Raw genomic sequence first — 56,827 nt, 5'->3', positions numbered from 1 at the left:
GCTGGTCGGTCCCGGGCTCGGGCCCGGACGGCCCGGTCGCCCCGGTCCGCCCGGCGGCGCGCCGCGCGAAGGCGCTCGAGCGGATGAGCGTCATCGCCGGGGAGACGGCGGAGAGCCTCGGCGGGGGAGACCGGCCCCTGCAGGTCGAGATCCAGCACGCCGACGGCAGCCCCGACGCCCCCGACGTCGTCACCCTCACCGAGAAGCTCGTCGATCGGGGCCTGACGCCGACGTTCCGCACGCTCTCGCCGATCATCACCGCCCACGTCGGCCCCGGCGCCCTCGGCATCACGGTCCAGACCACCCCGTAGTCGGGGTGGCCGGGCGCCTGCTGGTCGGGGTGCGGCTGGCCTCGTGCGGCAGGCCGGTCTGGACTGCTCGCACGGTCGGTTGCGGCTCTGTTGGGGCCGGAGGGCTCAGGTAATGACGTGGGCCCTGGAAACCCAGGTGAGCCGGAAGACCAGTGTGCGCCAGTTGAGTCTGAGATGGACAAGGCAGCCTTGGCCATCTCAGAGCAGACTGGCGCAAAGTCGCGTCGAGCGCCGACGTGAGGTGTCGGACCGCGACTTCCCGCGCAGGACAAGCCGTTGCTCAACCGCCCTACCCCCGCCCGCCGAAAGCACTGGTGTCCCTCGCGGCCTGGTGGCTGCGGCACTGTTGGGGCCGGAGGGCTCAGGCAATGACGTGAGCCCTCGAAACCCAAGTGAGCCGGAAGGCCAGTGTGCGCCAGTTGAGTCTGAGATGGCCAAGGCTGCCTAGGCCATCTCAGAGCAGACTGGCGCAAAGTCGTGTCGGGCGTCCGCGTGAGGTGTCTGACCGCGGCTTCCCCGCACCGTCGCCGGACAATTCCCAGCCCGCCACGGACTCGGGTGCGGCCGGGTGTGGATGACGCGGCGACTCGTGTGCTGAGAGCCTGTGGACGCTCGCGCACTGTCCACAGGGCCGGCCGAATGCGTGGAGCCCGTGGCCGTGCCCGTCGTAGCGTGCGCGCATGGCTGTGTCCCCCGATGACAGGTTCGCCGGCCTCGTCAACGCGAGCGCCGAACGCGGCGGATGGGTTCCCGGCGACATCTACACCGCCGGCACCGAGGGCGAGGAGGAACCAGTCCCGCCGCGTCGCGTCCGCCTGCCCATACTCATCGCCCTCGCCGTGGCGACGACCGCCGTGCTCGTCCTGGCGTTCTACGTGTTCCGGCCGACGCAGACGCAGAGCCCGTCCGATCCGACCGCAGGAGGTGTCGTGTCGGAAGGATCATCCGCCGAGGCGGCCGACAGTCAAGGCGGCAGCGGAGAACCCGGGTCGGCTGAGGACAGCGCTGGACCCGGTGATCAGCCGGCGAACCAGCAGGTCGTCGCCCATGTCACGGGCGAAGTCGCCAACCCGTCCGTCGTCACGCTGCCCGGCGGCTCACGGGTCAGCGACGCCGTCGAGGCGGCTGGGGGACTGACCGGCGACGCCGACGCGGAAGCGGTCAACCTCGCCCGGCTCGTCGCCGACGGCGAGCAGATCCGCATCCCGGCAGTCGGCGAGACACCCGCTGGTCAGGCCCCGGGCGGACAGCCGCCGGGCCCTGCACCGGACGGCCAGTCCCCAGGAGGCCAGGGGCCTGGTGCGCCCACCGCCCCAGCACCTCCCGGCAGCGGGCCGGGTGCGGTGCCCGGTGGGAAGATCGACCTGAATACGGCGGACTCGGCGACCCTGGAGACCCTGCCCGGGGTCGGCCCCGTCACCGCCCAGGCGATCATCGCCCACCGCGAACAGACCCCGTTCACGAGTATCGAGGACCTCCTCCTCGTCAAGGGCATCGGCCCGAAGACCTTCGAGAGTCTCAAGGACCTTGTCACCGTCGGATGAGGAGGCCGCCGGAGCCGAGCGACCACAGCCCGGGCCGCAGACCCGGTGGGGAATCAGGCCGCGGACTGGACCGGAGCCTCGAACACACACTGCGCCGCACACCCGACGACAACCTCGGCCGCGGAGACGCGCCGCGGCGCGGCAGCGACGCGCGGCTGGGCCCCAGAAGCCTGGGCCCCAGCAGGCGGCGGACTGGGTGCGCAGGCAGACTCGCGCAGGCTGGCAGTGGGCGCGGACGACGGCCACGCTGTGGCCGTCATCGGTGCGCTTAGTCCTCTGCGCCGGCGGGCTCTGGGTACTCGCCCTCCTCGCACCTGGCCCCTGGGCGCTCGTGGGCGTCCCGGTCCTCATCGGACTCGGCTTCGTCGTCGTCCATCGCCGCCGGTTCCACCACCTCGGCGTCGGACTCGTCGTCTTCGCGTGCCTCGCCGCAGTCCAGATCTGCGTGCTCACTTCCGCGCGCGGTCCTGTGGAGAACACGGAGACGAACGGGATCGTCGTCGGGGCCTCGACGCCGGGTCCGTCGGGCTGGTCACGCCTCACTCTGCTCACCGGCGGTGGCTTCACCGAGGTGCTCGCCCCCGCCGTCCCGCCCGCCGGTGCGCACGTCGAGATGCGCACCGAGCGCCTCGACGACATCCGCATCACCCGAGACGAGCCCCGCGTGACGCGCGCACCGAACGCCGTGTGGAGGTGGCGGGCGGAGGTGCGCGCGACCCTGCGCGAGAACTCGCTCGCCGCAGGCACCAGCGGCGGTGCGCTGCTGCCCGGCCTCGTCGTCGGGGACACTGAGCCGCAGGATGCGCAGATGACCGATGACATGCGCGTCGTCTCCCTCACCCATCTGTCCGCGGTGTCGGGGACGAACGTGACGATCGTCAGCCTCGGCGCCGGCCTTCTCGCGGGGCATGCCGAGCGGGTCCGCGACCCGCGCCGCCGTCGGCGTGCTCACCTGCCTCGGCTACGTCTTCGTCGTCGGCTTCGAACCGAGCGCGATCCGCGCCGCCGGCATGGCAGTCGCCGTCGCCCTCGTCTTCCTCCGCGGCGGCGGGATCGCCCCGGTCGCCGTCATCGCGGCCACGGTCGCGCTCCTCCTCACCGGTGTGCCGGTGCTCGCCACCTCGGTGGGATTCGTCCTCTCGGTCATCTCGACGACGGTCATCATGTTCGTCGTCCCGCTCCTGCTGCGCAGACTCCTCGTCCGCTTTCCGCTCGCCCCGTCCGTGCTCGTCAGCGCGCTCGTCGTCCCGCTCGTCGCGCAGCTCGCGTGCACCCCGGTGCTCGTCGCCATCGATCCGCGCCTGGGCGGCTGGTCGGTGGTCGCGAACGCGCTGGCCTCTCCGGCCGTCCTCCCGGCGACGATCGCCGGGTTCGTGTCCCTGGTGACCGGCGGGATCGGCCTGCCCGGACTGCCGTGGATCGCCGAGTTCACTGCCTGGCTCGGTTCGCTGTGCGCCTGGTGGATCGTCGCCGTCGCGCGGGTCTGCGCCCGCTTGCCCGGGGCATCGCTCGCGTGGCCGGATCCACCGGTGGGGTCGCTGGTCGCCCTTGCGGTGCTCGCGCTCTTCACCGTCGGCGTCGTCCTGCTCATCCGCAAACGGCTCTGGGGCGCGCCGGTCGTCGTCCTCGCGATCGCTTTCGGGGCGGCGGTCGTCGTCGTGGGCAGTCCGCGTCCGCCTGCCCGGGATTGGCTCGTCCTCGTGTGCGACGTCGGACAGGGGTCGGCGACGGTGGTCAACCTCGGCGACGGTCGGGGCCTCGTCATCGATGCGGGGAAGGAGCCGGGGCCGATCGATGCGTGCCTCGACGACAGCGGGATCGCTGAGGTCGACCTCGCGATCTCCCATTTCGACGCCGACCACAGCGGCGGGGCGGCCGGCACCGCGTGGTCGCGGACGGTGGGTCAGGTGTGGGTGTCAGCCAACGTCATCGGCAGTCCCGACGTCGCGCAGCTCGTCCGGGACACCGGCGCCGAGGTGGTTCCCCTCGACCGCGGACGTCGCCTCGACATCGACGGAGTGGCCATCGAGGTGCTCTGGCCGCCCGGTGGGGGCACGGGCGTGCCGCCCAGCGGAAGGACGTCGGTCCCGCCTGCTGGGGCCGGCCCACCTGTTGAGGGCAGAGGCGGAACCGAGGGAGACGACGCGGGCGGGACCGGGCAGGGCAACGGCCGGTCCGAGTCCGGGCAGGGCAGCGGCGGGTCCGAGTCCGGGACGGCCGCGCGCAATGAGGACTCCCTCGTCTTCCGCATCGACGTCGGCGGGCTCACCGTCCTCATCCCCGGTGATGTCGGCGAGGAGGAGCAGTTCGTCCTCGCGCAGAGCCTGACGCCCACCGACGTGCTGCTCGCCCCGCACCACGGGTCCTCGGATCTCTCCGTCGACTTCTATCGGGCGGCTCGCGCGCAGCTCGGCATCGTCTCCGTGGGGGAGAACCGCTACGGACACCCGACTGACCGGTCTCTCCAAGCGTTCGGGCCGGTCAGGGTGCTGCGCACCGACGAGTGCGGGACGATTGCCCTCTACTCCGGGCCCCGCTTCAGCACGGCGCGCGGCTGCGTCAGTGCCGGCGGCGAGGACGACGACGGTCGTGTCCCGGGCGGACGATAGGCTGGGGGCATGGCAGCGAAGAAGACACTGATCCCCTGGAGTTCGGCGAAGCCCGCGCCCGTCGTCATGATCTCCGGCGGCGAATCGGTGCTCGTGCGGATGGCCAAGGATCGGATCGTCTCCGCGGCCCGGAAGAAGGACCCCGAGGAGGTCGAGTTCGACGCCGCCGCGTACCAGGGCGGAGAACTCGAGATGGCGGCCTCGCCGTCGCTGTTCTCGAGTGCGAAGCTCATTGTCGTCGACGCCGTCGAGAAGTGCTCCGAACCGTTTCTCGAGGACGCGGTGTCCTATCTCGACGAACCGAACGACGACGCCGTCGTCCTCTTGCTCCATGGCGGAGGCAACCGCGGTGCGAAGCTCGTGAAGAAGATCGACGCGGCCGGATTTCCGCGCATCGATGCCGCCGTGCTGAAGAACGAGAGCGACCGGGCGAAGTTCGCCCAGGCGCGCTTCAAGTCGGCGAAGCGGCAGATCGACGAATCCGGGATGGAAGCGCTCATGTCCGCCCTCGGTGCCGACCTCTCGGAGCTCAACGCCGGCGTCGACCAGCTCATCGAGGACACGGAGGGCACGATCACCAGCGCCGTCGTCGATCGCTACTACGGCGGCAGGGTCGAGGCGACCGGCTTCAAGGTCGCCGATGCCGCGGTCTCCGGCGATGCGAAGAGCGCGCTCAGCCTGCTCCGCCACGCGCTGTCGACGGGATCGGATCCGGTGCCGCTCGTGGCGGCCGTGGCGATGAAGCTGCGGGGCATGGCGAAGGTCCAGGGCTTCTCGGGATCGAGCGCGAGCTCGCCGCCGAACTGAAGATGGCGCCCTGGCAGGTCGACGGCCGGCGGGAGGTGCGGCGCTGGAACGAGGTCGCCCTCGGACAGTCCCTCATCGCGGCAGCCGAGGCGGACGAAGCCGTCAAAGGCGGCGGCCGCGACCCTGTCTACGCCGTCGAGACGTTCGTCTCCGAAGTGTGTCGGCTCGCCCGCGCCCGCTGAGCCCCCAGGCGGTGACCTGAGCGAACCCCGTCACGGTGTCCTGCGCGAACCCCGCTCCGGTGTCCTAGGCGAGTCCCCTTCCGGTGACCTGAGCGGACCTCGTCCCGGCGCCCGTTCCCGGACAAGCGAAGTTCCCGGGCAAGCGAAAGGGCCCGATCCGCAGTGCGGATCGGGCCCTTTCAGAAGCCATCAACTCAGAGAGCGTTGATCTGCTTGGCGAGCCTCGACTTGCGGTTCGCAGCGTTGTTCTTGTGCAGAACACCCTTCGACACAGCCTTGTCGAGCTTGCGGGCGGCCACAGCATAAGCCTGCTGTGCCTCGTCCTTGTTGCCGGCAGCAATGCTCTCACGGACGTCGCGAATGAGACCGCGGACCTCGTGCGCACCGACTTGTTGCGCAGACGAGCCTTCTCGTTGGTCTTGATCCGCTTCATCTGGGACTTGATATTAGCCAATTTCAACACTCTTTCGTGTTCGTACTACATGGTCGTGAGGGCACATCCGCACGAGCGCGTCATCTCCGCGGGGAAACACCTCGATGACATCGTGTCGGACGGCATCTTCACCCGACCTCGGCGAGACACACGCCTTGATGAAGACACAAGCACATATCCTACCAGGCGACCGCCCTCAGTCGAATTCGGCGGCGACGAGGGCGAAGACCTCACGCGACATCACCGCGCCCTCCCGGCGGATGCCGTTCGGATCGAGGCGGATGATGCGGTCGAGGCGCACCTCCGAGGGCCGGCCCTGCGAGTCCCAGTCACCGCTGCCGATGTTCATCCACCGCGCACCGCCGTCCGAGCGCACCTCGCCGATCCCGCCGGGGATGCGATCCTTGCTCGTGAGCATGAGGACGAGCACCCACTGCCCGTCCTTGCCGATGACGAGCGAGGGCCGATCCTTGCCCTGCGAATGATCCTCCTCGAACGGCACCCAGCCCCACACGACCTCACCGGGATCGGCGTCGCCGTCGAGATCGGGGGAGTAGGAGACCGTGACCGGTCCGCGGTAGTCACCGGGATAGCCGCCGGTGCGTGCGTTCGTCGTCCGTGCCCCGCCCGGCGCCGAGGCGGTTCCCCCGCCCGGACGCGACTGGCCCTGCGAGGACGGCCGGGGAGCAGGCCGGCCACCGGACTGCCCGCCCTGTGACCGCTTGCTCTGCGACTCCTTGAGGTACTTCATGCCCTCGCGGACACCGATCTTCACGGCACGATTGACGATTGATCTCCAGCTCATGCCACCCAGCCTAGTGGACGGCCTTGACAGCACTCTGTCGCCGAACGACGGACCGGCTTCCGGCACCAGCTGCGGCCGGGTGACCCCCTGAACCGGCGTGACACCCCAGTCTTCGTGCCGGCACCGGCAAGCGTCCGGCGGCAACGGGAGTCCGCAGTCCGCGCCTCATGCCCGGACGTCGCCGGTCCAGCGCAGGGTCGCCTCGACGGGGAAATGATCGGACGGGTACGTGCCGTCGACGTTGAAGGTGTCGATGCGGGTGGCCACGGTCTCCAGCCCCGGCGTCGTGAGGATCCAGTCGATGCGCGGCTCCCCGGCCTTGGGTCCCTTGTAGCGGTGGAACGTGCCGATGTCCTCCCCGGGCACCGCAGCGGCGGTGTCCGTGAGGCCGAGGTCCGTGACGAAGTAGTCGTAGACGGGGGCTCCGGTGGCGACGTTGAAGTCACCGGTGACGACGCAGGGGACGGCCACCTCGGCGATGGTCTCCGCCATGATCTTCGCGGACTCGAGCCGCGCGCGTTCGGACTTGTGGTCGAGGTGGGTGTTGAGCAGCCGCAGCGCCCGGCCGGTCTCGAGGTCCTTGAAGTCGACCGTCGTCAGGGTGCGGGCATGCGAGACGCCCCACGACTCCGAGGCGACGGTGTCCGGGGTCTCCGACAGCCAGCTGATGTCGACGTCTCGACCTCGAAGCGGGTGGAGTCGCAGATGATCGCCGTGAACTCTCCGGCATTGCCGCCCGAATGCCCCTCGCCGAGCCAGATGTACTCATCGGGGAGGAGTTCGATGAGGGTCTCGAGCTGGTCGAGCTCGCCCTCCTGGGTGCCGATGAGATGCGGATGGGCGGCGCGGATGAGCTCGGCGGCGACCGGCAGGCGCTCGGCGACGGGATGCCCGTCCATCGCCGGGTAGCGGAGATTGAAGCTCATAACGGTGAAGTCGCTCATGAGACCATCATCGCCGACGTCCGCGGCGAACGGAGGGAAATCCGCCGAGATTTCCCGGGCCCACCTCGGCGAACCGGGCGGGCCGACACCGGCGAACCGGGCAAGCTGAGCACGGCGAACTGGGCAATGCGACACCGGCGAACCGGGCAAGACTTCCCGCCTGCGCGGATTCCGGCCCGGGGACCAACTCGTGGAACAATGGAGGTTCGCACGAATTGAAGAAAGGGCGTTCATGTCACCTCAGGTGTCGCCACAAGCACTCCAGCGGATCACACCGTCCGCAACCTCACCCGAGTTGATCCGCAATTTCTGCATCATCGCCCACATCGACCACGGCAAGTCGACCCTGGCCGACCGGATGCTCCAGATCACCGGAGTCGTCCAGCCCCGCGACATGCGCGCGCAGTACCTCGACCGGATGGACATCGAACGCGAGCGCGGCATCACGATCAAATCGCAGGCCGTACGCATGCCCTGGGAGACCGAGGGCACCCCGTACGCGCTCAACATGATCGACACCCCCGGACACGTCGACTTCACGTACGAGGTCTCCCGGTCGCTGGCCGCCTGTGAGGGTGCGCTCCTCCTCGTCGACTCCGCGCAGGGCATCGAGGCCCAGACGCTCGCGAACCTCTACCTCGCGATGGAGAACGATCTCACGATCATCCCCGTCCTCAACAAGATCGACCTGCCCGCCGCGCAGCCGGACAAGTACGCCGAGGAGCTGGCGAACCTCATCGGCAGCGACCCGGCCGACGTCCTCCGCGTCTCCGGCAAGACCGGCGAAGGCGTCGAGGGCGTCCTCGACCGGATCATCACCGACATTCCCGCCCCCGTCGGCGACGCCGATGCTCCGGCCCGGGCGATGATCTTCGACTCCGTCTACGACACCTACCGCGGTGTCGTCACCTATGTCCGCGTCGTCGACGGCTCGCTCTCCCCGCGGGAGAAGGTGACGATGATGTCGACGGGCACGACCCACGAGCTCCTCGAGATCGGCGTGTCCTCCCCGGAGCCGATCGCGACGAAGGGACTCGGCGTCGGTGAGGTCGGCTACCTCATCACCGGCGTCAAGGACGTCCGCCAGTCGAAGGTCGGCGACACCGTGACCGCGACGAAGGCCCCCGCCGAGGCGCCCCTGGCCGGATACTCCGAACCCAAGCCGATGGTGTTCTCCGGTCTCTTCCCGATCGACGGCTCCGACTACCCGGCGCTGCGCGATGCCCTCGACAAGCTCAAGCTCAACGACGCCGCACTCGTCTACGAGCCCGAGACCTCGACCGCACTCGGCTTCGGCTTCCGCTGCGGGTTCCTCGGCCTGCTCCACCTCGAGATCGTTCGGGAGCGCCTCGAGCGCGAATTCGACCTCGACCTCATCTCGACCGCCCCGAGCGTGATCTACAACGTCACCCTCGAGGACCGTTCGGAGGTCGTCGTGACGAACCCGAGCGAGTTCCCGACCGGCAAGATCCGCGAGGTCCGCGAACCGATGGTGCGCGCGACCATCCTCACGCCGAGTGACTACATCGGCGCGGTCATGGAGCTGTGCCAGGATCGTCGCGGCAAGCTCCAGGGCATGGACTACCTGTCCTCGGACCGCGTGGAGATCCGCTACCGGCTGCCGCTGGCGGAGATCGTCTTCGACTTCTTCGACCAGCTCAAGTCCCGGACGAAGGGGTACGCCTCCCTCGACTACGCCGACGACGGTGAGGACGCAGCGGATCTCGTCAAGGTCGACATCCTCCTCCACGGCGACCAGGTCGACGCGTTCTCCGCGATCGTCCACCGCGACAAGGCCTACGGGTACGGGGTGCTCATGGCCGGCAAGCTGCGCGGACTCATTCCCCGCCAGCAGTTCGAGGTGCCGATCCAGGCCGCCATCGGCTCGCGCATCATCGCCCGCGAGACCATCCGCGCGATCCGCAAGGACGTGCTCTCGAAGTGCTACGGCGGCGACATCAGCCGCAAGCGCAAGCTGCTCGAGAAGCAGAAGGAGGGCAAGAAGCGGATGAAGATGGTCGGCAGCGTCGAGGTCCCGCAGGAGGCCTTCATCGCCGCCCTGTCCTCGGACGAGCCCGACAAGAAGGACGCCAAGAAGTAAGTGCCGGCACAACCGCTCGGTGAGATCCCGCCGCTCGACGGTTCCCTTCCCGCCTCGGCGGGGACCGGGACCGACACGCGGCTGAGCCTCTACGTCCACGTCCCGTACTGCCGGGTCCGGTGCGGGTACTGCGACTTCAACACCTACACCGCAGACGAGCTCGGACCGGGCGCGAACCGCGAGGACTACCGCGCGATGATCGCCCGTGAGCTCGATCTCTCGACCCGGGTCCTCGCCGAGGCGGGGGCCGGTGACCGTGAGGTCGGGACGATCTTCTTCGGCGGGGGCACCCCGACGCTCCTGCCCGCCGAGGTGCTCGCCGGGGTGATGGACGACATCCGCGCCCGCTACCGGCTGGCCCCCGACGTCGAGGTGACGACCGAGGCGAACCCCGACACGCTCGACCCCGGCTACATCGACACGCTCGCGACGGCCGGCTTCACCCGGATGTCGGTGGGCATGCAGTCGGCGGTGCCGCACGTGCTCGCCACGCTCGACCGCACGCATGATCCGAAGAAGATCCCCGAGGTCACCCGGTGGATCAAGGACGCGGACCTCGAACTCAGCCTCGACCTCATCTACGGCACTCCGGGCGAGTCGATCGCGGACTGGAGGACCTCCCTCGAGGCCGCGCTCGAGGGCGACGTCGACCACATCTCCGCGTACTCGCTCATCGTCGAACCCGGCACGAAGATGGGAGTGATGGTCCGTCGAGGGCAGCTGCCGATGCCCGACGAGGACGATCTCGCCGACAAGTACGAGATCGCCGATGCCGCCATGGCCTCCGCGGGCCTGAACTGGTACGAGGTGAGCAACTGGTCGACGTCGGAGGCGACCCGCTGCGACCACAACATGGCGTATTGGCGCAATGCCGACTGGTGGGGTTTCGGACCGGGGGCGCATTCGCACATCGGGGGAGTGCGGTTCTGGAACGCGAAGCACCCGCGAGCCTGGTCCGACCGGCTGCGCGCCGGTGACTCGCCGGCGATCGGCCGGGAAGTGCTCTCGGCGTCGACGCGGGAGATCGAACGGATCATGCTCGCCGCCCGCATCGACTCCGAGCTGCCGCTCGAAACGCTGGCCCCCGGCAGCGACGCCGCGATCAGGACCTTCGTCAAGCAGGGGCTTCTCGACGCCGAGGCGGTCGAGAGCGGCCGCTTCTCACCGACCCTGCAGGGCCGGCTCATGGCCGACTACATGGTCCGCGTCCTCACGGAGTTCGTGGACTGAGGCCGGCAAGGCAGGCTCGCGGTGCCGACGTCCTGCTACGCTGACTACAGATATGGTGGCATCCCTCGCGGAAGCTCATTGTCCCGCGGGCGTGCACTGGGGGAATCTCGCCGGGGAGGTGGCCGATGCCCAGTTCCGATCCGTACGAAGAGCCGTCTGGCCTGCCCCCGTTCCCACAGAGTGCCGAGCGCCCCTCGGATTCCCGATCCGAAGTGCAGCCCACACGGTCACCGGCGCCGCGAGTGGAGATCTCACGGTCCGGCGAGGGGGAGAATGAGCATCGCGACGACCGGCATCTCCCTCCGTCGCTCCCGCACCCACACTCTGCTCGGTCGCAGCGCCCGACTGTGGCACAGGGGATCGGTCGGGTGAGCGGCGACGTCAAGAACGTCGCGGTGCGTGCCACGGGCACAATGAGCCACTCAGCGCTGTGGACGAAGGGGCGCAGAGCTGCGGGACGTGCGTCGGCGACGGCTCTGTCCGGAGGCCGCGTGGCATGGGAGGCATCGACGGCGGCTGTCCACGCCTACACGACGGCGTCCTCCCTTCATGCAGATCGCACCGGTCGCAAGCGCCGACCGTGGGAAGTGCTCGCTGCAGCGATCCTCGGGTTGATCGCCCCGCTGTTCATTGCGCTGGCAGTCATCGTCATGGCCGTCACCGGTGGCAGGACGCTGAGAGCGGCGGGTTTCGCGCTGCGGCAGGTGGGCGGCAGCACCGGAGCAGAGGCGGTCACCGCCGTCGGTGACATGTCGACCGCCCTGGCCAATGCGCTTGTGGTGGTGGGCATCATCGTCGGGCTCATCGTCGTCGTGGCCTTCGTCGTCTATGCCTGGCGACTTCTCGTGGGGCGCGGCCGCGCGCGGTGGATCGCCCTCGCTGCACTCATCGTGTCTCTGTTCGTCCTCACACCGCTCAGCCCGATCCTCGTCACGGGTTTTCAGCTGTTCGGTGTCACCAGTCTCGTCTTCGCTTTTCTGCCGCGATCCTCGGCGTGGTTTGCCCACCGCCGGCGCGGCACGCGCTGGGCTGCGCGATGAACGACGACGCCGCCGTGCCTCAGCACGGCGGCCCGTCTCGGTTGACTGTCAGTGTCTGACTGTCAGTGTCGGAGTCGATCGGCTCGGGAGCCGGTCACTCTCACTTGACGAAGGGGATCGTCATCGGGATCTTGTAGCACTCGCCCTTGTTCGCGGCCATCGCGGCGATGATCTGGAAGACGATGGCACAGATCCAGACGGCGATGTAGAGGAAATAGCCGACGATGACGAACATGAGGAGTCCGCTGACGAAGTACGCGATGAGGATCGTGAGCTGGAAGTTCAGGGACTGACGAGCGGTCTCGCGGACGAAGGGGGACTCGTCCTTCTTCACGAGGAACATGATGAGCGGCAGCAGCCAGCCGAGGAAGATCGCTCCGACATCAGTCCACAGCGCCGTCGTCCGCTCGGACTCGTTGGCATTCCAGAAGCGCTCGGAGCCGGGTCCGTAGGCGGCCTCGGGGAGGTTGGCAGAATTGAACATCGCGGGATTGCCCTGCTGGATCCCGTAACCGGGCTGCTGCCCGCCGTAGCCCTGTCCGCTGTAGCCCTGCTGCGAACCGTACTGCTGCTGGCTGCCGTAGTTCTGGCCGCCATAGCTCTGCGGCTGGCTCCCGTACTGATTCTGCTGCGAGCCGTAGTTCTGCTGCGACCCGTACTGCTGTCCGCCGTTGTTCGGCTGCGACCCGTACTGGTTCTGCTGCGAGCCGTACTGGTTGGGCTGGCTGTAGGGCTGCTGGGGTCCCGACGCCTGGGAGTAGTCGGGCGGCATCGGGCGGGACTGGTGCTGATCGCCGTTCGGCGGCTGCGGGGAATTCGACATGACGGGTCCTTTCGAGAAGCTTCTGCCCCCTTACCCTAATCGACCTGCCTCGCCCGGACGTGGGAATGGTGTTCCAAATCCATCACAAACGCCCGCGCGGACGCTGGCCGCAGCCTGTCCGTGCACCGGCCCCGCAGCGAACGCAGTCCCCGGAGCGACCGCAGTCCACACACCGCCTCGGAGCGAAACGTCAGTCCACGGTGACGAAGTCGATGAGCTCCTCGACCCGGCCCGAGAGCGTCGGCTCGACGTCGGCGATCGTCGTCACCGACTTGAGTATCCGCACCCAGCCGGCGGCGACGTCCCTGTGGTCGGCGTGCGGCCAGCCGATGCGGCGCAGGATCCCGGTCTTCCAATCCTCGCCGCGCGGCACGGTCGGCCATGCGTCGATGCCGACGACCCGCGGCTTGACCGCCTGCCAGATGTCGACGTAGGGGTGACCGATGATGTGGACGACCTCGGCGTAACGGGGATCGGCGCGGACCGCCTCGGCGATCTTCGACTCCTTGGTGCCCTTCACCAGGTGGTCGGCGAGGATGCCGACGCGGTGCTGCCGGTCGGGACCGAAGGCCTCGAGCTTGTCGGCGACGTCGTCGAGCCCGCCGAGCGGTTCGACGACGACGCCCTCGATGCGCAGGTCATCGCCCCAGATCTTCTCGACGAGCTCGGCGTCGTGCTTGCCCTCGACCCAGATCCGCGACCCCCTGGCCACCCGCGCCTTCGCATCGGCGACGGCCCGCGACCCCGAGGCGGTGCGACCGGGCGCCTGCGGCTTCCGTTTGGGCAGCCGCAGATCGACGGGCTCGCCTTCGAAGAGGAATCCCGGACCCAGAGGGAACGCCCGGCGCCCGCCGCGGCGATCCTCGAGGGTGACGACGACGCCGCTCGCGGTCTTCTCCGCCCCGATGACCGCCCCGACGAACCCGCTCATCGCGTCTTCGAGGACCATGCCGAGGCCGACCTCGACGGGGCGGGACTTCTTCGGGCGGTGCGAGGACGGCGAGGATCCCGAGAGGACATCCGAGCCGTAGCGATCAAAGGCATTCACGGTGCCCCAGCCTAGTGAATCGCCCCCGGCGCGGCCGGGCTGACACGCAGGCCGGGTGCCGACGGCCGCCGCGGAATCCGCGCGCCCCGGCGGGAGGAGGGGGCGGACGTGAAATCACGGATCAAGAGGCGTAGAATTGGCACTCTGAGTATTCGAGTGCCAAATCCGGGGAGGAGACGAATGAACGACAGCAGGCGCGCGCAGGTGCTGCGGGCAATCGTCGAAGACTTCGTGGCCACGAACGAACCCGTCGGATCGAAGGCGATCGTCCAGCGCCACACCCTCGGCGTCTCACCGGCGACGATCCGCAACGACATGGCCCAACTCGAGGCCGAGGGCTACATCGCCCAGCCCCACACCTCGGCCGGTCGCATCCCCACCGACCTCGGCTACCGCATGTTCGTCGACCGCATCGACGAGTTCAAGCCCCTCAGCCACGCCGAGCGCCGCGCGATCCTCCAGGTCGTCGACGGCGACGTCGACCTCGACGGGATGCTCGACCGCACGGTCCGCGTCCTCGCCGGACTCACCCACCAGGTCGCGCTCATCCAGTACCCGATGGTCTCGCAGGCGCGCATCAAGCACATCGAGGTCGTCGGGCTCGCCCCCGGCCGCATCCTCGTCGTCCTCATCACCGATGCAGGCCAGGTCGAGCAGAAGATCGTGACGAGCGCCGAGGCGGTCGATGACGCCGATCTGCAGCGGTTCCGCGAGCGGATCAACTCCGAATTCGCCGGTGCCAAGCTCTCCCGCGTAGACGTCCGCGGGGCCGACCACGGCGCCGAGGTGGGCGCGACGGCGGCCGCGACCGGACCCGATGACGAGGCGGGCAGTCCCGTCCTCGATCGCATCCGCGACGCTGTCATCGACCTCGTCGCGGCGACCCGCGAGGAGCGCATCATCATGGCCGGCACTGCGAACCTCGCGCGCTCCGGCTCCGAGTTCGGCGAGCAGATGGCCCCGATCCTCGAGGCCTTCGAGGAGCAGGTCGTGCTGCTCCGGCTGCTCACCTCGATGGCCGAGGACCACGCGGAGATCAGCGTGCGCATCGGCCGTGAGAACACTCACGAGTCCTTCAGCTCGACATCCGTCGTCGCCGCCGAATATGGTCATCTGGCGGGATCCTCGGCCCGCCTGGCCGTCCTCGGTCCCACGCGCATGGACTATCCGACGACGATCTCGGCCGTGCGAGCCGTTGCCAAATACGTCTCCTCCGCCCTCGACCAGGGGTAGGCCCGCCGGCAGCCCGGGCGCGACCCACCCACCTCACACGCACACACCACCACCAGGGAAAGAGAAGTTTCTGTGGCCGATCACTACGAAGCACTCGGAGTGTCGAAGGACGCTTCGGCGGCTGAGATCAAGAAGTCCTATCTCAAGCTGGCCCGCAAGTACCACCCCGACGTCAACCCCGGATACGACGAGGAGTTCAAGTCGATCTCGCTTGCCTACGAGGTCCTCTCCGATCCGGACAAGCGCCGCAACTACGACATGGGCGGCGGCGACAACGGGCAGGGCTTCCCGGCCGGCGGCTTCGGCGGCTTCGGCGACATCTTCGAGACGTTCTTCGGCGGCGGGGGAGGCTCCGCCGGCGGTCCGATCCCGCGCATGCAGCGCGGCAAGGACGCCCTCGTCGGCGTCAACATCGACCTGCAGACCGCGGCCTTCGGCGGCACCGTCGACCTCGACGTCACCACTGCCGTCGTCTGCGAGACCTGCCACGGCGCCGGCACCCAGGACGGCACCTCCGTCGAGACCTGTTCGCTGTGCCACGGCTCCGGCAGCATCCAGCGGATGACCCGGACCCTGCTGGGACAGATGGTGACGAACCAGACGTGCAACCAGTGCCACGGCTACGGCACCGTCATCCCGCACCCCTGCCTCAACTGCCAGGGCGACGGCCGCGTGCGCAAGCAGCGGACGATGAAGATCCGCATCCCCGCCGGCGTCTCCGACGGCACCCGCATCCAGCTGTCGGCCCAGGGCGAGGTCGGCCCCGGCGGCGGACCCGCCGGTGACCTCTTCGTCGAGGTCATGGTCGCCCGCCACGAGGTGTTCCGCCGCGACGGCGACAACCTCCGCGCCGCCGTGTCCGTCCCGATGACCGCCGCCGCACTGGGCGCCCGGATCCCGTTCGAGACCTTCGACGGCGTCCAGGACCTCGACATCGAACCCGGCACGCAGTCGGGCACCGTCGTCAAGCTCCCGGGCCTCGGCGCGACCCGCCTGCGCACCGAGACCCGCGGCGACCTCCTCATCACCGTCGACGTCGTCACCCCCGACAAGATCGACGATGAGCAGAAGGAGCTGCTCGCCCAGCTCGCGAAGCTGCGCGGCGAGGAGACCCCGCGGGCCCAGATCACGACGGAGTCCCGCGGCATGTTCTCCCGCATGCGTGAGAAGTTCGCCGGTCGGTGAGTCTCCCGGTCTTCCATTCGCCCCAGGCCGCCGAGGCGGTCGCCGGTCGCGCGCTCACCCTCGGTGAGGACGTGGCCGGGCACGCCGTGCGGGTCCGCCGCATCGGTCCCGGCGAGGAGATCGACGTCGTCGACGGGCACGGGACGCGGGCCCGGGGAACCGTGGCGACCGCCTCGGCGACGGAGCTCACCCTCGACGTCACCGAGGTGGCCGCCACCCCGGAGGCCACGCCCCGTCTCGTCCTCGTCCAGGCCCTCGCGAAGCGACCGCGACCTCCAGGCCATCGAAGCGGCCACGGAGATCGGGGTCGACGAGATCATCCCGTGGGCAGCCGACCGCTCGATCGCCGATTGGCCGGCGAAGAAGCAGGCGAAGATGGCGGCGAAATGGGAGAACCTCCTCACCGCCGCCTCCCTGCAGTCGCGGCGCTCCCGCTTCCCCGTGCTCACCGAGCTGGCCCGCGGTGCCGAACTCCTCACCCGCCTCGGCGAGGGGACCGCACCGGAGGGCGAACCGCCTGCCGATGCGATCTTCGTCCTCCACGAGACCGCGGAGCTCAGGCTCTCGACGGCACTGGCCGACCTCGACACCGCGGCGACGGCGCGGATCGTCCTCATCGTCGGACCCGAAGGCGGGATCAGCGACCGGGAGCTCGCCTCGCTATCCGGAATCGGGGCCACCCCCGTCCTCCTCGGCGACACCGTCCTGCGGTCCTCCTCGGCGGGACCGGCGGGACTCGTGCTCGCACAGAATTCCCTGGGCCGCTGGTGAGATACCGGACTACGATGGGAATGCACCCTGCTGCGCTCCGACCGCGGAGCGCCCGATCAACGAAGGACTGTTCTGGACACCTCCACTGACGCCACGACCACCACCGCCTCGGAGACCGTGCGTCTCGTCATCCCCGAATCGATCGACCTCGTCGAATTCTTCGGACCCGGGGAGGCCAACCTCCGGGCGCTCGAGAAGGTCTACCCCGAGCTCGACCTCCACCTGCGCGCCAACCAGCTCCAGGCCGCCGGCGACCCGGACCAGGTGAGCGCGTTCGTCTCCGTCATCGGCGAACTCAAGAAGCTCCACCAGTCGGGCCACCGCATCGACGAGGAGACGATCGAGCGGGTCGCCTCGTTCTCCTCCGAGGGCAAGGCCGCCTCGGCGGTGATGGGCACGAACATCCTCTCGACCCGGGGCAAGTCGATCCGGCCGAAGACGATGGGCCAGCACGACTACGTCAAGGCGATCCGGAACAACACGATCACCTTCGGCATCGGCCCCGCCGGCACGGGCAAGACGTATCTCGCGATGGCGATGGCCGTCAACGCCCTGCAGAACAAGGACGTCTCCCGGATCATCCTCACCCGCCCCGCCGTCGAGGCTGGTGAGCGCCTCGGCTTCCTGCCGGGCACGCTGGGGGAGAAGATCGACCCCTACGTCCGTCCCCTCTACGACGCCCTCCACGACATGGTCGACCCCGAATCGATCCCGCTGCTCATCGAGTCCGGCACGATCGAGGTCGCGCCCCTGGCCTACATGCGCGGTCGCACCCTCAACGACGCCTTCATCGTCCTCGACGAGGCGCAGAACACGACGGGGGAGCAGATGAAGATGTTCCTCACCCGCCTCGGCTTCGGCTCGCGGATGGTCGTCACCGGCGACGTCTCGCAGATCGACCTGCCGGGGAACACGAAGAGCGGGCTCAAGGTCGTGCAGAAGATCCTCGCCGGCATCGACGACCTCGCGTTCTGCCAGCTCGGCAGCAAGGACGTCGTGCGGCATTCGCTCGTGACGAAGATCGTCGACGCCTACGACCTGTGGGGGAACTCGAAGTGAACACGGAGATCGCGAACGAGACCGACGCCGAGGTCGACCTCGACGAGGTCGTGGCGCTCACCGAATACCTCGGCGAGGCCCTCCACATGCACCCCGGTGCGGAACTGTCGGTGACGATGGTCGACGAGCCGGCGATGGCCGAGCTCCACGTCACGTGGATGGACCTCGAGGGTCCCACCGACGTCATGTCCTTCCCCATGGACCAGCTCAGCCGCGGCCGCGCCGACGCCCCGACGGAAGGCCAGATGGGCGACATCATCATCTGCCCGGCCGTCGCCGCGAAGCAGGCGGCGACCGCTGGGCACTCGACGATGGACGAGATCCTCCTCCTCACCGTCCACGGCTTCCTCCACCTCCTCGGCTACGACCACGGGGAGCCTGACGAGCGCGAGGAGATGTTCGCCCTCCAGCGCCACCTGCTGCTGACGTTCTTCGCCGCCCGCTACGACGGGCGGACGGACATCCCCGCGCCCACCGAGGTCTGACGCCGTGGTCTGGCTCTTCCTCGGCGCGCTCCTCTGCCTCGTCGTCGCCGCGGCGCTGGCCGCCGTCGACGCCGCCCTGCTCAGCGTCTCCCACCATGCGATCCAGGACGCGAAGGCCGAGGGGAAGAAGTCCGCGGCCCGGGTCGAGCGGATCCTTGCCGACCTGCCGACGAACATCAACGTCATCATCTTCGTCCGCCTCTTCCTCGAGGCGCTGGCCACCGTCTTCATCGCCCTGGCCTACGACTCGATCTACTCCGTCGGCCCGCTGATGATCGTGCTCACCGTCATCACCTCGTCGATCGCCGTCTTCGTCGTCGCCGGCATCTCCCCGCGCACGATCGGCCGCCGTCGCTCCCTCGGGGTGAGCCTGGCGCTCAGCGGGGTCGTCACCGTCCTCCTCGTCATCCTCAAACCCCTGACCCGGGTGCTCGTGTGGCTCGGCAACCTGCTGACCCCCGACCGCGTCTACCGCGACGGTCCCTTCGTCACCTCGGAGCAGCTGCGAGACCTCGTCGAGAGGGCAAGCGAATCCGACGTCATCGAAGACGGGGAGCGCGAGATGATCCAGTCTGTCTTCAGCCTCCGCGAGACCTCGGCGAAGCAGGTCATGGTCCCGCGCACCGACCTCGTCACCGTCACCTCCGGCACACCGCTGCACAAGGTGATGAACCTCTTCCTCCGCTCCGGGTTCTCCCGGATCCCGATCAGCGGCGACGACCTCGACGACATCGAGGGCGTCGCCTACCTCAAGGACGTCGCCCGCCGCCTCCACCAGCACCCGGAGGACGCCGACCGGCCCGTCAACACGCTCGCCCGCGACGTCCTCTTCGTGCCCGAGACGAAACCGGCCGACGACCTCCTCGAGCAGATGCAGATCGATTCGACGCACCTGGCGATCCTCGTCGACGAATACGGCGGCACCGCAGGGCTTGTCACCATCGAGGACATCGTCGAGGAGATCGTCGGCGAGATCGAGGACGAATACGACTCCGGAGACGAGGACCTCGTCATCGACGACGACGGCTCGTTCCTCATCAGCACGCGCATGTCGATCACCGACTTCGCCGAGTACTTCGACGTGCGCATCGACGAGGACGATGTGACGAGCGTCGGCGGACTGCTGACGAAGCTCGTCGGCCGCGTCCCCATCGCCGGATCGACCGCGCACATCGCCGGGCTCCGACTCACCGCCCTCGAGGGCCAGGGCCGCCGGCACCGCATCACCCACGTCAAGGTCACCAGGGAAGAGAGCTGAGATGGACTTTCGCACGGACTACCCGGAGGACTTCCGCGCGGGCTTCGCGTGCTTCGTCGGCCGCCCCAACACGGGCAAGTCGACGCTGACGAACGCGCTCGTGGGGGAGAAGGTGGCGATCACCTCGGCGAAGCCCCAGACGACGAGGCACACGATCCGCGGCATCGTCCACGAGGACGACTACCAGCTCGTCCTCGTCGACACCCCCGGCCTCCACAAGCCGCGCACCCTGCTCGGCTCGCGGCTGAACGACCTCGTCGTCGCCACACTCTCCGAGGTCGACGTCATCGGCTTCTGCCTGCCCGCGGACGAGCCGATCGGACCCGGTGACCGCTACATCGCCTCCCAGCTCGCGCTGCTCGACGGGCGGACCCCGATCGTCGCGCTCGTGACGAAGGTCGACACGGTGAGCCAGGAGAAGGTCGCCGAGGCGCTCCTGGCCGTCGGTGAGCTCGCCGACTTCGCCGACGTCGTCCCCGTCTCCGCCGTCGACGGCTTCCAGGTCGACACCGTCGGACAGGTGCTCGCAAGCCACCTGCCGGTCTCGCCGCCGCTCTACCCCGAGGGTGAGCTCACCGACGAGCCCGAAGAGGTGATGATCGCCGAACTCGTCCGCGAAGCCGCCCTCGAAGGCGTGCGCGACGAACTGCCGCACTCGCTCGCCGTCCAGGTCGAGGAGATGTACCCGCGGGAGGGCCGCAGCGAGGACAATCCGCTGTGGAACGTCCACGTCAACCTCTACGTCGAGCGCCCGAGCCAGAAGGCGATCATCATCGGCAAGGGCGGCAAGCGGCTCAAGGAGATCGGCTCGGTCTCCCGCCGCGGCATCGAAGCGCTGCTCGGCACGAAGGTCTACCTCGACCTCCACGTCAAGGTCGCCAAGGACTGGCAGCGCGACCCCAAACAGCTCGGTCGCCTCGGCTTCGACTTCAGCTGAGCCGGGGCCCGGTCGGTCCGCGACCGCGCCTGCCATAGAATTGGGCGAGTGAATGCCGAGCAGACTCTGACCTCTCTGAGTGAGCGCAACCCGAAGGTCGCCCCCGAAGAACTCATCGCCGGGCTCGTCCCGCCCCCGCAGTTCGAGAACGTCTCCTTCGCGAGCTACCGCACCGACCCCGCCCAGCCCTCGCAGGCCGAAGCGCGGAACAAGCTCGAGGAGTTCGTCGCCGACGACCGGTCGACGGGATTCTTCGGCAAGCTCTTCGGCAAGGGCAAGGACGGTCCGAAGGGCGTCTACCTTGACGGCGGCTACGGCGTCGGCAAGACCCACCTGCTCGCCTCGGCATGGCACGCCAATGAGAAGCCGGCGACCTTCGGGACCTTCGTCGAGTACACGAACCTCGTCGGTGCCCTCGGCTTCGTCAAGGCGCGCGACGACCTCAAGGAGATGAAGCTCGTCTGCGTCGACGAGTTCGAACTCGACGACCCTGGCGACACCGTGCTCATGTCCCGGCTGATGCGCGAGCTCACCGATGCCGGGGTGAAGATCATCGCGACGTCGAACACCCTGCCCGGATCGCTCGGTGAGGGGCGCTTCGCCGCCCAGGACTTCCTCCGCGAGATCCAGGCGCTGGCCGACCAGTTCGAGGTCTACCGGATCGACGGCCAGGACTACCGGCACCGCGGTCTCACGGCCCCGGCCGAACCGCTCACCCCCGAACAGCTCGACGAGGCGGCGGCGCAGCTGCCCGGCACCGTCGCCCGCGACGAGTTCTCCACCCTCCTCGACCACCTCGCGACGGTCCATCCCTCGAAGTACGGCCGGATGGTCGACGGGATCGACGCCGCCGTGTGGGACGACGTGCGCACGATCGACAACGAGAGCGTGGCGCTGCGCTTCGTCGCCCTCGTCGACCGCCTCTACGACCGCGACGTGCGGATCATCAACTCCGGTGAGCGCCTCGACAAGGTCTTCACCGAGGAGTCCCTGGCCGGCGGCTACCGCAAGAAGTACATGCGCTGCCTCTCGCGCCTCACCGCGCTCTCGGCCCCGGAGGCCGACGCAGGCTGACGTCGCCTCCCGCCACGGGATCGTCTGCCTAGCGCAGGTGGAGGAACTCGAGCAGTCCGCCGAGGTCGGGCACCCAATCTGGGATGCCGATGAGTTTGAGGACCAGCCACACGATGACCGCGACGAAGGCCGCCGTGAGCGCGCCGACCGTCCAGCGCACCCAGAGCGGCTGCCGCATGATCCAGCGCGTCCACGCCTCGACGCGCACCCGCACGAAGTGGAGGAGATGCCTCGCCCAGTGGAACTCGGTCGAGATGACGAAGAGACCGATGATGACGATGAGCCAGCCCGGTCCCGGCAGGGGCACGAGGATGAGGCCGATGATGACGATGAGCGTGCCGACGCCGCCGACGATGAGTCTGAAGAGGCGATCGACGTGGGGGTTGGCGGCGACGCTCTGCCGCCATCGGAGGTAGCTCAGCCGGCACTGTCTCCAGGGGCGCCTCCCGTGCTTGTGATGACGCGACAGCCAGCCCTTCGGGCGCTTGTCGGGGGATCGTTCGCTCACACAGCACATTCAACCTCACCAGCCTGAAAGCTTGATCGGGAGCTGTGACGACGATCACCGCGGATCGATTTTGCGTGCGGGGCCGGCTGCGTATAGAGTTATATCTCGTTGCCAGGGAAACCAGGCAGCGAAACGCGGATGTGGCTCAGTTGGTAGAGCATCACCTTGCCAAGGTGAGGGTCGCGGGTTCGAGTCCCGTCATCCGCTCGGAGGCGTCATGGCACTGCCTTGGCGGTGGCGTGGCCGAGAGGCGAGGCAGCGGCCTGCAAAGCCGTATACACGGGTTCGAATCCCGTCGCCACCTCGGATTCCTCGACGGTCTGACCGTCGGTGAGTCGGCGCGATTGGCGCAGCGGTAGCGCGCTTCCTTCACACGGAAGAGGTCACTGGTTCGATCCCAGTATCGCGCACAGGGACCATCACGGTTCCGGTGCAACAAATGAATAGAGCGCGATTGGCGCAGCGGTAGCGCGCTTCCCTGACACGGAAGAGGTCACTGGTTCGATCCCAGTATCGCGCACAACAGGAACCCCAGGCTCAGGACTGGGGTTTCGTGCATTCACGCCGGTGCTCAACGCTCGGGGTCCGAGCTCCCGGACTCAGTGCTCTCAGGGTCCCCCGCGGTCCCCGCCGTTGTGCAGTCGCAGCCCTGCTGCCGCGGCAAGTCGTCGTGTCCGCGCGACCTGTCGTCCTCACCGGTGAGAATGTGTGTCAGTTCTGCCACGAATCAGGCGGGTGACCGCTAGTCTTGTGCTTGTACGCTAATCACAGCAAACATCGACAAGGACTCCGGAGCAACTATGTCTACCCCGCAGAATCCGTACGACCCGAACCGCGATTCGGGCAACGACAACTCTGACCAGAACTCGTCTGCCGATCAGAGCCGATCGGCTGACGACAACGGCAGCCAGGCGCCTCAGTACGGCTCGGGGGATCAGGCCCCGCAGTACGGCTCGGGCGACACCCGCTCCTACGACAGCGCGAACGACGCCACGCGCGCCTACGATTCGAACGACACCCCCTCCTACGGCAGCGGCGACCAGGCTCCCTCCTACGGCGGCGACCAGGCCCCGCAGTACGGCTCGCAGGAGCAGTACGGCCAGGACCAGAGCCAGGGCTACGACCAGAACGCACAGGGTTCGCAGGGCGGCTACGGCCAGAGCCAGGGCTACGACGCCAACCAGTACGGTCAGAACCAGGGCTATGACCAGAACCAGAACTACGGTCAGGGCTATGACCAGAACGCTCAGGGTTCGCAGGGCGGCTACGGCCAGAGCCAGGGCTACGACGCCAACCAGTACGGTCAGAACCAAGGCTACGACTCCAACCAGTACGCCCAGCAGCCCTCCTACGCGGCAGCCGGCGGCGGGGGAGACCAGTTCACCCCGGCGAACCCCAACGCCTCCTACGGCAGCTACTCATCGGGGTCGGGCAACAACACCTCGAAGAACATCTGGGGCATCCTCGCGCTCATCGGCGGCATCGTCGGCGTCGTCCTCGGATTCGTCTTCGGCATCGGCTTCCTCTTCGCCGTCGCCGCGATCATCTTCGGCTTCATCGGCCTCTCGGCGATCAAGAAGGGTCAGGCGAACAACAAGGGCCTCACCCTCACCGGCCTCATCCTCGGCTTCGTCGGCGTCGTGGTTTCGATCATCGTCATCATCGCGACGATCATCGGCCTCGGAATGATCGGCAGCGCGGTCAACGAGGGCATCCAGAGCTACTCGCCGACCGCTCCGGCACCGATGGATCCGTCCGATCCCGGCTTCGAATCGCCCGACTCCGGCAGCAGTGACGACTCCTCTGCTGAGGCAGCCCCCGTCGAGGGCGGCGAGGTCGAGATCGGCACCGATGTCACGGCCGCAGTGGCAGTGGAGACCGGCACCGCCAGTTCCACCTCGTCCGGTGCCGAGGGAACGAACGGCGAGATCGCAATAGTGAACATGACGATCACTAACAACACGAGTTCCGACCTTGACCTCACACTGACCAGTGTTTCGGCCGTCAACGGATCCGGTGCCATGTACCCGAGCGTGTTCGATCTCGACAAGTACAACGGCGTGCTCGACATGGTCGACCCGCTGCCCGCGGGACAGGACAAGACCTACACGTTCGCCTTCGCCGTTCCAGAGGCGGAGGTCGATGGCATGGTTGTAGAGCTCAACCTCCTCGAAGACCTCGGGGCCGGTACGGAGTTCACCTTCAAGAAGGCCTGAGCCCAGCAGCGCCGCACGGTTCGGGCATCCGCGACCGTCGCGCTGTCGGGGATCCCGCACCGCTCAGTGCGACCCCGTTCACCCCATCAGTCGGGCGGCAGTCGGAAGACTGCCGCCCAACTGATTCTGCAGTCCCGTTGAGGGACTAGACTCTAAGAGCGGCGTGCGCGCAGGACTGTCCTGAGAAGCCGGCAGCGCCCCTAAGGCCGCACCGCGAGACAAGCACAACGAAACGGAGAAATTCAGTGGCAGACAGCATCGACTGCGCGGGCCAGAGCATCCCCTGGGCTCAGGGCATGACCGGGACGGAGATCTTCTCCACGGACCGCGCGGTGGTGGCGATGTGGCTGAATGGAGAGCCCGCCGACCTCAGCCGCGAACTCTCCCCGGGCGATGCGATCGCCCCGATCACCATCGATTCCCCTGAAGGACTCGACATCCTCCGTCATTCGACGGCGCACGTCACCGCGCAGGCCGTCCAGGATCTCTTCCCCGACGCGAAGCTCGGCATCGGGCCCTACATCACCGACGGTTACTACTTCGACTTCGACGTCGCCGAGCCCTTCACCCCCGACGACCTCAAGGCCATCCAGAAGAAGGCCGCGCAGATCGTCAAGTCCGGACAGACCTTCAACCGGGTCGTCGTCACCGAGGACGAAGCGCGTGAGCGCATGGCGAACGAGCCCTACAAACTCGAACTCATCTCCGACAAGGGCGCCGGTGACGACGAGTCCGCGGCCGTCGAGGTCGGGGCCGGCGAGCTCACCGTCTACGAGAACGTCGACCGCAAGGGCGAGGTCGTCTGGCAGGACCTCTGCCGCGGACCCCACCTGCCGAACACGAAGCTCATCGGCAACGGATTCGCCGTCACCCGCTCCTCGGCGGCGTACTGGCGGGGCGACCAGGCCAACGCGAGCCTGCAGCGCGTCTACGGCACCGCATGGGCGTCGAAGGACGATCTCAAGGCCTACCAGGACCGCCTCGCCGAGGCGGAGCGCCGCGACCACCGCAAGCTCGGTGCCGAACTCGATCTCTTCTCGTTCCCCGAGGAGCTCGGCTCCGGCCTGCCGGTCTTCCACCCCAAGGGCGGCATCATCAAGCGGGAGATGGAGGACTACGTCCGCGCCCGCCACATCGCCGAGGGCTTCGACTACGTCGGCACCCCGCACATCTCGAAGGAGACCCTCTACTACACCTCGGGTCACCTGCCCTACTACGGGGAGAACATGTTCCCGGCGATGCTCGTCGACGAGGTCCGCGATGAGGAGGGCGAGATCGTCAAGGAGGGCACGCCCTACCGGCTCAAGGCGATGAACTGCCCGATGCACAACCTCATCTACCGCTCCAGGGGCCGCTCCTACCGCGACCTGCCGCTGCGGCTCTTCGAGTTCGGCACCGTCTACCGCGACGAGCCCTCCGGCGTCGTCCACGGCCTCACCCGCGTCCGCGCCCTCACCCAGGACGACTCCCACTCCTACGTCGCCGTCGAGGACGCCGCGGCCGAGATCCGCCACCTCCTCGGCTTCGTCCTCAGCCTGCTCCGCGACTTCGGCCTCAACGACTTCTACCTCGAGCTCTCGACCCGCGACGAGGACGGGAAGAAGAAGGACAAGTTCATCGGCTCCGACGAGCAGTGGGCCGAGGCGACGGCGACGCTCGAGCAGGTCGCCGCCGAATCCGGTCTCGAACTCGTCCCCGATCCCGGCGGCGCGCCTTCTACGGCCCGAAGATCTCCGTCCAGGCCCGCGACGCGATCGGCCGCACCTGGCAGATGTCGACGGTCCAGCTCGACTTCAACCAGCCCGAGCGCTTCGGTCTCGAATACGTCGCCGCCGACGGCACCCGCAAGCGGCCGGTGATGATCCATTCGGCGAAGTTCGGCTCGATCGAGCGCTTCCTCGGCGTCCTCACCGAGCATTACGCCGGGGCCTTCCCCGTGTGGCTCTCGCCCGTCCAGGTCACCGCGATCCCCGTGGCCGAGGAGTTCAACGACTATCTCGCCGAGGTGGCCGACCAGCTCCGCGCGGCCGGTGTGCGGGTCGAGGTCGACGACAGCGACGACCGGTTCCCGAAGAAGATCCGCAACGCCTCGAAGTCGAAGGTCCCCTTCGTCCTCATCGCCGGCGGCGAGGACCGCGACGCCGGGGCCGTGTCGTTCCGCTTCCGCGACGGCACCCAGGACAACGGCGTGCCCGTCGCCGAGGCGATCGCCCGGATCACCGAGGCGATCGAGACCAAGGCCCAGGTATGACGAGCGAGGGCGAGCAGGCCGCGGACCCCGACCACCACCTCGGCGAGGGGGACGAGTACGGCACGGCCGGACGCGATCAGGACCGCCCGGATCCCGCGCTGGGCATGGACCTGGCCGACATCGAAGCCGCCGAGGGCTTCCCGCGCGTGCCCGACGCCTTCCAGCGGCTGTGGACGCCGCACCGGATGGTCTACATCGGGGGACAGGACAAGCCGAAGGACTCCGGTCCCGCCGAGTGCCCGTTCTGCGCTGCGCCCAAGAAGTCCGATGAGGAGGCGCTCATCGTCGCCCGCGGTGAGACCGTCTACGCCGTGCTCAACCTCTACCCGTACAACCCGGGTCACCTCCTCGTCTGCCCGTACCGCCACGTCGCCGACTACACGGAGCTGACACCGGCGGAGACCGTCGAGCTCGCGGAGTTCACGCAGAAGGCGATGCGGGTCATCCGCGCCGTTTCCGGTCCCGACGGCTTCAACCTCGGGATGAACCAGGGTGAGGTGGCCGGGGCGGGGATCGCCGCGCACCTGCACCAGCACGTCGTCCCGCGGTGGAGCGGGGACGCGAACTTCCTGCCCATCGTGGCGCAGACGAAGGCCCTGCCGCAGGTGCACGCCGATGTGCGCGCGGCGCTGTCGAAGGAATGGAACCGATGAACCCGGAAGATCTCGATTCGCTCGCCGAGTACGCCACGCCCGTCGCCGCCGGCGATGAGACGATCATCGCGATCACGCGTCCGGACCTCGAATCGAACTCGTACCTCTCCCAGCTCTTCGCCGTCGGCTCCGACTCCCCGCGCCGCCTGACCCACGCGTGGCGCGACACCTCACCGCAGCTCGGTGAGTCGTGGGCGGCCTACCTCAGCGCCGAGAAGGGGGAGCGGTCCCAGCTCTTCGCCGGCCCCACCCTGACGACGGCGCACCGGATCACCGACCGCCACCTCGGCGTCTCCGAGTTCGCCCTCGATGATGCGACGGGCCGCATCCTCTACGTCTCCCGGGTGCCCGAACTGGGCCGCTACGGCACTGATGACGACATTCCCGCCGACGAGGAGGCCCCGCGGCGGATCACCTCGGCGGCGTACCAGGCCAACGGGCTCGGATACGTCAAGGACCGTCCCGCGCGGCGTTCCTCGTCGACCTCAGCGAACCCGGACTCGGCAAGTCGGGGATCGCCGGCTCCGACGAGGTGCCGCTCTCGACGATGCTGACGACCCCGGACTCCGATGTCCACGACCCGCAGTTCTCACCCGACGGTGCGCACATGAGCGTCGTCGCCGCGACCCATCCCGACCACGGCGCACCCGACCTGCGCTCGACTGTGTGGCTGCTCGGGGCGAACGGCCCCACCCCGCTCGAGCTGCCGCGGATGAGCGTGAGTCTCCACCGGTGGATCGGCGCCGACCGGATCCTCCTCGTCGGCAGCGACCTCACACGCGACGAACTCGACTTCGTCGGGCAGATGCCCGGTCTCTTCGTCCACGACATGCGCACCGGTGCGACCAAGCGGCTCACCGACCCAGAGACGGTCGCCGTCGCCCAGATCCCGCCGCTTATCCTCGCCGGCACTGTCGTCTTCGCCGTCGACACCGACGGGGCGACCCGTCTGGCCCGGCTCGACCTCGATGCTGCGATCGGTGATTCCGGCACCGAGGCGGCCCTCGACGATCTCGTGTTCCTCACCGACGACGTCACCGTCGTCACGGGCTTCGACGTCGCCGACGGCACCGCGGTCGTCACCGCGGTGACGCCGACAGCGCCGGCCGCACTGCTGCGCGTCGACCTCGAGGCCGCACGGGAGTCGTCCGGTGGGCCGGCCTCGACCGTCGTGCTCGAGCATCCCGCTCCGGCCGCCTCGGTGCGCCCCGAGGTCCTCCGGGTCGAAGGCCCCGGCGGCACGGTCACCGGATGGCTCGCCAAGCCGGCCGGGCAGGGACCGTTCCCGGTGATCCTCAACATCCACGGCGGACCGTTCGCGCAGTACACGCACGGGTGGTTCGACGAGACCCAGGTGCTCACCTCGGCGGGCTATGCCGTCGTCTACGCGAACCCGCGCGGTTCGGGAGGACGCACCCGCACGTGGGGCACCGCGGTGCAGGGCGACATGGCCGCACCGGCGATGGCCGATGTCCTCGCCGTCCTCGACCACGCACTGGCCGCGGACGCCGACCTCGATGCGAGCCGCCTCGGCGTGCAGGGCGGATCGTACGGCGGATATCTCACGGCGATGACGATCGCCGCCGATCACCGCTTCGCCGCGGCGATCGTCGAACGCGGATACCTCGACCCGCACAGCTTCCTCGGCACCTCCGACATCGGACGGTTCTTCACCGAGGAGTACACCTCGCGTGATGCCGCGGCGATCGCCCGGCAGTCCCCGCTCGCCCATGCGAATGCGGTGCGCACGCCGACGCTCGTCATGCACTCCGAGCTCGACTTCCGGTGCCCGCTCGAACAGGCCCAGCAGTACTACGCCGCGCTCCAGCGGGCCGGGGTCGTCACCGAGCTGCTCATCTTCCCCGGTGAGAACCATGAGCTCTCGCGTTCGGGGCAGCCGCGACATCGCCGGCAGCGCTTCGATGCGATCCTCGACTGGTGGGACCAGCGCCTGCGGGCCCCCAAGGCCGACTGCACGACCGTCGATCGCCCGCTCACCACCTCGGCGGTTCGCTGACCCGATGCTCAACACCATCGCCCGCGAGGCATTCACCCGACTCTTCCGTCCCCTGGCCAGGCTGCTCCTGCGCCTCGGGCTCACCCCGGACGCCGTGACGTTCATCGGCACGCTCGGGGTGAGCGCCGGCGCGCTGATCTTCTACCCGCTCGGGCACCTGTTCTGGGGCACGGTCGTCATCACCGTCTTCGTCTTCTGCGACATGCTCGACGGGATCATGGCCCGGGAGATGGGACGCAAGAGCCTGTGGGGCGCATTCCTCGACTCGACGCTCGACCGCATCGCGGACTCCGCCGTGTTCGTCGGTCTCGCACTGTGGTTCTTCCTCGGCGCGGATGATCCGCTCACCGCGCTCCTCGCCCTCGGCTGCCTGGTGACAGGGTCGCTTGTCTCGTATGTGCGGGCGCGGGCCGAGGGCCTGGGCGTCCACGCGTCCGGCGGAATCGCCGAACGCGCCGACCGGTTGTTGGTCACACTCATCGTCACCGGCTTGGTGGGAATGGGACTTCCCGATATCGTTCTGACGGTCGCCTTGGGCGTCTTGATGATCGCCTGCTGCATCACTATCCTGCAAAGAATTTCGTCTGTCCGCCGTCAACTCCTGGAGAACCATGAAACCTCGTAAAGCTTCACGGGTCGTTCTGCTCAATGAGCGCGACGAGGTTCTCCTCATCAGGGCCCAGGACCTGCTCACGCCCACCCATCAGTGGTGGATGACCGTGGGCGGCGGCTCGGAGATGGGCGAATCGCCGGCGCAGACGGCGGCCCGCGAACTCGCCGAGGAGACCGGCCTCGAATGCGAACCCGGCGACCTCATCGGTCCGCTCGCCATCCGCGACGAGGTCTTCCACTTCACGGAGAAGGAGCTGCGGCAGCTCGAGACGTACTTCGCCTACCGGACGAGCGAGGACATCGAACTCGAGGACGCCGTGTGGACGGACATCGAGAAGCGCAGCCTGCTCGAGTTCCGCTGGTGGTCCCGCGACGAGCTCATGGCGACGACCGAGACGATCTACCCGAAGAACCTGCTCAGCCTCATGGAGCTCGCCGCCGTCGGCACCGTGCCCGACGTCCCCCTCGTCATCGACTGAGCGACTGCACCTGGACAGGAGTCAGCCGGACCGCCTCGGTGCGAACCGACCGGACCGGGAAGCGACTGCACCTGGACAGGATTCAGCCGGACCGCCTCGGTGCGAAAGGACTGCACCGCGGAGGTTTCGGCGCGCGGGCGCTGGGGCGTATAGAATCTAAGGGCTTCATCTATAGGAAGGAACACCAGTGTCAGGTCATTCCAAATGGGCAACGACTAAGCACAAGAAAGCTGCCATCGATGCCAAGCGCGGCAAGCTGTTTGCCAAGCTGATCAAGAACATCGAGGTTGCCGCACGCAACGGTGGACCTGATCCCGACGGCAACCCGACCCTCTTCGACGCGATCCAGAAGGCGAAGAAGAACTCGGTGCCCGCAGACAACATCAACCGCGCCGTCAAGCGCGGCGGCGGCCTCGACGGCGAAGCGGTCAACTACGAGACGATCATGTACGAAGGCTACGCGGCCGGCGGCGTCGCACTCCTCATCGAGTGCCTCACCGACAACCGCAACCGTGCGGCCTCCGAAGTGCGCGTCGCCGTGACCCGCAACGGCGGCTCGATGGCCGATCCCGGTTCGGTGTCGTACAACTTCAACCGCAAGGGCGTCATCGTCGTCCCGGCCGAGGGCACCGATGAGGACGCCATCGTCGAGGCGACCCTCGAAGCCGGCGCCGAAGAGGTCAACGACGAAGGGGAGACCTTCGAGGTCATCTCCGAGGCGACCGACCTCGTCGCGGTGCGCACGGCGCTCGTCGACGCCGGCATCGACTACGACTCCGCCGAGGCCTCGTTCGTCCCCGGACTCAAGGTCAGCCTCGACGCAGCCACCGCCACTAAGGTGTTCAAGCTCATCGACGCCCTCGAAGACAGCGACGAAGTGCAGAACGTCTACTCGAACGCCGACGTCAGCGACGAGGTTCTCGCAGAACTCGACGCCTGATGCGCATCCTCGGCGTGGACCCCGGCCTCACGCGGTGCGGATTCGGCGTCATCGACACCCTGCCGGCCAGGAAGGCCGCCATGGTCGCCGTCGACGTCTTCCGCACCCCGTCCGCGGACTCCGTGGACCTGAGGCTGGGGTCCCTCGCCGAGGCGTTCGACACCTGGCTGGACACGCACCGACCCGATGTCGTCGCCATCGAGCGGGTCTTCGCCCGCAATGACGTCTCGACGATCATGGGCACCGCGCAGGCCTCGGGCCTGACGATGGGACTGGCCGCGCGCCGCGGGATCCCCGTCGCCATGCACACTCCGTCCGAGGTCAAGGCAGCGATCACGGGCTCCGGACGGGCGGACAAGAAGCAGGTGACGAACATGGTCACCCGCATCCTCGGACTCGACGCGCCGCCCAAACCCGCCGACGCCGCCGACGCCCTGGCCATAGCGATCTGCCACTCGTGGCGCGGGGCGCTCAGCGCTCAGTCGACGCCGGGGATGAACAAGGACCTCACCGAACGCAAGGGCAGCGGCCGGCAGGGGAGTGGGCTGACCAAAGCCCAGGAACAGTGGGCCCGCGCGCTGCGCAACGCGAAGTGAGCCGAAGCGCGGCGGGATGCCCCGACCGCGCTGCGCGCGTCGATCGCGATTCCGAGCGTCTCGGCTACGATTCGACGCGCCCAATTGAGCTCTGTGCTCAAGGCAAGAGCGCCTCGGAACGAGTTCCTCTCCGCTCTCATCATGACATCGTCCCTGATGAGCACCGCACCTCATTCCTGATTAGAACTGCACCGAACGTCATAGAAAATCAGTTGAGAAAATCGAACGAAACTATAGACATGTGATGTCACTTACATCTAGAATAGAGACAACCGCACAACGTCACCGTTGACGGACAGATTGCCGAGATCATGACACTCACGCCGGAACGACCGCAGAACCACCGGGATGATGGCTCCCGTGGCAGTAAGTCGGGTGCGCGTGCGGGAGCATCGAAGAAGCCCGGGTCGCGAGACAGGAAGGGCTCGACGGCCCCGCGTTCTCTTCGCGATCAGCTCGAAGCGGCCGGAATGGATCTCAGCGGTCATGGACTGGCAGAGACGCTCGGCAGCATGGACGCGGTAGCGGCGCCCGACTTCTCGGCACCTGAGCCCTCGACCTGCGATCCTTCGCTTTCTGATCCTGCGGACGTTGGGCTCTCCGGCCGAGAGGTTCGCCGAGGCGACGGTGGAGGGACGGGCTCACAGACCGCCGCCGGCGAGTCCGGGAGTTCCACCGACGCGAGGTGGTGGTGCACCACAACCCGCGCGCGGTGGCATGGACGATGACATCGCCTCGCGGCCGTGCGTGTCCGATATGGACAACCCCTTCCAAACGGCCGTCGACGAGCACCGCGACACCTCCCTGGCAGACTCTCCCCATCCGATGCTCACGAAGGAACAGTGGGCCGACCTCGGAGGCTCGGTCCCCGAGGTGACCGACAGCATCGCTGCGATCACCCGGCTCGAAGCCGAACTCCGCGATTTCCGACGTCCGATGGGACCCGACGAGGCCATCACCGTGATGAGGGGAGTCGAAGCGCTCAGCCGTCTCGTCGATTCGCTCCACGCCGTGACGCTGTCGGTTTTCGAGCGCGTCGGAACGCCCAAGGACTACGGGGCGAAATCGACCAAGGCTCTGGTGCAGGACAAACTCCAACTCAGCAGCACCGAGGCGCACCGCCGCACCGAACTGGCGAAGAACCTCGGCAACCGAGTCGACCTGACCGGGCAGTCGCGGCCGCCGAAGTATCCGATCGTCGCGGCCGGTCTGCAGTCCGGAGCGCTGTCGTCGAGCCAGGCGGCGATGATCGGAAAATGCCTCGACGAGGTCCCCTTCTGGCTCGGCACCGAGGTGCGCGAACGGATCGAAGGCAAACTCGTCGAACGCGCGCCGAGCGTCCGCGTCTCCGACCTCCGGCGGATCTTCACCGCCATGCTCGAGCGGGTCGACCCCGACGGCGCCGAGCCGACCGATTCCCGCGACCGCTCGAAGTACAAGGTCAACGTCCGCCAGCGCCGCGACGGCGACTGGGACCTCAGCGGCCTCCTCGACCCGATCACCGGTGGCATCATCCAGGGATGGCTGACCTCACGGATCAAAGCGGACGACCCGACCGGAGTGGACGACCCGACCGGAGCGGGTGACCCCAGCGAAGCAGGCGACACGTCCAGTGACAGCAGCGCAGACGGCACGCCGGGTCTCGACGATGAGACTGGTGACGGCGGTGCTCAGAATCCAACGGGTCTCGACGGTGGACCCGATGATGACCTCCGCGTCGAGGGCGAACAGATGCTCGAGCTCTTCGGGAGCGTGCTCGCCGGAGACGCATCAGACCGACCGCTGCCCGCCGATGTGAACCCGCAGCTGTCAGGCACAGGCTCCGAGAACCCCCGCGGCTGGGGAGTCCGCGCCGACGGCACGTTCGCCGACACCTCGGACGAACAGGGCACAGTGCAGAACCTCATGTACGAGCGCTTCTCGACACTGATCTCCCACACCGAAATGGGTCGGGTCGGCAGGGGAGCGCCGTTCGCCCTCGTCGTCACCGCAACGGCCGAGAACCTCGCCGAGGGGAAGGGCCGGGCGACGACAGGAGCCGAAGCCGACTTCCCGATCGACCTCGCCGCCGATGAGGGCCTCAACGGCACGGTGTTCTTCCACCTCATGACTGAGAAGGCGAAGTCGATGGCGCTGGCGACCGAACAGCGACACGCGACGCCCCGACAGCTGGCGATCCTCGCCGCGCGAGACAAGGGCTGCACCTTCCCTGGATGCGAGACACCACCGGGCTGGTGCGACGCGCACCACGTCTTCCCTTGGGCACTCGGCGGCAGAACCGACCTCAACAACCTCACTCTCGTCTGCAGCATGCACCACCACCTCATCGACAGATCCGAGTGGGAGACGATCATGCTCAAGGACGGCCGTGCCGCATGGATACCACCTGCCTCGGTCGACATCGAACGGAGGCCGATCCTCCACGCGAGATTCGTCACCGACGACGCCGTCGACACGCTCTTCGCCGACCTGCCGCTGTCGCCGCTCACCGCCGCCGATGTCGGCGTCGATGCGGAGCACTGCGGGCCGGAGCTGATGCGGGGGAGCGACGCGGATTCGGTGCGATGGAGCAGTGGGTCCGAACCGGGTGCCGCGCGAGAGCCAGGCGGGGGCATCGACGATCGCAGCGATGGCGGCGCCACCGATAGTGGTGCCATGGGCGGCGATGCCGCCGGTGACGTTGCAGCCGGTGGCGATGTTCCGGGGCCCGATGATCGGGGTCTGTGGTGAGCGCCCGTTTGAGGGGACGAGTGTGCCACCGGCCCGGGCATGTCGGATGAGGCGAGCGACCTCGAACTGTTAGTCTGGATTCGTACACGTGTTCCCACCTGAAAGGCAGTCCGTGATCAGTTTCCTCAGCGGTACGGTCCATCGCATCGCAGCTGACCACCTCGTCGTCCTCACCTACGGTGTCGGCAGGAAAGTGCACGTGACACCCGACACCCTGGCCGGCACCCGCCACGGCGCCGACATCGACCTCGTCACGACCCTCGTCGTCCGCGAGGACTCGATGACCCTCTTCGGCTTCGGCACCGAGGACGAGAACCACACCTTCGAGGTCCTCCTGACGATCTCGGGCATCGGACCCCGCCTCGCGATGGCCATCCTCTCCGTCATGGGCCCCGACGAACTCGCCGCCGCGATCGCCGGCCAGGACGCCACCGCCCTGACCCGCGTGCCGGGCATCGGCAAGAAGGGCGCCTCGCGGATCATCCTCGAACTCGAGAACAAGCTCCCGAAGTTCGCCGCCGCAGCACCGGGCCCCGCGCTCTCCTTCGGCGGGACCAATCAGCAGGTCGTCGACGCCCTCGTCGGCCTCGGCTGGAAGGAGCCCCAAGCCGCCGAGGTGGTCCAGGAGGTCGTCGCTGACCTCGAGGCCGACGCCGGCACCTCGGCGCTGCTCAAGGCCTCGCTCAAAGTCCTCGGTGCCCGGAAATGACCGACCGCGAAACCGCCTCCTACGAGATGGACTTCGGCGACCAGCGGCTCACCGGCGCCGAGCACGACCGGCTCGTCTCCGGCAGCGCCGAAGCCGCTGAACGCGACGCCGAGGCGGCGCTGCGACCCAAGGGCCTCCACGACTTCATCGGCCAACCGCAGGTCCGCGAACAGCTCTCGCTCGTCCTCGACGCCGCGAAGGCCCGGCACAAGGCCCCCGACCACGTCCTGCTCTCCGGCCCGCCCGGACTCGGGAAGACGACGCTGGCGATGATCATCGCCCACGAGATGCAGGCGAGCCTGCGCGTGACCTCCGGCCCCGCCGTCCAGCACGCCGGCGACCTCGCCGCGATCCTCTCCTCCCTCGAAGAGGGCGAAGTCCTCTTCATCGACGAGATCCACCGGATGGCCCGCGCCGCCGAGGAGATGCTCTACGTCGCGATGGAGGACTTCCGCGTCGACGTCATCGTCGGCAAGGGCCCCGGCGCCACGGCGATCCCGCTCGACCTCCCGCCCTTCACCCTCGTCGGCGCGACGACTCGTTCGGGACTCCTCCCGGCGCCGCTGCGCGACCGCTTCGGCTTCACCGGGCACCTCGACTTCTACTCGAGCGCCGACCTGCTCACCGTCCTCACCCGCTCTGCCCGGATGCTCGGCATCGACGCGGAGAACCGCGGTCTCACCGAGATCTCCACCCGCTCCCGGGGCACGCCCCGCATCGCCAACCGTCTGCTCCGCCGCGTCCGGGACTGGGCGCAGGTGCGCGGCAACGGCACCATCGACGAGGCCGCGGCGCTCAACGCGCTTACCGTCTACGAAGTCGACGAACTCGGCCTCGACCGCCTCGACCGGTCCGTCCTCGAAGTCCTCTGCAAGCGCTTCGCCGGCGGTCCCGTGGGACTCGGCACGCTGTCGGTGTCGGTGGGGGAGGAGGCCGACACGGTCGAAACCGTGTCCGAGCCGTACCTCGTGCGGGAGGGCCTCATCAGCCGCACCCCACGCGGACGCGTCGCCACCTCGGCGGCATGGAGGCATCTGGGACTCCACATCCCAGCAAACTATGAGTACTGAACCCTGCGTATCGGTTCGCCTTGAGTACGGACTTCGAACTAAGCTAGTGCACTGGTCCGTTCTTATGGAAGGTTGATACCTGTGGATTTGCTGATCCCTCTCGCGCTCGCTGCGCTGCTGATTTTTTTCCTGTTCAACTCTCGGCGTAAGCAGAAGGCGCGTGCGGAGCAGATCAAGACGAACCTCGTTCCCGGAGCCAAGGTCATGACGACCTTCGGCGTCTTCGGCACCGTGCTCTCGATCGACGACGAGGACAACCAGGTCACCATCGAATCCGGACCCGGCACGGTCCTGCGCGTGCACCGCCAGGCCATCGGCCAGATCGACACCCCGGACACCGCTGTCGATGCGGCCCCCGCCACCGAGGCGACCGACTCCCCGGCGATCACCGACGCCGAACTCGACGCGATGAACGAGCGCAAGCGCGCCGAGGCGGGCGACGACGACCTCAAGGCCGCCGACGCTGACCTCAACGCCGCCGACGCCGACTTCAAGGCCGACCGTGCCGATGCGAAGGCCGCCGATGCCGATCTCAAGGCCGACCGCGCCGATGAGAAGGCCCTCGACGCCGATCTCAAGGCTGACGACGCCGATCTCACGGCCGACAAGGCCGACCGCACTGCCGCCGAGGCGGATGCGGCTGCCAAGACCAACGCCGACGACGTGGACGGCAGCTCGACTGAGGATCCGTCGAAGGGGACCGGCACCGACAAGCCGGACACCGACGACAAGAAGAACTGATCCCCTCACTGCTCCCGATCGAAAGCTGAGACGTGTCCGACATCGAAGAAAAGCCACGCCCTGGTTTGCGCTTCCTGTGGTTGACGGTCGTCACCCTGATCCTCCTCGGCGTCCTCGCCGCAGGTGTCATCTGGTCCGACGCCACACCCACACCGAAGCTCGCCCTCGACCTCGAGGGCGGCACCTCGATCATCCTCGAACCCCAGGTGTCCGAGGACAGACGATCAGCACGGAACAGCTCGATCAGGCAGTCGCCATCATCCGCCAGAGGGTCGACTCGACGGGTGTCTCCGAAGCCGAGATCTCGACGCAGGGCGACAGGAACATCGTCGTCAACCTGCCGGGCAACCCCGATGAGGAGACTCGCAACCTCGTCCGCTCCTCGGCTCAGCTCGTCTTCCGCCGAGTCGCCCTCGTCGGCGACCCGCGCTCCCAGGCGCAGATCGACGAACAGCAGCAGGGACAGAACGGGGGAGACCCCTCCGAGGGGCTGACCGACGAGGAGCGCCAGCGCCTCGAAGACCTCACCGGTGGCAGCCAGGACGCTCCGACCGGCGGCGGCGCCGTCGTCAACTCGAGCAGTGCAGACGCCGCCGGCTCAGGTGACGGCAGTGCGACCGACGAACCCGCGAACGCCGGCGGCAACGCGCCCGCCCCGTCCGAGTCGCCCGCGGGTGAGGCCCCTGCGGATGAGTCGCCGGAGGGCGAGACCCCTGCGCCGACCCAGGCCGGTGAAAGTCAGGGTGAGGACACCCAGGTCACCGACTCGACGCCGCGCCCCCTGTTCGATCCCGAGCAGGACACCGCCGAATGGCAGACGCAGGACATCATCAACCAGTACACGGAACTCGACTGCACGAACCCGGAGAACCGGACCGGCGGCGTCCAGCAGCCGGCCGACCAGCCGGTCGTCTCGTGCGCCCAGGACGGGTCGGCGAAATACGTGCTCGGTCCCGTCGAGCTCTCCGGTGACCACCTCACCGACGCGACCTTCGGCTACGCAGCCGGCGCCAACGGCGTCCAGACCAACCAGCCCGCCGTCAACCTCGAGTTCGACGACACGGGACGCGAGATCTTCAAGCAGATCACCTCGGCGATCACCGGTCTCCAGCAGCCGTACAACCAGTTCGCGATCACCCTCGACGGGCTCGTCCTCTCCGCACCGACCTCGAACGCCGTCATCACCGACGGCCGCGCCGAGATCTCGGGCAACTTCACCCTCGACGAGGCCCAGACTCTGGCCAACCAGCTGAAGAACGGCTCCCTGCCGATCAGCTTCCAGGTCCAGAGCGAAGAGCAGATCTCACCGACCCTCGGTGCGAACTACCTCAACATCGGCATCCTCACCGGGCTCGTCGGTCTCCTCCTCGTCGTCGTCTACTCGCTCCTGCAGTACCGGGTCCTCGGACTCGTCACCGTCTCGAGCCTCGTCGTCGTCGGCGTCCTCACCTATCTGCTCCTCCTCATCGCCTCATGGAGATACGGCTACCGGCTCTCCCTGGCCGGTGTCGCCGGTATCATCATCGGCATCGGCATGGCGGCGGATTCGTTCATCGTCTACTTCGAACGCGTCAGAGACGAGCTGCGCAGCGGCCGGAACCTGCTCTCGGCCGTCGAAGTCGGCTGGGACCGCGCCAAGCGCACGATCTGGGCGTCGAAGTCGGTCAACATGCTCGCCGCCGTCATCCTCTACATCCTCGCCGTCGGTTCGGTGCGCGGCTTCGCGTTCACCCTCGGCCTCGCGGTCATCGTCGACATCCTCGTCGTCTTCCTCTTCACCCACCCGATGCTCCAGCTTCTGGCACGGACGAAGTTCTTCGGCCAGGGGCACCCGATGTCGGGTATGGATCCGCGTCTGCTCGGGGTCAAGCCGGCCGCCTACCGCGGTGCGCTCGGCATCGACCTCGACAACAAGGACAAGTCGCCCGAAGCCCAGCGCCGCGACAAGGCGCGGGCTCGCAAACTCGGGCTCGACGACGACGCGGAGACGATCGCCGGCCGCCGCGCCAAGCGCCGGGCCGAAGCGAAGAGCTCCGCGTCGTCCGAGGAATCGGCGAGCAGCTCCCGGTCGGCGACCGCGACGAAGACCGCACTGGCCGACGACTCGGCGGAGACCGACGAGGTGACCGAGGCCGAGGAGGTGACCGAGGCCGAGGACGCGACGACCGCGGACACTGCCATGGACGCGGAGGACTCCGAGTCCGGCACGGCAGCGTCGGCCGAGTCCGCTGATGCGGCCGGGCCGAAGAAGACGAAGAGCTCGCGACGCAAGCGCGGATCGGACGCACCGTCGACCGGCGGCACGATCGCCGAACGGAAGGCGGCCGCCAAGCGCGCGGCAGCCGCAGACGATGAGAAGGGGGCAGAGAAGTGAAGAAGTTCTTCGCCTGGGGCAATCGCCTCCACAACGGTGAGTCCTCCATCCCCTTCGTCGGGAAGGCCAAGCTCTGGCTCTCGATCGCCGGCGTCCTCGTCATCCTCTCCCTCCTCGTTCCGCTCATCGCCGGCTTCAACTTCGGCATCGCCTTCCGCGGCGGTTCGCAGTTCCAGGTCGACAACGTCACCGACACCTCGGCGAGCCGGGGCGAGACCATCGTCAACGACGTCGTCGCCGACTCCGAACCGCGCCTGACCCCGACCGGGGACACCGCGGTGCGCATCGAGACGAACCAGCTCTCCGACGAGCAGATGCAGGAAGTCCGCGACGCCCTCTCGGCCGGGTACGACGTTCCCGCCGAGGACGTCACCTCGACCTTCGTCGGCCCCCAGTGGGGTGCTGACGTCACCCAGAAGATGGTCAGGGCCCTCGTCATCTTCGTCGCGATCGCGATGATCGTCATGGCGCTCTACTTCCGGACCTGGAAGATGTCGCTGGCCGCGATCGTCGGGCTCTTCGTCGTCATGATCATCACGATGGGCATCTACTCGGCCACCGGCTTCGAAGTCACCCCGGAAGCCGTCATCGGCTTCCTCACCGTCCTGAGCTTCTCGCTCTACGACACGGTGGTCGTCTTCGACAAGATCCGCGAGAACACCGCGCGATTCAAGGACAACAAGCGCCTGAAGTTCTCCGAGCTCGTCAACCTCGGCATCAACCAGACGACGGTGCGCTCGATCAACACCTCCGTCGTCTCCGTGCTGCCGATCGCCTCGATCCTCTTCATCGGCGTCTTCCTCCTCGGCGCGGGCACGCTCGTCGACATCTCGCTGTCGCTCTTCGTCGGCACGATCGTCGCCGCCGCCTCGACGCTCTTCGTCGCCAGCCCCCTCTACGCGCTCCTGCGGTCGAACGAACCCGCCGTGAAGGAACAGGAAGAGGCCGTGCGTGAATTACGCTTGAAGGACGGCAAAGACGATGTGGCACCCGTGATCCACGCTGAGGTCTGAGACGAGACCACGAGCAGGATCATGCTGGAGAGGGGGACGTGATGGCATCATCAGCTGAATCGCGCCGTCCGCGCGGCATCTCCCGTCTGGCCTGGTGGGCGGCCAGGGCGCAGAACGACCCCGGCTACCCGCGGGTGCTCGGACCGATGATCCGGGCCTTGCAGTCGAGTCACCCGAAGGCCGACATCGACCTCGTCGTCCGTGCCTACACGGTCGCCGAGGAGGCGCACCGCGGGCAGACCCGGAAGTCCGGGGACCCCTACATCACCCATCCGGTGGCAGTTGCGACGATCCTTGCCGAGATCGGCATGCTCCCGGTCACCCTGGCCGCGGCGCTCCTCCACGACACCGTCGAGGACACCGACTACTCACTCGAGCAGCTCACCGAGTCCTTCGGCCCCGAGGTCGCCGCCATGGTCGACGGGGTGACGAAGCTCGACAAGCTCACCTATGGTCAGGCCGCGCAGTCGGAGACCGTGCGGAAGATGATCGTCGCGATGGCCAAGGACATCCGCGTCCTCGTCATCAAGCTCGCCGACCGTCTCCACAACGCGCGCACGTGGAAGTTCGTGCCCGCCTCGTCGAGCACGAAGAAGGCACGCGAGACCCTCGAGATCTACGCCCCGCTCGCGCACCGGCTCGGCATGAACACGATCAAGTGGGAACTCGAGGATCTCTCGTTCCAGGTCCTCCACCCCAAGGTCTACGACGAGGTGGTCCGCCTCGTCGCCGACCGGGCACCGGAGCGGGAGAAGTACCTCTCGACCGTCTCCCATGAGCTCCAGTCCGAACTCGCCGACTCCGGTATCGAGGCGGCCATCACCGGCCGCCGAAGCACTACTACTCGATCTACCAGAAGATGGTCGTGCGCGGTCACGAGTTCGCCGACATCTACGATCTCGTCGGCGTCCGCGTCCTCGTCGAAACCGTCCGCGAATGCTACGCGACCCTCGGCATCGTCCACGCCCGGTGGAACCCGGTCCCCGGCCGGTTCAAGGACTACATCGCGATGCCGAAGTACAACATGTACCAGAGCCTCCACACCACGGTCATCGGCCCCGGCGGCAAACCCGTGGAGATCCAGATCCGCACCCATGAGATGGACCGGCGCGCGGAGTTCGGCGTCGCCGCCCACTGGAAGTACAAGGACCGCGGCAACCCGTCGAAGGCGATCACCTCGAACACCGCCCGGTCGGTCAAGGTCTCCGACGACGGCGGCGTCGACGACGCCGCGTGGCTGCGCCAGCTGCTCGACTGGCAGCGCGAGGTCAGCGACCCCGACGAGTTCCTCGACAGCCTCCGCTACGAGGTCAACTCGAAGGAGGTCTATGTCTTCACGCCCAAGGGCGACGTCATGAGCCTGCCCGCGGGCGCGACCCCCGTCGACTTCGCCTACGCCGTCCACACCGAGGTCGGCCACAAGACGATGGGCGCCCGCGTCAACGGCCGACTCGTCGCCCTCGACACGGAGCTGAAGAACGGCGACTCCGTCGAGGTGTTCACCTCGAAGGACGAGAACGCCGGTCCGAGCCGTGACTGGCTCGGCTTCGTCAAGAGCCCCCGTGCCCGATCGAAGATCCGCCAGTGGTTCTCGAAGGAACGACGCGAAGAGGCGATCGAGAACGGTCGCGAACAGCTCGCCCGTGCGATGCGCCGGCACTCGCTGTCCGCGAACGCCCTGATGAGCCAGGAAGCCCTCCAGGTCGTCGCCACCGAACTGCGCCTGCCCGATGTCACCGCGCTCTACGCGGCGATCGGCAACGGCGTGACCTCGGCCGCCCACGTCGTCGACCTGCTCGCAAAGGAGGTCGGCGAAGAGGAGGAGGTCCCGGTCCTCCCGCCGGAGCCGCGCAACCGCACCGGTCAGTCCTCGGGCCACCACTCCTCGGCCGGCGGAGTCGTCGTCAAGGGCGTCGACGACGTCCTCGTCAAACTCGCCCGCTGCTGCACCCCGGTGCCCGGGGATGAGATCGTCGGCTTCGTCACCCGCGGCTCAGGGGTCTCCGTGCACCGGGTCGACTGCCCCAACGTCGTCTCCCTCGAACGCGAACCCGAGCGCATGGTCGAGGTCTCGTGGGGGGAGAAGACGAGCGGGGTCTACCTCGTCCAGATCCAGGTCGAAGCCCTCGACCGTTCCGGTCTGCTCTCCGACATCACCAAGGTGCTCACGGAGACCCATGTCAACATCCTCTCCGCGTCGGTGGCGACGTCGAAGGCCCGGGTCGCCCAGTCGAAGTTCGTCTTCGAGATGTCCGATGCCAGCCACCTCGACACCGTGCTCTCCGCGGTCCGGAAGGTCGAAGGCGTCTTCGACGTCTACCGCATCTCCGGCGGCTGAGCCTCCTCGTCCGACCGCAGGACCGTCGCTGCACGGACTCCAGGAGCGCGGCCCGGGCGCGTGAAATGGTCGAGGACCTGCCGCATCTGCGCAGCGTACGGGCGCCGTCCCACCTCGGCGAGATAGAGCCGCAGACGCCTGACCATGCCACCGGGGACATCGTCGATGAGCGCGGCGATCTGCGGGCCGGATGCCGCCGGGGGTCGCGGACGAGGGGGAGAAGCAGATCGTAGAGGGTGCGCTCCGGCGTCGTCACCGGGTGACCCGCGATCGTCTCCCAATCACCGCGGGCGAGACTGAGCTCGTGGACGACGAGCCCCGTCGACTCGAGCACGCGCCGGCGCGGATGCGTCGTCAGCGTCAGCGGACTCGGGGCGCGACCGAGCCCGACGTGGACCCACCAGGCGGTCGCGTGAGAGACGACGAGGCGGGCCGGGAGCTGCGCGGCGAGCGCACTCATCCGCTCCTCGGGACCGAGCACCGCCCCCGTGCGCACCCACGTCGTCTCCGACAGCCTGGTGAGCAGACCGTCGAGAGTGAGCTCCGTGAGATGCTCATAGCCGAAATCGCTGAGACGGAAGATGTCCTCCATGGCGCAACTCTCGTCGCCCGGCGCGCTGAGATCAAGAGCGGAAACGGAGCCTGTGGATAACCGTCCGGCGACCGCACCGCCTGTGGATAACTGCCGAACAGGTCAGTCAGTCGAGTTCGGCGGCCGTCTGCGCGAGCTGATCGCGCCACGCCCGGCGGGCATCGAGGGCTGCCTGCGCATCGGCCACGGCCTTCTCGTCGCCGCCGGTCTTCGCCTTCTCCAGCGCCGCCTCGAGTTCGGCGATCGACTCGTCGAGCTGGCTCAGCGCCCCCGAGGTCCGCGCCTTCGTCTCGGGGTTGCTGCGCTTCCACGCGGCGTCCTCGGCCTCGGCCAGCGCCCGTTCGACCTCGCGCAGACCGTTCTCCATGCGGGAGACATCGGCGCGGGGAACCTTCCCGGCCTCCTCCCACTCGTCCTGGATGACCCGCAGCTCACGCTTCGCGGCGGTCGGATCGGTGATCGGGAGCAGCGCCTGGGCCTTCTTCAGCAGCTCCTCCTTGACGACGAGGTTGCCCTTGAACTCCTCGTCGAGGGCGGCGTTCTCGGCGTCGCGGGCGGCGAAGAAGACGTCCTGTGCGGCCCGGAAGCGCGCCCAGAGCGCGTCATCGTCCTTGCGGGAGGCCCGGGGGGCGCGCTTCCACTGGCTCATGAGGTCCTTGTACTTCTGGGACACCGTGCGGAAATCGGTCGAGCCGGACAGGGCCTCCGCCTCGGCGACGATCTTCTCCTTGATCCGCTTGCCCTCGGAGTTGTGCTTGTCGAGTTCGGCGAAGAAGTCCTTGCGCTTGCGCTCGAACGTGTTCCGCGCCTGCGAGAACCGGCCCCACAGCTCCTGGTCGACCGAACGCGGCAGGCGCGGTCCGCTGCGCTGCATGTCCTTCCACTGCGCGAAGAGCTCGCGCAGGCGAGCCCCGGAGACCTTCCACTGGATCTTGTCCGGGTCCTTGCCGGCGAGGCTCTCGGCCTCGACGACGAGCTCCTCGCGCTTCTGCGCGGCCTCGAGCTTGGCCGCCTCGGTGCGGGCCGCCTGCTTCGACTCCGTCGCCTTCGCATCGGAGATCAGGGTGTCGAGGGTGGCGCCGAGTCCCTTGAGGTCACCGACGACGTTGGCCTCGGCCAGCGACTCGCGCAGCGTCGTCGCCGCGTGCGTGACCTCCCGGCCCGGCGCCCCGGCTGAGAGGCGGCTGCGCAGGTGAGCGGCGTGTTCGAGGAGTTCGACGTACTTCTTCGCGAAGTACTCGATGGCCTCGTCGCCGGTCGCGTCCGGGTACTGGCCGACCTCGCGTTCGCCATCGGCGGTGATGACGAAGACGGTGCCCTGCTCGTCGGCGCGACCGTGCGTGACCGCGCGCGCCACCTCGGCGTCATGGTCGACCATGCTGCCGGCCACCGGCTGCGCTGCCTGCGGACGCGGGACGGCTGAGGGACGGGGAGTCGGCTTCGGAGTCGGGGTCGACATGTTTCTCACCTATTCTTCATCGGTCGAACCGGCGCTGGCGCCGATCACTCGATCTGCTGGGGTTATCCCAGCATAACCACCACGTCACCCCTCGTTAGACTTTGGCCATGGATGTCTTCACGACGCGCGCCGAATTCCTCGATGTCAACTGCTACGCCGTTCGAGCCGAGGGGGAGAGCGACTGCATCCTCATCGACGCCGGCTACGACGCCGGACCCGAGCTCGCCGAGCTCGCCGCCGCCGAAGGACTCACCCCCGTCGCGATCTTCCTCACCCACGGACATCCCGACCATATCCTCGGGCTGCCCTCGCTGCTCGGCCGCTGGGACGTGCCCGTCCACCTCGGCGAACCCGACCACTACCGGGTCAGCGCACCGGGGGAGACGCTGGGCCCTCAGTTCGCGCAGATGATCGCTCCGCTGCTCGAAGGATGGCAGGCCCCCGCCGAGGTGGTCCCCCTCAACGCGGGCACCGTCGTCACCGTCGCCGGGCTCACCGTCACCGCGATCGCCGCCCCCGGCCACACCGAGGGCTCGACGCTGCTGTCCGTCAGCGCCGACGGCGAGGAGGTCATCTTCACCGGTGACGTCGTCTTCGCCGGTGCGATCGGACGCATCGACCTGCCCGGCGGGGACGCTGCGGCGATGGCGGACACGCTGCGGGCGTTTGCGACCCTGCCCGACGTTCCCATCTATCCTGGACACGGTCCGGCCTCCCGGGTCGGTCACGAACTGCGGACGAACCCGTTCCTCTGAGCCGACCCGGCACAGCAGACACCGGCCCGTGAGCACCACCCACACGAACGACAGTGCACCATCCCTGCACCACCCCACAGCAAGGAGAACCATGGCGAAGTCAGCCCGTCTGTCCGGATTCCCGGAACGGCTCCCGGCCGAGCGCGTGATCGAGAAGCGCATCATCGACATCCTCGACCACACCTTCGCCCTCCACGGCTTCTCCGCCCTCCACCACCGCGCCGTCGAACCGCTGAGCCAGCTCGCGAAGGACGGGGAGATCGACAAGGAGATCTTCGCGGTCTCCCGTCTCCACTCCGAGGGCACCGAGCGCAACCCGCTCGGCCTCCACTTCGATCTCACCGTGCCCCTGGCCCGCTTCGTCACGGAGAACGCGAACGAGCTGAGCTTCCCGTTCCGGGCCACCCGCATCCAGCCGGTGTGGCGCGGGGAGCGCCCGCAGCAGGGCCGCTACCGCGAGTTCATCCAGGCCGACATCGACATCATCGCCGACGGTGAGCTGCCCGGACACTTCGAGGTCGAGATCCCGCTCGCCATCGCCGACGCATTCGCCCGCCTCGCCCCGCTCGGCGTCCCGCCGATCCGGATCGTCGTCAACGACCGCCGCCTCCTCGAGGGCTTCGCCCGGGGGATCGGGCTGACCGACATCCCCGCCGTGCTGCGCAGCCTCGACAAGTACGACAAGATCGGGCCCGAGGAGGTCGCGAAGCTGCTCGCCGCCGACGCCGGTGCCGATGAGCGACAGCAGCAGCTGTGCCTGGCGCTGGCCGCGATCGAATCCGATTCGCCCGACTTCGCCGACGAGGTCCGCGCCCTCGGCGTGAGCCACCCGCTCCTCGATGAGGGGCTGGAGGCGCTGACGACGATGCTCGCCGCCGCGGCCGAGCGCGCTCCCGGCGTCCTCGTCGCGCAGCTGAAGATCGCGCGCGGACTCGACTACTACACGGGCGCCGTCTACGAGACGCAGCTCGTCGGCCACGAGGAGCTCGGCTCCGTCGCCTCGGGCGGACGCTACGACTCGCTCGCGACGGTCGGCAAGAAGACCTACCCGGGGGTGGGCATGTCGATCGGCATCTCCCGGCTCATGGCCTTCGTCCTCGGTGAGGACAGCGGCATCTCCGCGACTCGGGGCACCCCCTCGGCCGTCGTCATCGCCGTCACCGACGAGGAGCGCCGCGGCGAGGCAGACGCCGTCGCGGCGGCTCTGCGCGCCCGCGACATCGCCTGCGAGGTCTCCCCGAGTGCCGCGAAGTTCGGCCGCCAGATCCGCTATGCCGAACGCCGGGACATCCCGTTCGTCTGGTTCACCGACGGCGAGGCAGGCCACGAGGTCAAGGACATCCGCTCCGGTGAGCAGACCCCGGCCGACCCGCAGACGTGGGAGCCCCCGGCCGAGGATCTCCGGCCCCGTGTGACCGGGGCGTAGGGGAGCGCGCGGGACCGGGCGCGGGCCGGACAGTGAGGACGCCTAAGTCGGATCCGGGGCGAGCGACCCGTCGGGGGCGATGTGCTCGAACATCTCCCGGACCATCGAGACGACATGCGGGTCGTCGACGGTGTAGAAGATCCGCCGCCCCTCCCGGCGGGAGGAGATGAGCCCGGCCAACCGGAGCTTGGCGAGATGCTGGCTGACTGCCGGCACGGTCGCCCCGATCGCCTCGGCGAGGGAGGAGACGTCGAGCTCCTGGTGCACGAGCGTCCACACGACCCGCAGCCGGGTCGCCTGCGAGAGCATGCGGAACGTCTCGGCGGCGACCTCGACCTGCGCCGAGGTGGGCGTCGGGTCGGTCTCCGTTGCGTCCATGGGTCCTCTCTGTCCGCGCTGTACGCGTGCGGGGGTAGGGTGTTCGAGCGACTATCATTGGTCACGCACTCCCCGCATCACCATCGTAAAGGAGCCCATCAGTGCTGCGAAGCCACGAAACCGGAAGCCTGCGTGCCGCCAACGCAGGAGAGACCGTCACCCTCGCCGGGTGGGTCGATCGCCGTCGCGATCATGGAGGTGTCGCCTTCATCGATCTGCGGGATGCTTCGGGAATCGTCCAGGTCGTCGTCCGCGAGGATGACGCGCACGCGCTGCGCAACGAGACCGTCGTCAAGGTCACCGGCACCGTGGCCCTGCGCCCCGAGGGCAACCAGAACCCCAACCTGCCCACCGGTGAGATCGAGATCGTTGACACGAGCGTGGAGATCCTCGCCGAGGCGGCCCCGCTGCCGTTCCAGGTCTCCGACCACGCCGAGGATGCCGGCACCGTCGGTGAGGAGACCCGCCTGAAGTACCGCTACCTCGACCTGCGCCGGTCGGGTCCGGCACATGCGATGCGGCTGCGCTCGGCGGTCAACAAGGCCGCCCGCGGAGTCCTCGACGAGCACGGCTTCGTCGAGATCGAGACGCCGACGCTGACGAAGTCGACGCCCGAGGGCGCCCGCGACTTCCTCGTCCCGGCCCGCCTCCAGCCCGGTTCGTGGTACGCCCTGCCGCAGTCGCCGCAGCTGTTCAAGCAGCTCCTCCAGGTCGCCGGCATGGAGCGCTACTACCAGATCGCCCGCTGCTACCGCGACGAGGACTTCCGCGCCGACCGGCAGCCGGAGTTCACGCAGCTCGACATCGAGGCCTCGTTCGTCGAGCAGGCCGATGTCATCGCCCTGGCCGAGGAGATCCTCGTCGCCCTGTGGAAGCTCATCGGCTACGACATCGAGACGCCGATCCCGCACATCACCTACCACGAGGCGATGGAGCGGTTCGGGTCGGACAAGCCCGACCTGCGCTTCGGCCTCGAACTGACGAACCTCACCGAATTCTTCTCCGAGACCCCGTTCCGCGTCTTCCAGTCCGCGTACGTCGGCTCCGTCGTCTACCCCGGCGGCGGCTCGCTGCCGCGCAGGCAGCTCGACGCGTGGCAGGACTGGGCGAAGCAGCGCGGCGCGAAGGGCCTCGCGTACGTCCTCGTCGCCGAGGACGGCACGCTGACCGGTCCCGTCGCGAAGAACATCTCCGATCAGGAGAAGGCCGGTCTCGTCGAGGCCGCCGGAGCGAACCCCGGCGATGCGATCTTCTTCGCCGCCGGCGATGCCGGAAGCTCGCGGGCCCTCCTCGGTGCCGCGCGCCGTGAGATCGCCGAGCGCACCGGCCTGATCAAGGACGGCGACTGGGCGTTCGTCTGGGTCGTCGACGCCCCGCTCTTCGAATCCGCCGCCGACGCTCAGGCCGCCGGTGACGTCGCCGTCGGCGAAGGCCAGTGGACGGCCGTCCACCACGCCTTCACCGCTCCGAAGCCGGAGTTCCTCGACTCCCTCGAATCCGATCCGGGGGCGGCGCTGGCTTACGCCTACGACATCGTCTGCAACGGCAACGAGATCGGCGGCGGGTCGATCCGCATCCACCAGCGCGCCGTCCAGGAGCGCGTCTTCGAGATCATGGGCATTTCCGAGGAGGAGGCGCAGGAGAAGTTCGGCTTCCTCCTCGAGGCCTTCAAGTTCGGGGCGCCCCCGCACGGCGGCATCGCCTTCGGCTGGGACCGCATCGTGTCCCTGCTCGCCGGGGTCGATTCGATCCGCGAGGTCATCGCGTTCCCGAAGTCCGGCGGCGGCTACGATCCGCTCACGCAGGCACCGGCCCCCATCACCGAGGCGCAGCGCGCCGAGGCGGGCGTCGACTTCGATCCGGACGCCGACGCCGACGCGTGATGCAGTGATCGCGTGATGCAGTGACTCAGGCACCCCGATGAGTCAGGGTTCGCGGTGACCGACGGGCCCGACCTCTTCTCCGACCCGGACCGGGACAATCCCGGTCCGGGCAGCGGTGCGTTCGAGCCCGGTCAGGGGCGCGCGCTCGATCCGCTCGCGGTGCGGATGCGTCCGCGCACCATCGCCGAGGTCGTCGGCCAGGACCATCTGACGTTCCCCGGGTCCCCGCTCAACCAGCTCGTCGAGGCGAGCGGGGGAGACCGGGCCGGCGCCTCCTCGGTGATCCTCTGGGGTCCTCCCGGAGTCGGCAAGACGACGCTCGCGCATGTCATCTCGCATGCCCCGGGCCGTCGGTTCGTCGAGCTCTCGGCGATCACGGCCGGGGTCAAGGACGTCCGGCAGGTCATCGAGAACGCCCGCCGCGAACGCGAGATGTACGGGCGCACGACCGTGCTCTTCCTCGACGAGATCCACCGGTTCTCCAAGGCGCAGCAGGACGCGCTGCTGCCGGCGGTGGAGAACCGGCTCGTCGTCCTCGTCGCGGCGACGACGGAGAACCCGTCGTTCTCGATCATCTCGCCGCTGCTCTCCCGCTCGCTCATGCTCACGCTGCGCCCGCTCGACGACGCGGCGATCGCGCAGCTCCTCGAGCGCGCGATCGCCAGTGAGCGGGGACTGGCCGGCCAGTTCGCCCTCGACCCCGAGGCGAAGGACTTCATCGTCCGCATCTCCGGGGCCGATGCGAGGCGCTCACTCACCCTCCTCGAGGCCGCGGCCGGGATCGCCGCGGCGCAGGCAGCCGAGCAGGGCGACGCCGGCGCGGAGCAGAGCGGCGCTGACGCGGACGAGGCGGGCGACGAGGCGCCGGGTGAAAGCGAGCCCGGCGAGAGCGATGCTGGTCCGATCCTCATCACCGAGGAGGCGGTGGCCGAAGCGAGCAGCGAGACCGTGCTCCGCTACGACCGGGACGGCGACCAGCACTACGACGTCATCTCCGCGTTCATCAAGTCGATCCGCGGCTCCGACGTCGACGCAGCCCTCCACTACCTCGCGCGGATGATCGTCGCCGGTGAGGATCCCCGATTCATCGCCCGCCGCGTCGTCATCTCCGCGGCCGAGGACATCGGGATGGCCGATCCGCAGGCGCTGCCGATCGCTGTGGCCGCCTCGACGGCGGTGCAGAACATCGGGATGCCCGAAGGTCGGATCCCCCTCGCCGAGGCGGTCACCTACCTGGCGATGGCCCCGAAGTCGAACGCGAGCTACAAGGCCCTTGACGCCGCGATCGCCGATGTCCGAGCCGGGAAGTCCGGTGAGGTTCCCAACCATCTGCGCGACGCGCACTATCCGGGAGCGAAGGCCCTCGGCCACGGCAAGGGCTACATGTACGCCCACAACTACCCCCACGGGGTCGCCCCGCAGGAGCACCTGCCTGAGACGCTCAAGGGCACGGAGTACTACACGCCCTCGGGCAACGGCCTCGAGCGCACCATCGAAGAGCGGCTGGCCACGATCCGCAAGATCCTCCGCGGCGAGTGACCCTCCGCGTGATCCGCGTCGCAGCGCCTCCGTCCGCATTGCGGGAAGGGTGCGAACTCGGCTAAGATAGTCAGCTGTTGTGCCTCATATGTAAAGGCGGTCGGTGCGAGCGGTTCTCGACGCTCAATCCCTCTTTCCCAACCGGGGAAACAACGGTTCCGATCAGGGCGAGGACTTCGATGCCTGCCGGGACGACCCGCACCCAAGAAAGGTAACCCAGTGCCAGCACCAGCACGTAACCGCCGGATGGCCCGCCTCTCGCGCGCCCTCGGCCTGCCGCTGACCCCGAAGGCTGAAAAGTACTTCGAGCGCCGCCCCTACCCTCCGGGCGAGCACGGCCGCGCCCGTCGCCGCAATGACAGCGACTACTCGGTCCGCCTCAAGGAGAAGCAGCGTCTGCGCGCCCAGTACGGCATCCGCGAGGCCCAGATGCTCAAGACCTACAAGGAGGCCAAGCGCCTCGAAGGTCTGACCGGTGAGAACCTCGTCGAGCTCCTCGAGATGCGTCTCGACGCCCTCGTCCTCCGTGCCGGCTTCGCCCGCACGATCGCTCAGGCCCGCCAGTTCGTCGTCCACCGCCACATCACGGTCGACGGCCAGCGCGTGGATCGCCCGTCCTTCCGCGTCAAGGAAGGCCAGACCATCCAGGTCCACCCGAAGAGCGCCGACATGGATCCGTTCCAGGTCGCCGCGGCAGGCGGACACAAGGACGTTCTTCCGGCAGTCCCGGGCTACCTCGACGTCAACCTTGAGGGCCTGCAGGCCACCCTCCTGCGCCGCCCCAAGCGCGAAGAGGTCCCCATCACCGCTGACGTGCAGCTCGTCGTCGAGTTCTACTCGCGCTGAGCCGCCTCGCCCGACTGCCCGGAACGCCCGCGTTCCGGGCAGTCGTGCATTCATCTGCGGGTTCGACGACTCGCAGGCCATCACCATCTCGACTGGTGAGCAATTAAACTAGTGTGGAACGGGTGCGCACCGCACCCACCGCAGACGCAACACCTGAAAGGCCTTGGATGAAGACGGCAGAGATCAAGAAGCGCTGGCTCGACTACTTCGAGGCGAACGGACATGTGGTCGTGCCCTCGGCGTCGGTCATCAGCTCCGATCCCTCGATCCTCTTCAACATCGCCGGCATGGTGCAGTTCATCCCGTACCTCACCGGCCGTGAGCCCGCGCCCTTCCTCCGCGCCACGAGCGTGCAGAAGTGCGTGCGCACCGCCGACATCGAAGAGGTCGGGAAGACGACCCGCCACGGCACGTTCTTCCAGATGAACGGCAACTTCTCCTTCGGCGACTACTTCAAGCGCGAAGCCATCCGCTATGCATGGGGCCTGCTCACCCAGCCCACCGAGGACGGCGGACTCGGCTTCGACCCCGACCTGCTCTGGGCCACCGTCCACGAGGACGACCTCGAGACGATCGACCTCTGGCTCGAGGAGACCTCGATCCCGCGCGAGCGCATCCAGCTGCGCGGCAACGAGGACAACTTCTGGCACACCGGCCAGCCCGGACCCGGCGGCTACTGCTCGGAGATCTACTTCGACCGCGGCGCCGCCTACGGTGCCGAAGGCGGCCCGGAGGCCGACGAGGACCGCTACATCGAGATCTGGAACCTCGTGTTCATGGAGTTCGAGCTCTCCGAGGTCCGCTCGAAGGTCGACTTCGACATCGCCGGCGAGCTGCCCGCGAAGAACATCGACACCGGCATGGGACTCGAACGCGTCGCGTTCCTCCTCCAGGGCGTCGAGAACATGTACGAGATCGACGAGGTCTTCCCCGTCATCGCCGAGGCGAGCCGGCTGTCCGGCCACGAGTACGGCGCCGACCACCACTCCGACGTGCAGATGCGCGTCGTCGCCGACCACGTCCGCTCCGCCCTGATGATCATCGGCGACGGCGTGCGCCCCGGCAACGAGGGCCGCGGCTACATCCTCCGCCGCCTCATCCGCCGGGCCGTGCGGGCGATGCGCCTCCTCGGCGTCACCACCGAGGTCATGCCCTCCCTGCTGCCCGTGTCGATGAACGCGATGAAGCACTCCTACCCGGAGCTCGAGACCGACTTCGACCGGATCTCGCGCATCGCCTACGCCGAGGAGAAGGCGTTCCTGCGCACCCTCGAATCGGGCACCCAGCTCTTCGAGACCGCGTACGAGAAGCTCGACAGCTCCGACAAGACGATCAGCGGCGACGTCGCCTTCACCCTCCACGACACCCACGGCTTCCCGATCGACCTCACCCTCGAAATGGCCGCCGAACACGGTGTCAGCGTCGACGAGGAGGGCTTCCGCTCCCTCATGGCCGAACAGCGCACCCGCGCGAAGGCCGACGCGAAGGCGAAGAAGGGCGGCGGCCACACCGACCTCACCGCGTACTCCGCGCTGCTCGACGAGGGGCAGAGCGAATTCGTCGGCTACGACGCCCTCGAAGCCGACTCCCGGATCCGCGGCATCGTCGTCGACGGTCAAGCCCAGGAGGTGCTCACCACCGGACAGACCGGTAACCTCGTCCTCGACCTCACCCCGTTCTACGCCGAATCCGGCGGCCAGCGCGCCGACGTCGGCCTCATCAAGGGCGACGGCTTCACCGCCCGCGTCCTCGACGTCCAGAACCCGCTCAAGGGACTCGCCGCCCACCGCATCGAGGTCGTCGACGGGGAGATCCCCGTCGGCGCCGACGTCCTCGCCGAGGTGGACCACGAGCACCGCTTCCAGGGCTCCCAGGCCCATACGGCCACCCACCTCGTCCACGCCGCACTGCGGGAGATCCTCGGCACCCACGCCGTCCAGGCCGGTTCGATGAACCAGCCCGGCTACATGCGCTTCGACTACTCCTTCCCGGAGGCCCCGAGCGCGCAGATGCGCGACGAGATCGAAGACGTCGCGAACCTCGCCGTGCGCTCGAACTACGACGTCGGCACCGAGTACCTCCCGTTCGAGGAGGCCAAGCGCTCCGGCGCGATGGCCCTCTTCGGCGAGAAGTACCCGAACATCGTCCGCGTCGTCGACATCGGCGGACCGTTCTCCCGTGAGCTGTGCGGCGGCACGCACGTGGCCGCCTCGGCGGAGGTCGGACCGATCTCCGTGCTCTCCGAAGCCTCCGTCGGCTCCGGAGTGCGCCGCATCGAAGCCGCCGTCGGCATGGACGCCTTCCGCTCCCTGGCCGCCGAGCGCACGATCGTGTCCTCCCTGTCCGAGATGCTCAAGGTCCCCGGCACCGACGTCAAGGACCGGGTTTCGGAGCTCATGGTCAGGCTCCGGGACGCGGAGAAGGAGATCGCCCGCCTCCACTCGCAGCAGCTGCTCGCCCAGGCCGGCCGCTTCCTCGAGGGCGCCGAAACGGTCGGTGGGACCCTCTTCGTCGTCGCCGACCTCGGTGAGGTCGCCAACGGCGGGGACGTCCGCACGATCGTCACCGACCTGCGCGCCCGCGTCTCCGACCGCTCCGCCGTCGTCCTCGGCATCGGAGTCTCCGGCGGCAAGCCCGTCGTCGTCATCGCGACCACCGAGGCGGCGCGCCAGGCCGGCAACCAGGCCGGCAGACTCGTGTCCCTGGCGAGCTCGACGCTCGGCGGCGGAGGCGGCGGCAAGCCCGACCTCGCGCAGGGCGGCGGCAGCGACCCCGCGCAGATCACCGCGGCGATCAGCGCGGTCAAGGCGGAGCTCACGTGACACTGAGGAGGGGGCGCCGACTGGGTCTCGACATCGGCTCGGTGCGCATCGGGGTCGCAGCCTGCGACCCGAGGGGATCCTCGCGACCCCGCTGACCGTGGTGCGCCGCACCGACGAACCGGCAGCGCTGCGGCAGCTGCGGGAGATCATCGCCGAATACGAGCCCATCGAACTCCTCGTCGGGGACCCCAAGTCCCTCGACGGCACCGCGCGGGCGGCCGCCGACGCCGCCCTCGACTTCGCGGTGAAGATCGACGCCGGGGTGCCCATCCGCCTCATCGACGAGCGCTTCAGCACCGTCGAAGCCCACAGCGCCCTGGCCGCAGCGGGAAAGAACTCCCGCCAGCGCCGGGAGATCGTCGACGCCCAGGCGGCGGTCATCATTCTGCAGAATGCGCTCGAATCCGAACGCAACACGGGCACGCCCGCAGGTCGCGAGCTGCCCCACACAGGAGAGTGAGCAATGATTCCGTTCCCCGGTGAGTTCTCGGACGACGAAGGACTGTCCCGTTCCGAGATCAAAGCGAAGAAGCGGCGGCGGATGATGCGCAAGCGGCGCACGACGGTCATCGTCGTCATCTGCGTCCTCGTCTTCGGCCTCGGCGGATTCTTCGGCCTCCGCGCTGCCGGGGGAGTCGTCGACGACCTCTTCGGCGGCGGCTCCGACTACGAGGGCAACGGCACGACCGAGGTCTCCCTCGAGATCCCACCGGGCGCCTCGGCGCGGTCGGTGGCCAACCAGCTCGTCGAAGAGGGCGTCATCAAGGACTCCAAGCCCTTCCTCGACGAGGTCGAGCGCCGCAACCTCACGATCCAGGCCGGTCCCATCGTCATGCGCGAGCAGATGAGCTCGGCCGCCGCCGTCGATGCGTTCATCAATCCGATCAAACCGCCGACGATGACGATCGCCGAGGGCCGGAAGATCGAGCAGATCAAGGCGACGATGATCGAATCGGGGATGAAGGCCGAAGAGGTCGACAAGGCCATCGACGACAAGAAGCCCGCGGACTACGACCTCGACGTCGAGGCCCCGAGCCTCGAAGGCTACCTCTACCCGGCCACCTACGAGGTGGGGGCGGGCAAGACCGCGGAGATGATCGTCCAGGAGATGGTCGACAAGACCAAGCTCGAACTCGACACCGCCGGCATCGAGAACGCCGACGCCAACCGCGTCCTCACCCTCGCCAGCCTTGTCGAGATCGAATCTCCGGGCGACGAGGAGACGCGGAAGAAGGTCGCCCGCGTCTTCCTCAACCGGATCTCCGACCAGTCCCAGACCGGTCAGCTCCTCCAGTCCGATGCGACCGTCGCCTACATCTTCGGTGCCCGCGCCGACCTCACGACGACGGCCGAGGAGCGCAGCTCCGACAGCCCCTACAACACGTACAAGGCGAAGGGACTGCCCCCGGGACCGATCAACTCCCCGAGCGCCGGCGCCGTCGACGCGGCCCTCAACCCGGCCGACGGAACCTGGCAGTTCTTCGTCGCCGTCAACCCCGACACGGGGGAGACGAAGTTCGCCGACACGTACGCCGACCACCAGAAGAACGTCGAGGAGTACCGCGCATGGCTGCGGGAGAACGGGGGATAGCGGCGGGCGCGCGCATCCGCGCCGCCGTCCTCGGCGCCGATCGCACACTCGCAGTCACCGGCGCTCCACACTGCGGCGTTCGCCGCGCTCGGTTTCACCGACAGCAGCTATGAGCGTGCCGAGGTCGGCGCCGACGACCTTGTTACCTTCCTCGACGCCCACCCCGACCACACCGGGTTCTCCCTGACGATGCCGCTCAAGGAGCGCCTCGTCGCACTCGCCCGGGACCGCGGCTGGATCCTCGACGACACCGCCGAGGCGACCGGGGTCGCGAACACCCTCGTCCGTGCGAATGCGACGACAGTGGCGAACACCGACGTCGACGGCATCGTCCGCGCGCTCACTCCCGTCCTCCCCGACACCGAGGGCGGCCGGGGCGCGGGCGGGGCGGCCGGGGCGCGGGCGGGGCG

46 protein-coding genes, 4 tRNA genes and 6 pseudogenes are annotated in these 56,827 nt (G+C 68.3%); 46 read left to right on the top strand and 10 right to left on the bottom strand.

Annotated features, from left to right (window positions below; translation table 11 throughout):
- Positions 1-311: pseudogene (locus AC2W7K_RS15260) on the top strand (DegV family protein); the annotation flags it as partial.
- 680 nt (positions 312-991) lie between these two features.
- On the top strand, positions 992-1,855 hold the full coding sequence (locus AC2W7K_RS15255) for a ComEA family DNA-binding protein (protein ID WP_198498928.1): 864 nt from the start codon (positions 992-994) through the stop codon (positions 1,853-1,855).
- Between the two features lie 532 nt (positions 1,856-2,387).
- Here the strand turns inward: AC2W7K_RS15255 and AC2W7K_RS15250 are convergent.
- Complete coding sequence (locus AC2W7K_RS15250; protein ID WP_486006354.1) at positions 2,388-2,765, bottom strand: hypothetical protein; 378 nt, start codon at positions 2,763-2,765, stop codon at positions 2,388-2,390.
- Between AC2W7K_RS15250 and AC2W7K_RS15245 the strand changes: the two genes are divergently transcribed.
- The 3 genes from AC2W7K_RS15245 to AC2W7K_RS15235 are packed head-to-tail and all read left to right on the top strand — an operon-like array spanning position 2,764 to position 5,453.
- Entirely contained in the window at positions 2,764-4,464 is a 1,701-nt protein-coding gene (locus AC2W7K_RS15245; RefSeq protein WP_486006353.1) for a ComEC/Rec2 family competence protein, read from the top strand. The two genes, AC2W7K_RS15250 and AC2W7K_RS15245, sit on opposite strands and share 2 nt — an antisense overlap.
- Positions 4,465-4,473: 9 nt before the next feature.
- Positions 4,474-5,271, top strand: coding sequence for a DNA polymerase III subunit delta (gene holA, locus AC2W7K_RS15240; protein WP_486006352.1), 798 nt, complete (start codon positions 4,474-4,476; stop codon positions 5,269-5,271).
- Positions 5,272-5,273: 2 nt separating this feature from the next.
- Positions 5,274-5,453 (top strand): hypothetical protein, encoded by a 180-nt coding sequence (locus tag AC2W7K_RS15235; RefSeq protein ID WP_486006351.1) that lies wholly within the window; start codon positions 5,274-5,276, stop codon positions 5,451-5,453.
- Between the two features lie 194 nt (positions 5,454-5,647).
- Here the strand turns inward: AC2W7K_RS15235 and rpsT are convergent.
- The 4 genes and pseudogenes from rpsT to AC2W7K_RS15215 form a co-directional block, all read right to left on the bottom strand.
- A pseudogene (gene rpsT, locus AC2W7K_RS15230) lies at positions 5,648-5,907 on the bottom strand (30S ribosomal protein S20).
- A gap of 175 nt (positions 5,908-6,082) precedes the next feature.
- Positions 6,083-6,691 carry a type II toxin-antitoxin system PemK/MazF family toxin gene (locus AC2W7K_RS15225; RefSeq protein ID WP_198498925.1) on the bottom strand — a complete coding sequence of 203 codons (609 nt, stop codon included), beginning with the start codon at positions 6,689-6,691 and terminating at the stop codon, positions 6,083-6,085.
- Between the two features lie 165 nt (positions 6,692-6,856).
- Positions 6,857-7,183: an endonuclease/exonuclease/phosphatase family protein gene (locus AC2W7K_RS15220; protein ID WP_486006350.1), complete on the bottom strand. Its 327-nt coding sequence runs from the start codon at positions 7,181-7,183 to the stop codon at positions 6,857-6,859.
- Between the two features lie 104 nt (positions 7,184-7,287).
- Positions 7,288-7,635 carry an exonuclease/endonuclease/phosphatase family protein gene (locus AC2W7K_RS15215; RefSeq protein WP_486006349.1) on the bottom strand — a complete coding sequence of 116 codons (348 nt, stop codon included), beginning with the start codon at positions 7,633-7,635 and terminating at the stop codon, positions 7,288-7,290.
- Between the two features lie 232 nt (positions 7,636-7,867).
- On the opposite strand from AC2W7K_RS15215, the gene lepA reads away from it, so the two are divergent.
- The 3 genes from lepA to AC2W7K_RS15200 all read left to right on the top strand — a co-directional run bounded on the left by lepA (position 7,868) and on the right by AC2W7K_RS15200 (position 12,006).
- Positions 7,868-9,736 carry a translation elongation factor 4 gene (lepA, locus tag AC2W7K_RS15210; RefSeq protein ID WP_232623613.1) on the top strand — a complete coding sequence of 623 codons (1,869 nt, stop codon included), beginning with the start codon at positions 7,868-7,870 and terminating at the stop codon, positions 9,734-9,736.
- Positions 9,737-10,966: a radical SAM family heme chaperone HemW gene (hemW, locus tag AC2W7K_RS15205; RefSeq protein WP_198498923.1), complete on the top strand. Its 1,230-nt coding sequence runs from the start codon at positions 9,737-9,739 to the stop codon at positions 10,964-10,966.
- 587 nt (positions 10,967-11,553) lie between these two features.
- Positions 11,554-12,006: a hypothetical protein gene (locus AC2W7K_RS15200; RefSeq protein WP_198498922.1), complete on the top strand. Its 453-nt coding sequence runs from the start codon at positions 11,554-11,556 to the stop codon at positions 12,004-12,006.
- 100 nt (positions 12,007-12,106) lie between these two features.
- Here the strand turns inward: AC2W7K_RS15200 and AC2W7K_RS15195 are convergent, their stop codons facing one another.
- Both AC2W7K_RS15195 and AC2W7K_RS15190 read right to left on the bottom strand, forming a co-directional pair.
- Positions 12,107-12,829: a DUF4870 domain-containing protein gene (locus tag AC2W7K_RS15195; protein ID WP_198498921.1), complete on the bottom strand. Its 723-nt coding sequence runs from the start codon at positions 12,827-12,829 to the stop codon at positions 12,107-12,109.
- A 190-nt stretch (positions 12,830-13,019) separates the two neighbouring features.
- The gene (locus tag AC2W7K_RS15190) at positions 13,020-13,877 is read right to left on the bottom strand and encodes a DUF3097 domain-containing protein (RefSeq protein WP_198498920.1); all 858 of its coding nucleotides are present in this window, start codon (positions 13,875-13,877) and stop codon (positions 13,020-13,022) included.
- A gap of 180 nt (positions 13,878-14,057) precedes the next feature.
- Between AC2W7K_RS15190 and hrcA the strand changes: the two genes are divergently transcribed.
- The 9 genes and pseudogenes from hrcA to zapE all read left to right on the top strand — a co-directional run bounded on the left by hrcA (position 14,058) and on the right by zapE (position 21,879).
- A complete protein-coding gene (gene hrcA / locus AC2W7K_RS15185) occupies positions 14,058-15,110 on the top strand; it encodes a heat-inducible transcriptional repressor HrcA (protein ID WP_198498919.1) in 1,053 nt (350 codons plus the stop codon).
- Between the two features lie 72 nt (positions 15,111-15,182).
- The gene (dnaJ, locus tag AC2W7K_RS15180; protein WP_137823923.1) at positions 15,183-16,295 is read left to right on the top strand and encodes a molecular chaperone DnaJ; all 1,113 of its coding nucleotides are present in this window, start codon (positions 15,183-15,185) and stop codon (positions 16,293-16,295) included.
- Positions 16,292-16,432: pseudogene (locus AC2W7K_RS15175) on the top strand (RNA methyltransferase PUA domain-containing protein); the annotation flags it as partial. The gene dnaJ and the pseudogene AC2W7K_RS15175, both read left to right, overlap by 4 nt.
- Before the next feature lie 145 nt (positions 16,433-16,577).
- Positions 16,578-17,066, top strand: a complete 489-nt coding sequence (locus AC2W7K_RS15170) for an RsmE family RNA methyltransferase (protein ID WP_486006355.1) — start codon at positions 16,578-16,580, stop codon at positions 17,064-17,066.
- 117 nt (positions 17,067-17,183) lie between these two features.
- Positions 17,184-18,125, top strand: a complete 942-nt coding sequence (locus AC2W7K_RS15165) for a PhoH family protein (RefSeq protein ID WP_232623612.1) — start codon at positions 17,184-17,186, stop codon at positions 18,123-18,125.
- Entirely contained in the window at positions 18,122-18,610 is a 489-nt protein-coding gene (gene ybeY, locus AC2W7K_RS15160) for an rRNA maturation RNase YbeY (RefSeq protein WP_198498917.1), read from the top strand. Before AC2W7K_RS15165 ends, ybeY begins: the two co-directional genes overlap by 4 nt.
- Before the next feature lie 4 nt (positions 18,611-18,614).
- On the top strand, positions 18,615-19,868 hold the full coding sequence (locus AC2W7K_RS15155) for a hemolysin family protein (RefSeq protein ID WP_198498916.1): 1,254 nt from the start codon (positions 18,615-18,617) through the stop codon (positions 19,866-19,868).
- A gap of 1 nt (position 19,869) precedes the next feature.
- Positions 19,870-20,805 (top strand): GTPase Era, encoded by a 936-nt coding sequence (era, locus tag AC2W7K_RS15150; RefSeq protein ID WP_198498915.1) that lies wholly within the window; start codon positions 19,870-19,872, stop codon positions 20,803-20,805.
- A 48-nt stretch (positions 20,806-20,853) separates the two neighbouring features.
- Positions 20,854-21,879 (top strand): cell division protein ZapE, encoded by a 1,026-nt coding sequence (gene zapE, locus AC2W7K_RS15145; protein WP_198498914.1) that lies wholly within the window; start codon positions 20,854-20,856, stop codon positions 21,877-21,879.
- A gap of 28 nt (positions 21,880-21,907) precedes the next feature.
- On the opposite strand, the gene AC2W7K_RS15140 is transcribed toward zapE, so the two are convergent.
- Positions 21,908-22,387, bottom strand: a complete 480-nt coding sequence (locus AC2W7K_RS15140; RefSeq protein ID WP_232623611.1) for a TIGR02611 family protein — start codon at positions 22,385-22,387, stop codon at positions 21,908-21,910.
- A gap of 134 nt (positions 22,388-22,521) precedes the next feature.
- Here AC2W7K_RS15140 and AC2W7K_RS15135 point away from each other — a divergent pair.
- From AC2W7K_RS15135 to AC2W7K_RS15040, 20 genes and pseudogenes are all read left to right on the top strand, one after another.
- A tRNA-Gly gene (locus AC2W7K_RS15135) sits at positions 22,522-22,594 on the top strand.
- Between the two features lie 26 nt (positions 22,595-22,620).
- Positions 22,621-22,691: transfer RNA gene (locus AC2W7K_RS15130), tRNA-Cys, on the top strand.
- A gap of 34 nt (positions 22,692-22,725) precedes the next feature.
- Positions 22,726-22,797 (top strand) — tRNA-Val (locus AC2W7K_RS15125).
- 38 nt (positions 22,798-22,835) lie between these two features.
- A tRNA-Val gene (locus AC2W7K_RS15120) sits at positions 22,836-22,907 on the top strand.
- 280 nt (positions 22,908-23,187) lie between these two features.
- A complete protein-coding gene (locus AC2W7K_RS15115; RefSeq protein ID WP_198498912.1) occupies positions 23,188-24,603 on the top strand; it encodes a DUF4190 domain-containing protein in 1,416 nt (471 codons plus the stop codon).
- Between the two features lie 296 nt (positions 24,604-24,899).
- Positions 24,900-26,854: pseudogene (gene thrS, locus AC2W7K_RS15110) on the top strand (threonine--tRNA ligase).
- Complete coding sequence (locus AC2W7K_RS15105) at positions 26,851-27,507, top strand: HIT family protein (RefSeq protein WP_198498910.1); 657 nt, start codon at positions 26,851-26,853, stop codon at positions 27,505-27,507. The pseudogene thrS and the gene AC2W7K_RS15105 overlap by 4 nt, the downstream one beginning before the upstream one ends.
- The gene (locus AC2W7K_RS15100) at positions 27,504-28,061 is read left to right on the top strand and encodes a hypothetical protein (protein WP_486006348.1); all 558 of its coding nucleotides are present in this window, start codon (positions 27,504-27,506) and stop codon (positions 28,059-28,061) included. The genes AC2W7K_RS15105 and AC2W7K_RS15100 overlap by 4 nt, the downstream gene beginning before the upstream one ends.
- A complete protein-coding gene (locus tag AC2W7K_RS15095; protein WP_486006347.1) occupies positions 28,055-29,524 on the top strand; it encodes an alpha/beta hydrolase family protein in 1,470 nt (489 codons plus the stop codon). The genes AC2W7K_RS15100 and AC2W7K_RS15095 overlap by 7 nt, the downstream gene beginning before the upstream one ends.
- Positions 29,525-29,528: 4 nt before the next feature.
- The gene (gene pgsA / locus AC2W7K_RS15090) at positions 29,529-30,149 is read left to right on the top strand and encodes a phosphatidylinositol phosphate synthase (RefSeq protein WP_198498908.1); all 621 of its coding nucleotides are present in this window, start codon (positions 29,529-29,531) and stop codon (positions 30,147-30,149) included.
- Entirely contained in the window at positions 30,136-30,615 is a 480-nt protein-coding gene (locus tag AC2W7K_RS15085; RefSeq protein WP_137823937.1) for an NUDIX hydrolase, read from the top strand. The genes pgsA and AC2W7K_RS15085 overlap by 14 nt, the downstream gene beginning before the upstream one ends.
- 187 nt (positions 30,616-30,802) lie before the next feature.
- Positions 30,803-31,555, top strand: coding sequence for a YebC/PmpR family DNA-binding transcriptional regulator (locus AC2W7K_RS15080; protein ID WP_198498907.1), 753 nt, complete (start codon positions 30,803-30,805; stop codon positions 31,553-31,555).
- Complete coding sequence (gene ruvC, locus AC2W7K_RS15075; RefSeq protein ID WP_198498906.1) at positions 31,555-32,151, top strand: crossover junction endodeoxyribonuclease RuvC; 597 nt, start codon at positions 31,555-31,557, stop codon at positions 32,149-32,151. Before AC2W7K_RS15080 ends, ruvC begins: the two co-directional genes overlap by 1 nt.
- A gap of 717 nt (positions 32,152-32,868) precedes the next feature.
- Positions 32,869-34,881: an HNH endonuclease signature motif containing protein gene (locus AC2W7K_RS15070; RefSeq protein ID WP_198498905.1), complete on the top strand. Its 2,013-nt coding sequence runs from the start codon at positions 32,869-32,871 to the stop codon at positions 34,879-34,881.
- 112 nt (positions 34,882-34,993) lie between these two features.
- Positions 34,994-35,590: a Holliday junction branch migration protein RuvA gene (gene ruvA, locus AC2W7K_RS15065; protein ID WP_198498904.1), complete on the top strand. Its 597-nt coding sequence runs from the start codon at positions 34,994-34,996 to the stop codon at positions 35,588-35,590.
- Between the two features lie 26 nt (positions 35,591-35,616).
- Complete coding sequence (gene ruvB, locus AC2W7K_RS15060) at positions 35,617-36,660, top strand: Holliday junction branch migration DNA helicase RuvB (RefSeq protein ID WP_198500983.1); 1,044 nt, start codon at positions 35,617-35,619, stop codon at positions 36,658-36,660.
- 81 nt (positions 36,661-36,741) lie between these two features.
- Positions 36,742-37,401 (top strand): preprotein translocase subunit YajC, encoded by a 660-nt coding sequence (gene yajC / locus AC2W7K_RS15055; RefSeq protein ID WP_232623609.1) that lies wholly within the window; start codon positions 36,742-36,744, stop codon positions 37,399-37,401.
- 76 nt (positions 37,402-37,477) lie between these two features.
- Positions 37,478-39,775, top strand: a complete 2,298-nt coding sequence (gene secD, locus AC2W7K_RS15050; protein WP_486006346.1) for a protein translocase subunit SecD — start codon at positions 37,478-37,480, stop codon at positions 39,773-39,775.
- The gene (gene secF, locus AC2W7K_RS15045; RefSeq protein WP_198498902.1) at positions 39,772-40,788 is read left to right on the top strand and encodes a protein translocase subunit SecF; all 1,017 of its coding nucleotides are present in this window, start codon (positions 39,772-39,774) and stop codon (positions 40,786-40,788) included. The genes secD and secF overlap by 4 nt, the downstream gene beginning before the upstream one ends.
- A 41-nt stretch (positions 40,789-40,829) precedes the next feature.
- A pseudogene (locus AC2W7K_RS15040) lies at positions 40,830-43,126 on the top strand (RelA/SpoT family protein).
- A gap of 698 nt (positions 43,127-43,824) precedes the next feature.
- Here AC2W7K_RS15040 and AC2W7K_RS15035 read toward each other — a convergent pair.
- Positions 43,825-45,177, bottom strand: a complete 1,353-nt coding sequence (locus tag AC2W7K_RS15035; RefSeq protein WP_198498899.1) for a DUF349 domain-containing protein — start codon at positions 45,175-45,177, stop codon at positions 43,825-43,827.
- A 107-nt stretch (positions 45,178-45,284) separates the two neighbouring features.
- On the opposite strand from AC2W7K_RS15035, the gene AC2W7K_RS15030 reads away from it, so the two are divergent.
- Positions 45,285-45,932 carry an MBL fold metallo-hydrolase gene (locus tag AC2W7K_RS15030; protein WP_198498898.1) on the top strand — a complete coding sequence of 216 codons (648 nt, stop codon included), beginning with the start codon at positions 45,285-45,287 and terminating at the stop codon, positions 45,930-45,932.
- 91 nt (positions 45,933-46,023) lie between these two features.
- Entirely contained in the window at positions 46,024-47,358 is a 1,335-nt protein-coding gene (gene hisS / locus AC2W7K_RS15025; RefSeq protein ID WP_198498897.1) for a histidine--tRNA ligase, read from the top strand.
- Between the two features lie 42 nt (positions 47,359-47,400).
- On the opposite strand, the gene AC2W7K_RS15020 is transcribed toward hisS, so the two are convergent.
- On the bottom strand, positions 47,401-47,736 hold the full coding sequence (locus tag AC2W7K_RS15020) for an ArsR/SmtB family transcription factor (protein WP_198498896.1): 336 nt from the start codon (positions 47,734-47,736) through the stop codon (positions 47,401-47,403).
- 101 nt (positions 47,737-47,837) lie between these two features.
- On the opposite strand from AC2W7K_RS15020, the gene aspS reads away from it, so the two are divergent.
- The 7 genes and pseudogenes from aspS to AC2W7K_RS14985 all read left to right on the top strand — a co-directional run.
- Positions 47,838-49,619 carry an aspartate--tRNA ligase gene (gene aspS / locus AC2W7K_RS15015; RefSeq protein WP_198498895.1) on the top strand — a complete coding sequence of 594 codons (1,782 nt, stop codon included), beginning with the start codon at positions 47,838-47,840 and terminating at the stop codon, positions 49,617-49,619.
- 54 nt (positions 49,620-49,673) lie between these two features.
- The gene (locus AC2W7K_RS15010; protein ID WP_376870939.1) at positions 49,674-51,158 is read left to right on the top strand and encodes a replication-associated recombination protein A; all 1,485 of its coding nucleotides are present in this window, start codon (positions 49,674-49,676) and stop codon (positions 51,156-51,158) included.
- A gap of 246 nt (positions 51,159-51,404) precedes the next feature.
- Complete coding sequence (rpsD, locus tag AC2W7K_RS15005) at positions 51,405-52,004, top strand: 30S ribosomal protein S4 (RefSeq protein WP_137824111.1); 600 nt, start codon at positions 51,405-51,407, stop codon at positions 52,002-52,004.
- A 167-nt stretch (positions 52,005-52,171) separates the two neighbouring features.
- Positions 52,172-54,826 (top strand): alanine--tRNA ligase, encoded by a 2,655-nt coding sequence (gene alaS, locus AC2W7K_RS15000; RefSeq protein WP_198498894.1) that lies wholly within the window; start codon positions 52,172-52,174, stop codon positions 54,824-54,826.
- A 100-nt stretch (positions 54,827-54,926) separates the two neighbouring features.
- The gene (ruvX, locus tag AC2W7K_RS14995) at positions 54,927-55,286 is read left to right on the top strand and encodes a Holliday junction resolvase RuvX (protein WP_486006345.1); all 360 of its coding nucleotides are present in this window, start codon (positions 54,927-54,929) and stop codon (positions 55,284-55,286) included.
- 3 nt (positions 55,287-55,289) lie between these two features.
- A complete protein-coding gene (gene mltG, locus AC2W7K_RS14990) occupies positions 55,290-56,417 on the top strand; it encodes an endolytic transglycosylase MltG (RefSeq protein ID WP_198498892.1) in 1,128 nt (375 codons plus the stop codon).
- 39 nt (positions 56,418-56,456) lie between these two features.
- Positions 56,457-56,827 (top strand): annotated as a pseudogene (locus tag AC2W7K_RS14985) (shikimate dehydrogenase family protein); the annotation flags it as partial.

The sequence above is a fragment of the Brevibacterium sp. LAARM2_SD2 genome (assembly GCF_057364785.1).
Note: the sequence above shows the minus strand (reverse complement) of the source record. Positions and strands in the feature narration are given on the sequence as shown.

Excerpts from the sequence above, each read along its gene's own strand:
- AC2W7K_RS15255 (WP_198498928.1), top strand. The coding sequence starts at position 992 with ATGGCTGTGTCCCCCGATGACAGGTTCGCCGGCCTCGTCAACGCGAGC.
- AC2W7K_RS15245 (WP_486006353.1), top strand. The coding sequence starts at position 2,764 with ATGCCGAGCGGGTCCGCGACCCGCGCCGCCGTCGGCGTGCTCACCTGC.
- AC2W7K_RS15250 (WP_486006354.1), bottom strand. The coding sequence starts at position 2,765 with ATGCCCCGCGAGAAGGCCGGCGCCGAGGCTGACGATCGTCACGTTCGT.
- holA (WP_486006352.1), top strand. The coding sequence starts at position 4,474 with ATGGCAGCGAAGAAGACACTGATCCCCTGGAGTTCGGCGAAGCCCGCG.
- AC2W7K_RS15235 (WP_486006351.1), top strand. The coding sequence starts at position 5,274 with ATGGCGCCCTGGCAGGTCGACGGCCGGCGGGAGGTGCGGCGCTGGAAC.
- AC2W7K_RS15225 (WP_198498925.1), bottom strand. The coding sequence starts at position 6,691 with ATGAGCTGGAGATCAATCGTCAATCGTGCCGTGAAGATCGGTGTCCGC.
- AC2W7K_RS15220 (WP_486006350.1), bottom strand. The coding sequence starts at position 7,183 with ATGGCGGAGACCATCGCCGAGGTGGCCGTCCCCTGCGTCGTCACCGGT.
- AC2W7K_RS15215 (WP_486006349.1), bottom strand. The coding sequence starts at position 7,635 with ATGAGCGACTTCACCGTTATGAGCTTCAATCTCCGCTACCCGGCGATG.
- lepA (WP_232623613.1), top strand. The coding sequence starts at position 7,868 with ATGTCACCTCAGGTGTCGCCACAAGCACTCCAGCGGATCACACCGTCC.
- AC2W7K_RS15195 (WP_198498921.1), bottom strand. The coding sequence starts at position 12,829 with ATGTCGAATTCCCCGCAGCCGCCGAACGGCGATCAGCACCAGTCCCGC.
- hrcA (WP_198498919.1), top strand. The coding sequence starts at position 14,058 with ATGAACGACAGCAGGCGCGCGCAGGTGCTGCGGGCAATCGTCGAAGAC.
- era (WP_198498915.1), top strand. The coding sequence starts at position 19,870 with ATGGACTTTCGCACGGACTACCCGGAGGACTTCCGCGCGGGCTTCGCG.
- AC2W7K_RS15115 (WP_198498912.1), top strand. The coding sequence starts at position 23,188 with ATGTCTACCCCGCAGAATCCGTACGACCCGAACCGCGATTCGGGCAAC.
- AC2W7K_RS15105 (WP_198498910.1), top strand. The coding sequence starts at position 26,851 with ATGACGAGCGAGGGCGAGCAGGCCGCGGACCCCGACCACCACCTCGGC.
- AC2W7K_RS15100 (WP_486006348.1), top strand. The coding sequence starts at position 27,504 with ATGAACCCGGAAGATCTCGATTCGCTCGCCGAGTACGCCACGCCCGTC.
- AC2W7K_RS15095 (WP_486006347.1), top strand. The coding sequence starts at position 28,055 with ATGCTGACGACCCCGGACTCCGATGTCCACGACCCGCAGTTCTCACCC.
- pgsA (WP_198498908.1), top strand. The coding sequence starts at position 29,529 with ATGCTCAACACCATCGCCCGCGAGGCATTCACCCGACTCTTCCGTCCC.
- AC2W7K_RS15085 (WP_137823937.1), top strand. The coding sequence starts at position 30,136 with ATGAAACCTCGTAAAGCTTCACGGGTCGTTCTGCTCAATGAGCGCGAC.
- ruvC (WP_198498906.1), top strand. The coding sequence starts at position 31,555 with ATGCGCATCCTCGGCGTGGACCCCGGCCTCACGCGGTGCGGATTCGGC.
- AC2W7K_RS15070 (WP_198498905.1), top strand. The coding sequence starts at position 32,869 with ATGGACGATGACATCGCCTCGCGGCCGTGCGTGTCCGATATGGACAAC.
- ruvB (WP_198500983.1), top strand. The coding sequence starts at position 35,617 with ATGGACTTCGGCGACCAGCGGCTCACCGGCGCCGAGCACGACCGGCTC.
- AC2W7K_RS15035 (WP_198498899.1), bottom strand. The coding sequence starts at position 45,177 with ATGTCGACCCCGACTCCGAAGCCGACTCCCCGTCCCTCAGCCGTCCCG.
- AC2W7K_RS15030 (WP_198498898.1), top strand. The coding sequence starts at position 45,285 with ATGGATGTCTTCACGACGCGCGCCGAATTCCTCGATGTCAACTGCTAC.
- hisS (WP_198498897.1), top strand. The coding sequence starts at position 46,024 with ATGGCGAAGTCAGCCCGTCTGTCCGGATTCCCGGAACGGCTCCCGGCC.
- AC2W7K_RS15020 (WP_198498896.1), bottom strand. The coding sequence starts at position 47,736 with ATGGACGCAACGGAGACCGACCCGACGCCCACCTCGGCGCAGGTCGAG.
- rpsD (WP_137824111.1), top strand. The coding sequence starts at position 51,405 with ATGGCCCGCCTCTCGCGCGCCCTCGGCCTGCCGCTGACCCCGAAGGCT.
- alaS (WP_198498894.1), top strand. The coding sequence starts at position 52,172 with ATGAAGACGGCAGAGATCAAGAAGCGCTGGCTCGACTACTTCGAGGCG.
- mltG (WP_198498892.1), top strand. The coding sequence starts at position 55,290 with ATGATTCCGTTCCCCGGTGAGTTCTCGGACGACGAAGGACTGTCCCGT.